Origin of the sequence: Neorhizobium puerariae, assembly GCF_042429745.1 — a bacterium.
Classification (GTDB): domain Bacteria; phylum Pseudomonadota; class Alphaproteobacteria; order Rhizobiales; family Rhizobiaceae; genus Neorhizobium; species Neorhizobium puerariae.
The window spans coordinates 1-56,005 of the sequence record NZ_JBHMAA010000007.1 but is presented as its reverse complement, the minus strand read 5'-3'; the positions used below and the strand labels follow the sequence as shown (position 1 = coordinate 56,005).

Sequence of the window (56,005 nt, the reverse complement as noted above, 5' to 3'; positions counted from 1 at the left end):
TTCCGGTTTCGCTCGGCGGCTCGTCCGACGACGCCTACCGGGTGGGCGGTTCGCTCGCCGACATCTTCGGCCTCTGGGGCGAGCCGCTCAAGGAGACGAAAGAGCAGATCGACCGTATCTACGAGGCGGCGGCAAAGGCCGGGCGCAAGGATCGCCCGCGCATCTGGGTGACCTTCCGGCCGATCATTGCGGAAACCGACGACCTCGCCTGGGCAAAGGCGCATCGGGTGCTGGAAAAGCTCAAGGCGAATTATGCCAAGGGCTCGCCGACACGGCCGCTTTCCGATGGCGCCCCGCAGAATGTCGGCTCACAGCGCCTGCTCGCGATCGCCGAACGCGGCGAGGTGCAGGACCGGGCGCTGTGGTATCCCACGGTGACGGCCACCAACGCGCGCGGCGCTTCCACCGCACTTGTCGGTTCGCCGCAGACGATCGCGGATTCCATCCTCGACTATGTCGATCTCGGCGCGGACCTGATCTCGATCCGTGGCTACGACAATCTCAACGACGCCATCGACTACGGCCGTTACGTGCTGCCGCTCGTCCGGGCGGAGCTTGACCGCCGCGCCGTCAAAGAGCGCGCCTATGCCTGAGCGCCGCAGCCGGGCCGGATTGCACGTCGCGGGCATCGACCTTGCCGGCGTGGTTGAAAAGCTTGCCGCGGCGGCGCCCGTCGCGGATGCCGCCGGCGCCTTTCCCCGGGAAGGCATCAAGGCGGTCCACGATGCCGGACTGCTCGAATTGACGGTGGCGACCCGATATGGCGGTCGTGACATCGCCCTCGGGGAACTGGCCCGTATCATCGCGGCGCTCGGCCGCGGCGATCCGTCGGTCGCGCTCATCAGCCTGATGACGCTCTTTACCCACCGGCATCAGGCCCAGCGCGGCATCTGGCCGGAAGAGCTTTATCGACGCCTGCTGGCCCAATCCCGGGAGGCGCCGCTCCTGCTCAACGCCGCGCGGGTGGAGCCGGAACTCGGCTCGCCGGCACGGGGCGGCCTGCCGAAGACGCGGGCGCGCCGCACCGCCGGCGGCTGGTCGATCAGCGGCACGAAGCGTTTCGTCACCGGTTCCGAGGGGCTCTCCTATTTCCTCGTCTGGGCAAGCACGGACGAGACACCGCAGCGGGTCGGCACGTTCGTCGTCCCAGCCGGCGCGCCGGGCATCCGCATCATCGAGAACTGGAAAAGCCTCGGCATGCGGGCGACCGTGTCCCACGACGTCGAATTCGACGAGGTGGAGGTCGGCAGCGACGACGTGATCGCCCTGACAGGCGCGGACATCGCCGAGCAGGACAATCGCGCCCACGCCCAGAGCACGCTCGTCCTCACGGCCATCTATCTCGGCGTCGCCGAGGCGGCGCAGGAAGCTTTCCTTGCCTTTGCCGAAAGCCGCGTTCCCGCCAATCTCGGTTTCCCGATTTCCCGGACGGAGCGTTTCATCACGCTTGCGGGCGAGATCGACCTGCTGGTCGGCGGCGCACGCCAGCTCATCCTCGATGCGGTCGACCATGCCGCAGAGGAACCGGAGAAATTGTTGCGCGCCCGCCTCCTGGCCGGTCGGCAATTGCGGCAGGCGGTGCAGGTCGCCGTCACCGCGCTCGGCAATCCGGGACTGAGCGGCAATGGCAGCCTGGAGCGGCATTTCCGCGACATCCAGTCGGTCCTCGTCCATGCCCCGCAGGAGGACACGGTGATTTCGCTTCTCGGCCGGGCCGCATTTTCTGGCCGGAGCGGGACGCCCGCCAAGGCGGAGGAGAGCGGGCGGGCACGCCTCGCCGCTGTTCCGGATGAAAATGCCCGCGCGGACCGGCAGCAGTCCTCGCCACCGCCACGACAAGGCGCAACCCGAACCATCAGGATCTCTTCATGACCGAACGCCTTTTTCCGTTTTCTCCTTCCCGGTGCCGCCTGCTGATCACCACCGCCGCGCTGGCGACCGCCGCCCTGGTGGCGATGGCGGATCTCGCTCCGGCCCAGGGTGCAGACAGCCCGCACGACGGCGGTGACATCACCTTTCTCATCGACTCGCTCGGCGACACCTGGATTCCGAACAACAGCGCGATCTCCAGTTTCCAGGGCCATATCTGGGGCCACGTCGCCGACAAGCTCGTCTATGTCGATGCCGACGGCAAGGTCAGTCCCTGGATCGCCGAACGCTGGGAGCAGAACGACAACGCCACCGAGTTCACCCTCCACCTCAAGAGCGGCGTGACCTTCTCCGACGGCACCCCGCTCGACGCCTCGGCGGTCGTCGCCAACCTCGACATCTGGTACGCCGGCCGCAAGAACGAGGGCATCAATCCGATCGGCCTCTTCCCGAAGACCTACGACCACGCCAGCGCGGTCAATGCGGCCACGGTGAAGGTCTTCTTCAAGGCGCCGACGCTCGGCTTCATCCCGACCCTCGGTTATCACGGCTCGATCCTGATCTCCCCCAGGACCATCGCGCAGCCGGCCACCCAGCAGGCCAACTTGAGCAAGACCTCCGGCAGCGGCCCCTATGTGGTGGATTCCTGGAAGGAGGGCGACTTCGTCAAGCTCACCAAGCGCAAGGACTACAACTGGGGTCCCGCGGCGGTCGGGCACACCGGCCCGGCCTTCCTCGATACCATCACCTACAAGCTGGTGTCCGAACCGTCGCTGCGGGTCTCCGCCGTCCAGTCCGGCCAGGCCGATATTGCCTACAACGCCTCGCCGCAGGAATTGAAGTCCCTCAAGGAGGAAGGCTTCACCGTCGCGACGCCGCGCTATCTCGGTTTCGTGAACGGCTGGGCGGTCAACACCAAGCTCGCGCCCTACGACGACGTGAAGGTCCGCCAGGCGCTCCAGGACGGCATCAACCGCCAGGAGATCATCGACACCGTCTATACGCCGGACTGGAAGCTGGCGACCTCCTTCATCCAGAGCAACGTACCCGGCGCGACCGACCACAGCGACCTGCTGGCCTACAATCCCGCCAAGGCCGAAAAGCTCCTCGATGAGGCGGGCTGGACCAAGGGCGCCGACGGCATCCGCACCAAGGACGGCAAGCCGCTGACGCTGACGCTCCACTCCAACCCCTATCTCGCGACCTCGAAGTCGGTCGACGAACTGATCGCCCAGCAGCTCGGCAAGATCGGCTGGAAGGTCTCCATCCGCGCCTACGACGTCGTGACTTACGGCGAGAAGGTCAAGTATGGCGGCCCCGCCGTACCGGCCTACGAGGTGACGCGCAGCTTCATCGACGCCGGGACCGTGGCCAGCATCCTCACCAACGCCAACAACGGCGAGAACTGGTTCGCGCTGGGCGAGAGCGACCACAAGCTCAACGAACTGCGAGACAAGATCGCCAGCGCTGGCTCCGCCGACATTCGCGATCCGCTCCTCGACGAACTGCAGAAATATGTCCTCGGGCAGGGCTACTTCATCCCGCGCACGCAGATCGTCCAGCGCATCTACGTGCAGTCTCCGAAGCTCAAGGGCGAAGTGTACAACGGCGTCGCCTACGCCAGCTACTACACGGCCACGAAAAGCGAATAACCCGTAGCCGCAACCGAGTTACGTGAAGGAGGTGACCGGCATGAGGAACGCCTACCTAGCCTACGCAACAAAACGCCTCTTCCAGGCCGCTGTCGTCATCCTGCTGGCCTATGTCTTCACTTTCGTGGTCGTCAGCATCCTGCCGGGCGACCCGGTCACCAACGTCCTGCGCAATCCCCAGAACGGGTTCTCGGAGGACGAAATCAGGGAGATCATCGCCGCCCAGGGGCTCGACAGGCCGGTTCTCATCCAGCTGTGGGAATCCCTGTCCAGCTTCCTGACCGGCGACCTGGGCCTGTCGATGCGGTCCAACCGGCCCGTGGTGACCCTGATCGCCGAGGTGCTCCCCTCGACGCTGGTCCTCGCGTTCACGGGCCTCGTCGTCGCGCTGCTGCTGGCGGTCGCGATCGCCTATGGCACCCAGTTCCTGCCAAGGCGGTTCGGCCAGGGCCTGCTGCGGGGCTTCCCGTCGTTGTTCCTGTCGGTGCCCAATTTCGTGATCGGCCTGGTGCTGATCCACGTCTTCGGCTTCCAGATCGGCCTCTTCCGCGTGATCGAGCCCGACAGTTTCTGGGCGACCCTTTTCGCGGCGATCGCGCTCGGCATCCCCGTCTCCGCACAGATCGCCGAGGTTCTCATCGCGAACCTCGACCACGAGTCCAGGCAGGAATATGCCGCCGTCGCGCGCGGCCGCGGCCTCGGCCAGATGCGCCTCTTCACCAGCCATCTGCTCAAGCCGTCCTCGCTCCCGGTGATCACCGTCATCGCACTCACCGTCGGCGAACTGCTCGGCGGCTCGCTGATCACCGAGACAGTCTTCGGACGCACCGGCGTCGGCAGCCTGGTACAGCGCTCGGTGAGCACCCAGGATCTGCCCGTCCTGCAGGCGGTCGTCTCGCTGGCGGCGGTGGTTTTCGTGCTCGTCAACCTGATCGCCGACCTCGTCTATCCGCTGCTCGACCCGCGCGTGAAGCTCCTCGGCGCTCCCAGGCAGCGTCCGACCAGCGCCGATGAAAGCTCTGCCGGGATTTCCCGGGCGGTGACCTCATGACGCTCGTCTCGACCTCCCCCGCCCGGCGCGGCGCGTCGGCCGGCCGGCTCTCAACCCTCCGGGTGCCGCCGACCGTGGCCCTCTCGTTCGCGGTGATCGCGCTCGTGATCGCCTGGTCGCTCGCGCCGGGTCTGTTCACCAGCCAGGACCCGGTCAACGGCGTTCCCGCCGACAAGCTGCTCGGCCCCGGCATCGGGCACTGGTTCGGCACCGACCATCTGGGCCGCGACCTCTATACCCGCGTCGTCTACGGCACGGCCTCCTCGGTGACGAGCGCGCTCATCGCGGTCGTCATCGGCGTCGCCGCCGGCGGTCTCATCGGCCTGCTGGCCGGCTTCCTCGGCGGCTGGGTCGATATCGTGTTCGCCCGCCTGGTCGACGTCCTGCTGGCGATCCCAAGCTTCCTGCTGGCCGTCATCGTTGTCACCGCGCTCGGCTTCGACACCACCAATGCCGCCATCGCGACCGGCGTCTCGGCGGTGGCCGTCTTCGCCCGGGTGATGCGCTCGGAGGTCATCAAGACACGGGCTGCGATCTTCGTCGAGGCGTCGTTCCTGCTGGGTGGCTCGCGCTGGCACATCCTGCTGCGCCACGTCCTGCCGAACGCATCGCGCTCGGTGCTCACGCTTGCGGTGCTGCAGTTTGGCCTGTCGATCCTGGTGATCGCCAGTCTTGCCTTCCTCGGGTACGGCGACCCGCCGCCGGCCTCCGACTGGGGCCTGCTGATCGCGATCGGCAAGGACTACCTCAAATGGCCTTGGCTGGTATACGCGCCCGCCTTCGTCACGATCGCGACCGTCCTCTCCGTGAACAGGATCAGCCGATGGCTCCGCAAGACAGACTGACCGCGCCCCTCCCCCGCGCCACGACCAGCGGGCCGATGCCATATCGGTCCGCCCCCCTGCTCCAGGTCGACCGCCTGTCGGTTTCCTACGGGCCGCATGAGGTCGTCAGAGATGTCCGGTTCGAGCTAGGCCGTGGCAGGAGCCTCGCCCTCATCGGGGAATCCGGCTCGGGCAAATCGACCATCGCCCGCGCGGTGCTGCGGCTGCTCCCCAATGAAGGACGCGCCACCGGCCACGTCGAATTCGATGGCCAGGAGGTGCTGGGGCTCTCCGAGCGCCGCTTCCGGCCGCTGCGGGGACGGGCCATCGGCTTCGTCCCGCAGGACCCGGGCAATGCGCTGAACCCGGTGCGGACGATCGGCGCCCAGGCGATGGAGGCGGCCGCTCTCCTGGACGAGCCCGACAAGGCGGCCCGCAAGGGGCTGATCCTGGAGACATTCGCCCAGGTTGGGCTCGACAATCCCCAGCGGGTCTATGACTCCTATCCGCACCAGCTCTCCGGCGGCATGCTGCAGCGCGTGCTGATCGGCCTTGCCGTCCTGCCGCGGCCAGCATTGCTGGTCGCGGACGAGCCGACATCGGCGCTCGACGTGACGATCCAGAAACGTATCCTGGACCTTCTCTCGCGGTTGCAGCAAGAGCTGGATATCGGCCTGCTGCTCATCACCCACGATCTCGCGATCGCCGCCGAACGGGCGGATTCGCTGGTGGTGCTGAAGGATGGCGTCGTCCAGGAAGCCGGCGGCACCGCGGCTGTCTTCTCCTCGCCGGCATCGGCATACGCGAAGAAGCTGCACGCCGACGTTCCGGCCCTCAACCCCGACCGCTATGCAAAGCTGCGCGACCCCGGCTTCCGCCGCATCGAGACTGGCGCCGGCGGGGCGCCGAAAATCAAGGTCGACGCCGTCACCAAGACCTTCACGGTCGATGGCAAGGCACTGACGGCGGTCGACGACGTGTCGTTCACCGTCCCGGCGGGCACCACGCATGCGCTGGTCGGCGAGTCGGGCTCGGGCAAGACGACGACGATCCGGCTGCTGCTCGGGCTCGATGAACCCGACGCCGGAAGCATCTCGGTCGCCGGCGAGCAGGTCACCGGGCGCTCGCACGGGTCGCTGCGCGCCGTGCGCCGCCACCTTCAGCTCGTCTACCAGAACCCGTTCACCTCGCTCGATCCGACCTGGAAGGTCGGGCAGCTGGTGCGCGAGCCGCTCGACCGGTTCGAGATCGGAACAGCCAGGGAGCGGACCGAGCGGGTCCGCGAGGCGATCGCCAATGTGGGGCTCGGCGAGCACCTGCTCTCCCGCAAGCCCGGAGCCCTGTCGGGCGGCCAGCGCCAGCGCGTGGCGATCGCCCGGTCGCTGGTTCTGAAGCCTGACGTGATCGTGCTCGACGAGCCAACCTCCGCGCTCGACGTGAGCGTCCAGGCCGACATCGTCGGGGTCCTGCTCTCGCTGCAGGCCAACCTTGGCCTGACCTATGTGTTCGTCTCCCACGACCTGGCCCTGGTGCGCCAGCTCGCCCACACGGTCTCGGTGATGCAGCGCGGGCGCATCGTCGAACATGGAACTGTCGCCGACATCTTCGACAACCCGCGGCAGCCCTATACCGCATCGCTGCTGGAGTCGATTCCGTCCGGCGTCGCCGGCATCACCCGCGCACCACGCCCGCAACTCCGGCGGGTCATCAACGAGGAAGAGATCGCATGACCATCGCCGCGCCCGCCAGCATCCTGCCGGCACCGTTCCGGCCCAAGCAACGCCTCGGCTTCAACACCCGGGTATCGTTCAACGACGACGCCGGACCGGCGCGGGGGCTGTTTGACGGGATCGAGCTGTTCAAGGCCGCCGAGCGGCTGGGCTACCAGTCCGGCTGGGCCTACCAGCGCCACTTCGATCATTATCTGTCCTCACCGATCCCGTTCTTCGCCGCGACCGGTCAGCATACGACGCGTATCACGCTCGGCTCGGCGGTCATCCCGATGCGCTATCAGGACCCCATTCTGCTCGCCGAGGCGGCCGGAACGACCGACCTGCTGATCGGCGGCCGGCTGGAACTGGCCATCTCGACCGGCGCCAACGCGGCGTTCGACGCTGTCTTCGGCGCGGTCGACACAGATGCCCGGACGGAAGCAAGGCGCCGCCAGGCACGTTTCCTCGCGGCGATCTCGGGCGAGGTCCTCCACACCGTCGACGGGCCGGGTCAAGGCGCCCCGGTAGGCACCGGGCTGCGCGTGACGCCGCACAGCCCGACCCTGCGCTCCCGGATTCGGCAGGGCTCGGCGAGCCTGGACTCCGCGGTGCAGGCCGCCGAACTCGGAATCGGGCTCATTTCCGGGACGGTGCAGCACGACCACGCCGAGGGCGAAAGCTTCGGCGAATACCAGGCCCGCAGCATCGAGGCTTTCCGCACCACATGGCGCCGAAAGTGGGGCAAGGAGCCGCCGCCGGTCACTGTCGCCGCCTCGATCCTGGTCGGCACCACGGCCGAACTCCGGGAAAAATACGCCACCTACGACCTCGAGCGCCGCACGCAGGGCATAGCTGCGTCCCGTCCCAAGGGCGCTCTCCAGCCAACCGCGCCGGCTAACCAGCCGCCAGGGGTACAGATTTCCCCGGTTTTCCAGGGCACGCCCGACCAGGTGACGGAGGCGGTTCTCAAAGATCCCGGCCTCGCCGCCGCGGACGAGATCGTGCTTTTCCTGCCGCCCGCCTTCGGTCTTGCCGAGAACGTCCGGCTGCTGGCCGACCTCGCGGAGACGGTGGCCCCGAATCTGGGCTGGTCGCCTGCTTCGTGACCACTCAGGAGTGAGCTTGCGGCAGAATAAGGAAGGACAGCCGTCCTCCCTTCAGAGAGAATTCGGCTCCTAGCGCGTCGGGTGCGCGGTATCCGAGGTCAATCGTGCCAGCAGCGATCGCCAGTCCCTGATGGCGTCGGAACGCCACCGGGCGGCTTCCTTTCGGGGTTCGAACACGCTCCGCTGCCCCTCCGAAACCGATGACGAACCTCCGAGGCCCTGCATCGCCATGGCGGCGACGCCGATTGCTCCGACCTCGGCCTCGCCGCTCCGCATGACCGGACGATCGAGGATATCTGCCTGCAATTGCATGAGGAAATCGTTCCCGGAAGCGCCGCCGTCCGCCAGCAGGCCATGCAACCGCGTATCGATGTCCTTTTCCATGGCGAGGAATACATCGCTCACCTGAAGGGCGATGGCGTCCAGCGTCGCGCGGGCCACATGGGCGCGCGTCGTCGCAAGCGTCATCCCCGAAATAGTTCCCGAGACATTGTCGTTCCAGTGCGGAGCGCCCAATCCGGCCAGTGCGGGCAGGAAGGTGACGCCAGCCGCATCCGGAACCGTCTGCGCAAGCGCCGAGAGAGCCTTCGCATCCGCAAGGCCCAGCATCTCCGCGGCAAAGGCCGCGGCCTGGCCCGATACCGTGATGTTGCCCTCCAGGGCGTATGCAATACCGCCGCGCTCGCTCCAGGCGATCGTGCTGGACAAGCCGTTCCGCGACAGGACGCGCTCCGGCGTCAGCGTCATCAGTGACGAACCCGTGCCGTAGGTGGCCTTGACCAGACCCGGTGCGTGCACGCCATGTCCGTAAAGCGCGGCATGGCTGTCACCCATCATGGCGAGGATGGGAACGCCACCTTCAAGCGCGGTCGCGCCTTCCGCCACCACGCCGAACCGGCTGTCGGACGGGCGGACCTCGGGCAGGACCGAAGACGGCACGCCGAACAGGTCGCACAGATCTTCGTCCCACCGCAGCCGGCCCGTATTGAACAGCTGCGTGCGGGATGCGTTCGAATGATCCGTCGCGAATTGCCGTCCGCCCGTCAGCTTGTAGAGCAGCCAACTATCCACGGTGCCGGCCTTCAGCCGGCCGGCCGCGACGAGTGTACGGGCCTCGGGCACGTTTTCCATGACCCATGCCAGTTTGGATGCGGGAAACAAGGCGTTTATGGAAAGGCCCGTCGCCTCGACCACTACGGGGTCAGCCCCTTCCGCGATCATGGCTTCGCAGGCTCGCGCCGTGCGCCGGCATTGCCAGAGGATCGCCGGCGCGATCGGGCTGCCCGTCTTCGCGTCCCAGACCACAAGCGTCTCGCGCTGGTTTGCGATGGCGAGCCCTGCGATATCGAAAGTACCGCTGCGGACGATATCGGCAATCGCATCCTGGACGCTGGACCAGATATCTTCCGCGGATTGTTCCGCCCAGCCCGGGCGGGGATAGCTCGTCCTCAGCGGGGCCGAGGCTTTGGCGACCACTTCACCGGCCGCGTTGACCAGAATGGCCTTGGTGTTGGTCGTCCCCTGGTCGACGGCGATGACATGCCCGCCGCTCATGCGCGTTTGCGCCCGACCGCCTTGCGGGCCACCCTGGCGATGCCGGGGGCGGTAAGACCGAAATGTTCAAAAAGCCACTCCACCGAACCTGTCGGCACGAAGCCCGGAAAGCCCATGCGCTCGACGGGCACCGGAAGGTTGGCAGCCGTATATTCCGCGACCGCGCCGCCGAGACCGCCGCGTATGTTGGCTTCCTCGATTGTCACGATCGCTCCCGTTTCACCCGCTGCGGCCGCCACCGCCGCGTCATCGAGCGGATTGATCGTGGCCATGTTCAATACGCGGGCGGCAATGCCCTCCGCCTCGAGCGAAAGAGCCGCTTTGGCCGCCAGATGCACCATCGTGCCGCAGGCGATCAAGGTGACATCGCGCCCCTGGCGGACCAGTTCCGCCTTGCCAGGCTGGAACTGGCGGTCCGGCACATCGAGGTTCGGCACGGGCATGCGGCTCAGCCGGATAAAGACCGGCCCCTCGTGACCGGCGGCCCATTTCACGGCTTCAGCCGTTTCCCAGGCGTCGGCGGGAACGACAACGGCAATGTTGTTCAACGGACGCAGCCAGGCGAAGTCCTCGATCGAGTGATGGGTCGGGCCAAGCTCTCCATAAGCCACGCCGGACGACTGGCCGACAAGCTTGACGTTGAAATTGGCATAGGCGATGTCCGCCTTCACCTGCTCCAGCGCGCGGCCCGTCAGGAAGCAGGACGCCGCCGACACGAAGGGGATGCGGCCGCCATTGGCAAGGCCGGCGCCCACGCCGACCATGTTCTGCTCGGCAATGCCGACATTGATGAGACGTTCGGGGAATTTCTTCTGAAAGCCGCCGAGCTTCGAGGAGCCGACGGAATCGTTGACGACGGCGACGATGCGCGGGTCCTGCTGCGCCAGGCTCTCCAGCGTCTGGGCCCAGGCATCGCGGCAGTCGAAATAGCCTTCCTGTTTCGCAGCGGGCGCAGCCATTACACCAGTTCCTTCATTGCAGTCTCGAATTGCTCGGCATTCGGCACGCCGTGGTGCCAGGAGGCCTTGTTTTCCATGAACGACACGCCCTTGCCCTTGACGGTGTTGGCGATGATACAGAGCGGCCTGGACCGTCCTCCGGGAGCCGCGGCCAGCACATCCAGCAATGCCTGGATATCGTGGCCGTCGACGATTTCCACGTCCCAGCCGAAAGCACGGAACTTTTCGTCCAATGGGTCGAGACCGTTGGTTTCTTCCGTTCCCATGCCCTGCTGCAGCCGGTTGCGGTCGACGATCAGGGTAAGATTGCCGAGCCTGCGGTGGCCGGCCGTCATGGCCGCTTCCCAGTTCGAACCCTCCTGCAGCTCACCGTCGCCCGTCAGGACGAAGGTGCGGTAGTCGCTGCTGGTGATCTGCCCGGCGATGGCGATGCCCAAGGCCACGGGCATGCCGTGACCGAGCGGCCCGGTATTGGTTTCGACACCCGGCAGGTAATTACGGTTCGGGTGTCCGTTCAGCCTGGAATTCGGCTGCATGTAGGTCGTCAGCCAGTCCTCCGGATAGTAGCCGGCGGCACAAAGCGCCGTGTAGAGCGCACCCGTCGCATGGCCTTTCGACATGATGAAACGGTCCCGCTCCGCCAGATCCGGCTTCGTGGGATCGTAGCGCATCACGCCGAAGTACAGCGTCGCGACGATGTCGATCGCCGAAAAGTCTCCACCCGGATGCCCGAGCTGGGCGTCGAAAACCATCGTGAAGGCCCGACGGCGCATCCACAATGCCTTTTCCCGGATCGTATCGGCGATGTTGTTCTTCAACATAAGCATAAGCCTTTCAGTACCGGTCCCGGCCCCTTCTTCAGCCGGCGCCTACATGGCGCCGAACAGAGCCTTCTGGGCGATCTTCAGCGCGCCGATCGCGTCATGGCGGGCCTGCGCTTCCTCAAGTGCGTCGACGTCGAGCGCATCCAGGCCCTTGGCAGCCGCCTTCAGGAAATCGATGGCGTGATTGGCCGTGGCGACGCTGTCCTCGCGGAACGGGAACTGGTCGAGCTGCCAGACGCCTTCCCACTTGTTCTTCCTGAGTACGTGGAAGAATTCGAAGAGTTCGATCGGATGCAGGCTGCCGGCGACGAGGTCGTCGTCCCAGGAACGGTAGTTGTCGTTGACGTCCATGCCGAACAGGCGGCCGTAATCGATGGCGAGCTGAGCGCTGTCGGCGGCAGATTCGCCGCCCATGATGGCATGGCCGAAATCGAGAAGTATCCCGACATTCGGCAGGCCGATCTTTTCGATGCCGAGAAGCGTGCGCGCGACCGAACCGAAAGCCATGCGCACGCGCGGTTCGCGCGGCTTGTATTCGATGACGAACTTGAGGTCCGGATTCTCGCTGGCAAGCTGCCCGACGCCATCGAGCGAATGCTTCCACAGCGTTCCGTAATCCACCTGGAAGGGATAATCCCAGCCATCCTGCCCGGGCCAGAGCTTGACGTAGTCGGCGCCGAAATACCGCACCTGCCCGCAGGCCTCCGTCACCAGATCATGGGTCCGCCGGCGAATGCCGGGATCGGGATTGGTGAACGAGCCCTTGACGAAATCGCGCGTGTAGATTTCCGGCGTTATGCCGATGACGCCGAGCCCGTTGCGATCCAGCGCTTCCTTGACCTGGACATTGGAAAAGTCACCGCCGAAAAAGGGATAGTTTATGTCCACCACCGAGAGGTCCTTGACCTGACCGGCCAGGTCGATGGCGTCGATAACGCTGCGGGGAACGCCGTAGCCATCGGTAGCATATCGGTCGAGATAGGTGGCGAAATGCCAGATACCGGCTCCAAATCGTGGTGCAGCCATGGGTTTCCTCCGTTTACTTGACTGTCTCCGCGCCCCGCCGGCGCGACGGCGCAGCATCGGCAGCCGGGCGGCAAGGCGGAAATGGTTCATGATCGATCGAGAACGCACCGCGCAAGCACATCGCGACGCACGCCCGACTTCCGATGCCGGAACCGAATGTGATTGCCTTTACGGCATCATCGATCCTCCCTGAGAGCGGGCCGCCAGCCTCAAGGCTCTCAGAATTTTTGATTGATTTCGATTTCTTTCATTTACCGTCATTATTTCGCACAATTCACAGAAGTGTTCAAGCGCATTTTCGATCGACGGGCGAAATCGCATCGCAAAATCATGCCGCACAGCAGCAGAGCGCCCAAAATAGCTGGTGCATTAATTGTGAATGCGGCGCCACCAAAAACATATTGACATAAAACGAAAGCAATCGATAGCTTATAGCAATAAACCACAGGAGGGTGGTTTTACGACAGGGAGGTTCCTATGAAATTCACCAAACGTCTACTGATGTCCGTAGTCGCGCTTGGCCTCGTCGGCGCCATGTCCGACGTAGCGCTTGCCGCAGGCACTATCGCAATCATCACGCCAAGCCACGACAATCCGTTCTTCAAGGCTGAAGCCGACGGCGCGGCCAAGAAGGCGAAGGAGCTGGGCTACGAAACGATGGTCCTGGTCCACAACGATGACGCGAACAAGCAGAACGAGCTATTCGATTCCGCCATCGCCGCCGGCGTGAAAGCCATCATCCTCGACAATGCAGGCGCCGACGCTTCCGTGGCTGCGGTCCGCAAGGCCAAGGACAAGGGCATTCCCTCGTTCCTGATCGACCGCGAGATCACCACGACCGGCGTCGCGGTGTCGCAGATCGTCTCGAACAACTACCAGGGCGCCCAACTCGGCGCGGAGGAATTCGTCAAGCTGATGGGCGAAAAAGGCAATTATGCAGAACTCGTCGGCAAAGAATCCGACACCAATGCGGGTATCCGGTCCCAAGGCTATCACGACGTCATCGACCAGTATTCGGACATGAAGCTGGTCGCAAAGCAGACGGCGAACTGGTCGCAGACCGAAGCCTATACGGTCATGGAATCCATCCTTCAGGCCCATCCCGACATCAAGGGAGTCATTTCGGGCAACGATACGATGGCGATGGGCGCATACGCGGCACTGGAGGCAGCCGGCCGCAAGGATGTCATCGTTGTCGGCTTCGACGGCTCGAACGATGTCCGCGACTCGATCAGGAAGGGCGGCATCAAGGCGACCGTGCTCCAGCCCGCCTACCAGCAGGCCCAGCTTGCGGTGGAGCAGGCCGACAAATTCATCAAGACAGGCTCGACCGGACTGGAAGAGAAGCAATTGATGGATTGCATTCTCGTCAACGCGGAAAATGCGTCCAAGCTCGAAACCTTCGCGCTCGCAAAGTAATTCCGCCGTTTGCCGCCCGGGCTATACCGATATTCCGGGCGGCTTCCTGCCGCAGAGATAGTGTGGTCACCCATGACGATGAAAATCCTGCTCGCCACTTGCCTGCTTGCCGCCGGCCTTTCGGGCTGCAAGCTGGTGAAGACCACGGACGGCAACGCCGATGGCGCCGCTTCAGATCCCATCGCCGAACTCGTGGAAACGACCTTCGACGCGAAACTCGTACCGGCGCTGAATGCCAGGGCGGTCGATCTCGCGACCTTGCGGGACACCATCAGGGGCGGCCTCGACAAGGCCGGCGAAAGCCATGGGGTGCGCGTTGGCGGCGCCGGCGGCGGCTGGAATTTTCCCGTCAAGGGAACGGCGACGGTGATCGAGGAAAACCGCGCGTCGAAGGCCGGCGTGGCCGAGATCGACCTTGACGGCGATGGACGCGGCGACGCGACGCTGCAGTTCGGGCCGGTGGTGAAGGGCACCGCGCTGCGCGACACCACCGACCTTTACGACTTCTCCACGTTCCGCGACCAGATCGAATACGCAAAGCTCGGACGGGCGCTGAACGACAAAGCCATGTCCAGGCTGCCGGCGGAGACCATCGGCCTGAAAGGGAAACGGATCACCTTTGTCGGCGCGACCGTGATCCGCTCATCCGGTGAGAAACCTCTGGTCACGCCGGTGTCGATCGAGGTCTCGCCATGAGCGAACCTCATCCCATCGGCCTGTCCATCCGCAACGGATCGAAGATATATCCCGGCACGCAGGCCCTGAAGAACGTCGATTTCGACCTGAGAATGGGCGCCGTGAATGTTCTCGTCGGCGAGAACGGCGCCGGCAAATCGACCCTGATGAAGATCATAGCCGGCGTCGAGCAGTTGAATGGCGGCACCATGGAGCTGGACGGGAAGGCCGTGGTCTTTGCCGACAAGACCGACGGCGCCAGGCACGGTGTCGGCATCGTGTTCCAGGAGCTCAACCTGTTTCCGAACCTGACGGTGGCGGAGAACATATTCGTCGGCCACGAGAAGACCCTCGGCGGTGTCCATATCGACCGAAAGGCGCAGAACGCGGCGGCGCGGGCGCTGATGAAGCGGCTTGAACAGAATATCGATCCGGATGCTCCGTTGGGCAACCTGCGTATCGGCCAGCAGCAGATCGTCGAGATCGCCAAGGCGCTGGCGGAGAACGCCCGCATCCTGATCCTGGACGAGCCGACATCCGCGCTTTCGGCCGCCGAAGTCGAGGTGCTGTTCCGGGTGATCGACGACCTCAAGCTGCAGGGTGTCGGCATCGTCTATATCTCCCACCGGCTGGAGGAGCTGATCCGCATCGGCGACTACATCACCGTACTGCGCGACGGCGTCATCACCGGATCGCGCTCGATGCAAGGCGTCGACATTCCCTGGATCGTCGCCAACATGATCGGCAGCGCCTCGAAGGAATTTCCGAAGACCGTGGAACACGAGCTTGGCGGGGAAGTCTTCCGGGTGGAGAACATCTGCCTTCCGGGCCCGGCCGGCGGATATGCCGTCGACCACATGTCGCTCTCCGTACGCGAAGGCGAGATCGTCGGGCTCTACGGCCTGATGGGCGCCGGACGGTCGGAACTGCTGGAATGCATCATGGCCCAGCATCCCAATTCCTCAGGCCGGCTTTTCATCGCCGGCAGGCAGGTGCGGGAAAGGAGCGTTTCCGGCCGGATTCGCCGGGGCCTCGCCCTGATCCCGGAGGACCGCAAACGCGACGGCCTCGTCCAGATCATGACGATCCGTGAGAACCTGACGATGTCGTCGCTCCGCGATTTCACGCGCGTCTTCCATCTGAGCCTGAAGGCGGAGGCGGCCAAGGCGACCGAATTCGTGAAACGGATGGCCATAAAGATCGCCAGCCTCGAACACCCCGTCTCCAGCCTTTCGGGCGGCAACCAGCAAAAGGTGGTCATCGGCAAGGCCTTGATGACAAGGCCGCGTATCCTGCTGATGGACGAGCCCTCGCGCGGTATCGACATCGGAGCCAAGGCGGAAATCTTCCGAACGATGCGACGGCTGGCGGCGGACGGCCTCGGCATCCTCTTCGTCACATCCGATCTGGAGGAGGTCCTTGCCCTGTCCGATCGCATTCTCGTCATGGCGAACGGCAGGCTGACGGGGCAATTCCCGGCCGGAGCCAGCGCTTCAGACGTCGTCTCGGCGGCCACGCCCAATCTCAACAGGGTTGAAACACCATGAGCAGCATCGACGCCGCAGGCAACATCAAGACGGTCGCCGGAGGCCGCAAGACATCGGCATTGCTTCTGCTTCTGCACATGCGAACGTTCGTTGCGCTGATCCTGGTCTTCGCCTTCTTCGCGATCGCCGCCCCGAATTTCCTGACGGCGGCCAACATGCTGATCATCTCGAAGCATGTCGCGCTGAATGCGCTGCTGGCCATCGGCATGACCTTCGTCATCATCGCCGGCGGCATTGATCTGTCGGTCGGCTCCATCGTCGGCCTTTGCGCCATGGTGGCCGGCTATCTTGTGCTCTACGGAATCGACCTCGGCTTCCTGGGCATCGGATACAGCATCCAGTTCGACACCATCGAGATCTGCCTCATCGTGCTGGTGGCCGGCGTCCTCATCGGCTGGATCAACGGGCTGTTGATCACGAAGCTCAACGTGGCGCCCTTCATAGCGACGCTCGGCACGCTCTACGTGGCGCGCGGCGCCGCCCTTCTGTTCTCCGACGGCAGGACATTCCCGAACCTTGCGGGCAATCCCGAATACGGATCGGACACGTTCCGCGTGATCGGGTCCGGTACGTTCTTCAACCTGCCGGTTTCCGTCTGGATCATGGTGTTCGTCGCTCTTGCCGCGGCCTACCTGGCGAGCCGGACACCTCTTGGCCGTCATATCTATGCCGTTGGCGGCAATGAACGAGGAGCGGCGCTTTCCGGGGTGAACGTCGACCGCATCAAGCTGTTCGTCTACATGTTCTCCGGCCTTTGCGCAGCGCTCGTCGGCCTGATCATCTCCTCCCAGCTCCAGGCCAGCCATCCTGCGACGGGCGAGACCTTCGAACTCAACGCGATCGCCGCGGCCGTGCTGGGCGGAACGTCCATGTCAGGCGGACGCGGACGCATCGGAGGTACCATCGTCGGCGCGTTCGTCATCGGCATCCTCGCAGACGGCTTGATCATGATGGGCGTCTCGTCATTCTGGCAGACGGTGATCAAGGGACTGGTCATCATCGCCGCCGTGGTCGTGGACCAGATCCAGCAGAAACTTCAGGCGCGGGTCGTCCTGCAGCAAAACCTCAATTGAGGATTTGAAGCTTCAAGCCGTTGCTGTAAGGATTCCGGGAAAGAGAGTCGAATATTTTCGATCGGTCGCGGTTTCATGAATAGGCAGAGCCAAATGGAAGCAAAAGACGAGCATGATGCCTCGGACTCGATGATCGGCCTGTTATCGGAGCCCAGACGCCGGCGCATCCTCGAATGGCTTCAGGAAGAAGGTTCGGCGCGCGTCAGAGAACTGGCAGGCGCCTTCCATGTATCGGAAGCCACCATTCGCCAGGATCTCGAAAGGCTTGAGAACGACGGTTTCATCACGCGCGAGCACGGTGGCGCCTACCTGAACACGGCGCCGCCGCAGACCGGAACCATGACACTCCATCACCAGGAGAACATGGATAAGAAGCGCCGCATCGGCGCTCTCGCGGCAAGCCTTGTGAAGGACGGCGAGACGCTGATACTCGACGCCGGCACGACCACGACCGAGATCGCCATGCGGCTCACCAATCGTCGCGACCTCACGCTGATCACCAATGCCCTGAATATCGCGATCATCCTGGGAGCCGTCCCGACGATGGCAGTCCACATGCCGGGCGGCCAGTTCAAGTCGCCGACGCTTTCCCTTTCCGGCGACAAGTCGGTCGAGTATTTCCGGAATATCTTTGCCGGCAAGCTGTTCCTGGCAACCGCCGGCGTGGCGCTCGACGCGGGGCTGACCTATCCAAGCTTCGCGGACCTCCAGCTCAAGGAGGCCATGATCAAGGCTGCCGCGCATGTCTACCTCGTCGCCGACTCCACGAAGATCAACCGATCGTCGTTCACGCGCCTCGGCTCGCTCGACGTGATCAATTCGTTCATAACCGACGACGGCATCTCCGACCGCGACGCGAAAGAATTCGAAAAACGCGGCATCGAGGTCCTGATAGCAAAATAAGGCTCCACGGGTCTTCAAGCCGCAATATTTTCCTTCGTTTCCGTTTCCGCAGGGCATGCCGGAGGGTTGCAATCCGTGCATTTGTTGAAATACATTTCTGTTGTTCTCAGGGCGGGGTGAAATTCCCCACCGGCGGTATCGGGATTTTCCCGAAGCCCGCGAGCGCTTCCGTCAATGGAAGGTCAGCAGATCCGGTGAGATGCCGGAGCCGACGGTATAGTCCGGATGGAAGAGACCAACGCGCGGCGGCCTTTAAACGGGCCGCTCGTGTCGCTTGTTCGCCCAAGGGAAGTTTTGTCGGCGCAAGCCGATGCAACAACAGCCTCAACCGGCTTAACCCTTGAAAGACTTGTACATGCCGATTTCCAGAATAGAAAATGCCATCGCCGCCATCGCCAGAGGCGAAATGGTGGTCGTGGTGGATGACGAGAATCGCGAAAACGAAGGCGATCTCATCTTCGCTTCCGAATACGCGACGGAAGAAAAAATAGCGTTCATGATGAACAAGGCCCGTGGCCTCATCTGCGTTGCGATGGACCACAACCGCCTGGACGAACTCGATATCCCGCTGATGGTTCCGAAAAACACGGAGTCGATGAAGACGGCCTTTACCGTATCCGTCGACTATATCCCCGGGACGAGCACCGGCATATCGGCCGCCGATCGCGCCGCCACGGTCAAGGCCCTTGTCGATCCGCATGCCCGTCCCGCCGATTTCGCACGACCCGGCCATATCTTCCCGTTGAGGGCAAATCCGAACGGCGTTCTCGGGCGTCCCGGCCACACCGAAGCGGCAATCGATCTTTGCCGCCTTGCAGGCAGGTTTCCGTCGGGTGTCATCTGTGAAATATCCAATGACGACGGCACCATGGCACGCTTGCCGGAACTCGAGGCTTTTGCGGAAAAGCACGGATTGCTGGTGATCACGATCGAGGATCTCATCCGCCATTTGCAGGCGCGGAGTGATGTCTTGAGAGACGCGGCACTGACTGCGGCCTGATCCGAACTTCCACGGACAGTCAGTTCACCCGATTATCGCCGTCCAAGCATCACTACGGCGCCTGGACGGCATCGGTGCCCTGCCCGGAAACCCCGTCACACGAATGATCGTCGTCGCAGAGCGTAGCGACGGCGATCATGCGATGATCCGTGATCGACCCTGAATTGCAGCACCGCGCCTCGATGGCAGCGACACAAGGGCCTGCCTTGCCTTTGCGATCCTGGGCCTGCGCGCTCCGCGTGCCGGCATCGATGGTTTTCCTTTCGGCCACCCAAAGACTCCACCTGCATCCAATCGAAAAGCGGTCGCCCGCGAAGCGCCCCTATTTGCGCGCAAAAGACAGGCATCCCGCTACTTTGCACCGACAAAACAAAGCCAAACGAAAAGATTTGACATAAATCGAAAATGATTGTTAGTGTGCTTTGAAGGGCTCAATGATCTAAAGGGAGGAGATCACGTGAACGCTTTCAAAGTTCTATTGGCCAGCACGACATTGGCAATCGCTGCAGCAGGCACCGCGAAGGCCGAGGACCTGACGGTCTGGACGATCAGTTATTCCGCGGATTCGCAGGTCAAGGCACTCCGCAGCGCCGCAGACAAATTCGAAAAATCGCACCCGGGCGTGAAGGTCGAGATCGTCATGCGCGGCGTGGACGAGCACAAGACCGCGCTCCGCGTGGCGGCCGGATCGGACAAGGGGCCGGACGTCTACATGAGCTGGGCCGGCCTCGGCCTTGGCGGCGAATATGTGAAAGCCGGCCTCAGCAAGGACGCGACTTCGTATTACACGAAGTATGGCTGGAACGACCGGCTGACGGCGCCGTCGCTCGCATTCTCCAAGAGCTATGGATCGGGCCAGCACGGCGTGCCCTTCCGCTTCTCCGGCGAAGGGGTCTATTACAACAAGGCGATGTTCAAGCAGGCCGGCATCACCGAAGAGCCCAAGACCTACGACGATCTCGTCGCGGCGGCGAAAAAACTGAAGGCAGCAGGCATCCCGGCATTCACCTTCGGCGGTTCGGTCAACTGGCACCTGATGCGCCTGATGGACGAGATTCTTGAGACAACATGCGGCGCGCAGCTGCACGACCAGCTGAAGTCGATGCAGGTCGACTGGAGCAAGACCGAGTGCGCCACCAAGGCATTCACCGAAATGCAGATGTGGGGCCAGAACTATATCCTGTCGCCCTTCATGGGCGTCAATCAGCAGCAATCGTTCTCCCTGTTCCTGGCGAAGCGCGCGGCCATGATGCTCGAGGGCGACTGGCTGGTCTCGCAGATCAGGGAGGGCGGCAATGTCGACGACTACGATGTCTTCCCGTTCCCGAACGGCACAGGCCGCCTCTACGGTTTTGCCGAGTATTTCTACGTCTCGTCGAAGACCAGCAAGCCCGACCTTGCAGCGGAATTCATCAACTTGTTCACGTCCACCGAGTTCCAGACCGAGATCGCCGGCGTGTTCGGCGCGCTCTCGGTCAACAAGGAAGTCAAGCTGAAGGCCGATGCGCCCGCCACGCACAAGGAATGGACGACCATCTTCGCCGATGCGAAGGGCACGTTCGTGAACGGCGACCAGGCGTTTCCGCTGGATGTCACGACGGAATATTTCCGCGTCATCAACGATGTCGCGACCGGCAAGCTCCAGCCCCAGGCGGCCTCGGACGCGATGCAGACATTCATCGGTAACCGCAAGAAGTAAATCGGCCACGATCTGATGTCTCCGCGGCCGGTTGCAGCCGCTGCGGAGACCGTGACCCGCACTGCCGGGTCAGGTTTCGGACAAGCGGGTATCCAATGTTGAATTCCAAAGTCATGCAATCCTCACGGGCCCAGGCCCTCATGCTGATCGGACCGGCATTCGCGGTCTATGCGACGTTTGCGATCTGGCCGATGATCGAGGTCGTCATCCTGAGCTTCCAACACTGGAATGGCCTCGATCCCCAGCGGGAATGGGTGGGGATCGAAAACTACCGGTACATCCTCACGAGCGACACCGTGTTCTGGGTCGCGCTTCGCAATACCATCACCTGGACCTTCCTGGCGGTCATCTTCCCGCCCACGATCGGCCTTCTGCTGGCGCTCGGCCTCAACGAGAAGCTTTTCGGCCGGGTGCCGATGCGGGCAATCTATTATCTGCCGGTCATCATCGCCCCGATCGCCGTCGCGACCATGTGGCGGTGGATGTACGATCCGTTCTTCGGCCTGTTCAATCAGGTGCTGACCAATTTCGGCCTGCAGGCCTGGATCAAGGACTGGCTAGGCGACCGCGAGATCGCGCTCTATTCCATGTTTATTGCCTACACTTGGCAATATGTCGGCTTCTCGATGGTGCTCTTCCTCGCCGGCCTGCAGAGCGTCGACCGCTCGCTGGTCGAGGCGGCGCGCATCGACGGCGCGAACCGCTGGCAGGTTTTCAAGCATGTGACCCTGCCGGCGCTTCGCGTCACGCTCGCCATCGTGCTTGTGCTTTCCACGATCTCCTCGCTCAAGGCCTTCGACATCGTCTACGGCATGACCGGCGGCGGACCGGCGCAATCGACGCAGATGCTGGCGCTCTGGGCCTTCATGCAGTCCATGCAGATCTTCGATTTCGGCCGGGGATCGGCAATCTCGGTCATTCTGCTGCTGGTGACGCTGACCATCGTCGTCCCCTACCTGCGCTGGTCGCAACGTGATGAAGGAGCGGCGGAATGACGGCTATCGCAACACGGCTCGGGGACGATACCGTTCCGGTCAAACGCCGGAGAGACCCGTTCCTCGTCATCCTCTGGATCGTTCTCGTCACCTTCGCATTGCTGTGGGTCGCGCCGGTCGTGCTGATCGCGTTCACTGCGCTCAAGTCGAACGCCGAAGTCATGACGAGCAATGCGTTCACGCCGCCGAATGCCATCGCATGGGAGAATTTCTCCGGCGCCTGGGAACGCGGCAACTTCGCGACGACGTTCAAGAACAGCGTCATCATCACGGTGATCAAGGTGCCGCTCGGTCTGGTCATCTCGGCCATGGCCGCCTATACGCTGGCGAGGATCAGGCTGCGTTTCGGCAAGCTCCTGCTGCTCTTCTTCCTGTTCGGCGCGATGATCCCGTTCCAGGTCATGCTGGCGCCGATCTTCACCCTGGTAAACGGCTTCGGCCTGATCGACACCTATCCCGGCGTCATCCTGCCCTATCTGGCCTTCGGCGTGCCTTACCAGGTGTTCATCCTGCACGGGTTCTTCAAGGCGGTTCCCAAGGAACTGTCGGAAGCGGCCCTTATCGACGGCGCATCCCACGTAACCGTGTTCCGCCGGATCTTCCTGCCGATTTCGCTGCCGGTTCTCGCGGCCCTGCTCATTCTCGACTTCGTGTCCACCTGGAACGAGTTCGCGATGGCGCTGGTGCTGCTCCAGAACCGTCATATGTGGACGCTGCCGCTCGGCCTGATGTCCTTCCAGGGGCAATTCTCGACCGATTACGGCCAGTTGAACGCGGCGATCGCCATGACCGTCTTCCCGGCCATCCTGGTCTACATGATCTTCCAGAGATATTTCGTCAGCGGGCTGACATCGGGCGCCGTAAAAGGCTGAACAACAAGTTACATCAAGGAGTTAACTATGGCTGACCAATTGGGCCGCTGGGACGTTTTCGAATTCTCCGCCAAAGGCCCCTCCGATGGCAACCCCTATCTCGACGTATCGTTCGGAGCGACGTTCTCGCTTGGCAATCGCGACGTCACGATTCCCGGCTTCTACGACGGCGACGGCGTCTACAGGGTGCGTTTCTGCCCGGACACGGAGGGCGAATGGCGGTTCTCGACGACATCCAGCGCAAGGGAACTCGCCGGCCTCGACGGGAAGCTGACGGTGGGCCCTGCCCGCCCAGGCGTGCACGGCCCCGTCCGGGTCCGCAACCAGTTCCATTTCGCCCATGCCGACGGCAAGCCCTATCTGCCCTTCGGCACCACCTGCTACGCCTGGACCCACCAGACCATCGAACTGCAGGAACAAACCTTCAGGACGCTTGGCGGTGCCCCGTTCAACAAGATCCGCATGGGCGTTTTCCCGAAGGATTACATCTACAACACCAACGAACCGCTCCACGACGTCTATGAAAAGCGCACGGACGGCACGCATGACATGGACCGCCCGAACTTCGAATGCTTCCGGCATTTCGAAACCCAGATCGGGCGTCTCATGGAGATGGGCATAGAAGCGGACATCATCCTCTTCCACCCCTACGACCGCTGGGGCTATTGCACGATGACGGAGGAGCAGGATTTCCGTTACCTCCGCTACATCGTCGCGCGCATTGCCGCCTATAGGAATGTCTGGTGGTCGCTCGCCAACGAATACGACTTCCTTCTCGACACGAAGCCGATGGAGCGCTGGGACCGGTTCTTCCAGATCATCGAGGAGGGCGATCCCCTTCGCCATCCGAAATCGATCCACAACGGCGATGTCGACAAGAACTATGACCATCGCAAGCCGTGGGTGGATCACGTCTGCATCCAGAACTGGGACGTCAAGAAGACGATCGCCTGGCGCGAAGCCTATGGCAAGCCGGTCATCAACGACGAGCCGGAATACGAAGGCGATATCCCGAAGGAATGGGGCAATATCCACGGGCATGAACTCGTCAACCGCTACTGGCTGACCGTGTGCCGCGGCGGCTATATCGGGCACGGCGAGACCTTCATGGAGGAGAATGACGAACTCTGGTGGGCCAAGGGCGGCGTCCTGCGCGGCGAGGCCCCACCCCGCATCGCCTTCCTGCGCAAGCTCCTGGAAGAGGACGCGGTCAACGGCCTGACCCCCTTGCTGGAACGCGGCCAGACCTACAAGCGCGTGTCCGCGGTCCATGATGGCGAAGTCCGTTACATCTATTTCTCGGAACACCAGCCGGTGGAATGGGCCCTCGGGCTGCCGGAAAAGGATGGCGACTGGGAAATCGACCTGATCGACGTCTGGAACATGACGATCACGCCTTTGGAAAAAGGGCCCCTGCCGAAGGTCCATCCGCAGCGCATCACCGGCGGCTCTCACATCACGAATGCGTTTACAGCGGCGTTCGGGCTGAAACTTCCGGGCAAACCCTATCTCGCGGTGCGCATCCGCCCGCGCAAGAAGCACTAAGGAGCATCTCCCATGGCAACGGTTCAGGTCTCCAATCTGCGCAAGAGTTTCGGCGCTCTCGACGTGGTGCAAGGTGTCTCCATCGACATCGCCGATGGGGAATTCCTGATCCTCGTCGGGCCGTCCGGCTGCGGCAAGTCAACCCTCTTGCGGATGATTGCGGGGCTTGAGGACATTTCCGGCGGACGCATCGATATCGGGGGGCGCGTCGTCAATGCGCTCTCCCCGAAGGAACGCAACATTGCCATGGTGTTCCAGAACTACGCGTTATATCCGCAAATGACTGTCGCCCAGAATATGGGCTTTTCGCTGGAAATCGCCGGCATGAAGAAGGCCGAAATCCAGAAGAAGGTGGAGGAAGCGGCAGAAATCCTCGGTTTGAAGCCACTTCTGCAGCGCAAGCCGTCGCAGCTTTCCGGCGGGCAGCGGCAGCGCGTCGCGATGGGGCGGGCAATCGTGCGCGATCCCGACGTCTTCCTCTTCGACGAACCGCTTTCCAACCTCGACGCCAAGCTGCGCGTCCAGATGCGGGCGGAAATCAAGGCTCTCCATCAAAGGCTCGGCTCGACGATCGTCTACGTGACGCATGACCAGGTGGAGGCCATGACGATGGCGGACCGCATTGTCGTTCTTCGCGGAGGGCGCATCGAACAAATCGGCACGCCGCTGCAATTGTACGATCGTCCCCAGAACATGTTCGTCGCCGGTTTCCTCGGTTCTCCATCGATGAACTTCCTGCGTGGCGTCCTGGATGGGCAATCGTTGCGTATAGGGGAAGGCCAGCGCCTGGCGCTTTCCTCCGTTCCAGGCTCCCATACCGGCGATGTTGTCGTCGGCATTCGCCCGCAGGATGTCGCGGTGAATGCCCAAGGCGGCACGCCGGCGGTCGTGAAAGTCGTTGAACCGACGGGCGCCGACACGCATGTTCTGGCGGAGGTCGGCGGCATCGAGGTCACCTGCGTCGTCAACGATCGGGTAGACTTTGCTTCCGGACAGGAGATTCACATCTCGATCTCATCGCCCAAGATCCATTTCTTCGATCCCGTCAGCGAAGCGCGCCTTCCGGAAGCGGCACCCGGCCGCGCGCATGTAGCCTAGGGTGGAAAATTCCCGGGCGGGCGAGTAAGCCGTCTGGGAACCGCCGAGAAGCAGCTGCCCTGCTGTCATTCCGCCCTTCGCCGGAACCGGCCCCAACTTGTCGGTAGACGGTTTTCGTCGTAAATCGGCAAGCTCTTCAGGGCAAAGGAGCAGCCGTGAAATCTTCCGGTAAGTCGTCCATCCAGCAGCAGTCCGGCCGCTCTCTCGAAGCCCGTATCTATGCGATCTATTCGACGCTTTCCCCGGCAGAAAAACGTCTCGCCGACGTTCTTCTGCAATATCAGATGGACCTGCCGAGCTATACGGCGGGAGAACTGGCCGACAAGGCCCATGTTTCGAAAGCGACTGCCGCCCGCCTGATACGAACCCTCGGCTACAAGACATATCCCGATGCGAAGCGGCAAATCCGGGCGGACCAGCATTGGGGCTCGCCCCGGGGAGGCCTCGCCGACCCCGATCGCGCGCCGTCCGAGGAGGCTTCGATCGCCCAGACCGTGCAGATGGACATCGACAACATCAGGGCCACGGCCGAAGGCCTGTCGGGCAAGATGCTGAAGGACGTCAGCAACGCGATCGTCAAGGCGCGCCGTGTATGGATCATGGGATTGCGCAGCGGCTACGGCCTCGCCCATCAGGCGGCTCACTATTTCACGCTGATGAAGAACGACGTGCAGGTCCTTCCCGCCGGCGGCGCCAGCTATTCCCATGAAATAGCCTCGATCGCCAGGGGCGACGTGCTGCTGGTCATAGCCTTTCGCCGACGGCCGCGCCTCCTGCCCACCATCATCAAGGAAGCGCGGGCCGCGGGCGCGGTGACGGTATTGATTACCGATCTCAGCGCCGCGGCGAGCGCAAAGGCAGCCGAACATGTGCTGCGCTGCCGATGCCAGTCGCCCTCCCCGTTCAACTCGTTCGTGGCGGCGCTGACGATCGTCAACTACCTCGCATGGAGCGTCGCCACGGCGATGGGCGAGGAAAGCCTGAAACGCTACGAAAAGATCGACCGGCTGGTCAAGCTGCTGGACGACGTATCGACCCCGCAGACGAGCGGCAGCCGTTGAAAACGGTCAGAACCTCTCAAGCACGTAAGGTCGCGTCGGCTGCGCCCAGACGCCGGACTTCGACGTGGACAGGCGGCATCTTACGAGCATTTCGGCAAGGCCGACGGCGGCCGTGACGCCATCGACCACCGGAATCCCGTGTTCGCGCTGAAGCCCTTGCGCGAACTCCGCCATGCCGGCGCAGCCGAGCGCCACGCCCTCGGCGCCCATGTCGATGCTCCTGCGGATGAGGTCGGAAATCTTCTCGAATGCACCGCTTGCAGGATTATCGAGTTCCAGCACCGGAATATCCGTCGCGAAAACCCGGCGGCAGCGGTGGCTGAAACCGTAGCGCAGGATGTTGTCTTCGATGACCGGCGCCGAACGGGACAAGGTCGTGACGACGCAGAAGCTGTGGGCGACGAGGCTGACCGCATGAAAGGAAGCCTCGCCGATGCCGACCACCGGCTTCGCAGTCATCGCGCGCGCGGCGTCGAGGCCCGTGTCGTCGAAACAGGCGACGATATGCGCATCGACACCTTCCACCTCGGCCGCGGCGATCTCCTTCAACAATCCCAGCACCGAGAGCGCACCGTCGAACGGTCCCTCGATCGCTTCCGGACCGACCGCCGGCTGGCGGCCGAGGATGTCCGTGCCGGGACTTGCCACGGCTGCGGCGGCGGCGGCGATGCGACCGGTCATGGAGGCGGTCGTGTTCGGGTTGATGATGGCGATGCGCATCGTCTTTGTCCTGCTCTAAGGTCTCAGGCCTTGGCGAAGGCCGCTGTCGGGCGGGTGTCGATCAATTCCCCATAGGGAATAGGCGCCGTCGTCAGATACCCGTCGCAGATGCCGCGCTGCCAGCGGCCATAGGCATCCGGATCGATCCGCGGCGTCGTCCACATGCCGTTGGCGCGGTAGATATTCGCCAGTCTGACCAGAAGACCGGGCGAGAACCTCGGAAAGGTTCTCGCCAGGAAGTCCCGATAGCTTTCCGCATCGCAGGCAAGTATCCACTCCATGCTGCGCCCCAGCGCCCTTGCAAAGCGGACGTGCGTATCCAGGCCGGCGTTGTCGGCCTCGCCATCGGAATAATAGACGCTCCAGGGAACGTTGCCGCCCATGATGGCCAGCGGCGCGACGACGTGACCGCCACCGGCGGCCTCAAGCGCAAGGGCCGAGGGATAGTCGATGACGAGATAGTCGCCCATGCCGCCCACAAACAGGTCGGAGAGCATCTTGCCGTCGAGATCCTGCACGAAATGCACCGTCAGAGGATCAACGCCATGCTCGCGGAGAACCAGCTTGACGAACAGGCCCACGCTCGCGCCATTGCTGCCCTTCATCGAGATCGCCTTGCCGGGCATGGCGCCCCAGTCGAAATCAACCGGCTTCTCGCGGCCGACGATCGCCAGCGGCGCGCGTGCCGCGACCTGGGCAAAGGGCACATATCGCTTGCCACGTCCATGAAACATTGAAGGAACCCATATGCCGCCGAGCGCTGCGGCAGCCTTGCCTGAACCGATATCGCTCAGCACCAGATCCCATGGCGCGGGCACGCTCGCCGTCACGTCAAGGCCCTCTTCCTCGAAGAAGCCCTGCCATACGGCGACGTATTCAGGCAGGTAGTTGAGGCTGTGCCCCGTGGCGGAAACGTGGAAGTTCTGCATGATTTTTCACTCTTTCTCAGGACAGGCGCTGCCCGCTATCAATGTCGAACCACAGGACATCCTCGGCGCGGTAATCCAGCGAACAGGTTTCGCCGATCTGCATTTTCGGATTTCCCGACACCCGAACGAAGACCAGGTCGGTTTCCAGCAGGCGGCCGTCATCATCGTCCTCTCCGGCCGACAGGCGGCAGCCGATGACCGTCTCCGCGCCGAGCCGTTCGACAACCGCGACGCGGGCGGGCAGCCTGCCTTCGCCGGCCGCATGGAGCGAGAGTTTTTCAGGCCTGATGCCGAACGTCAGTTCCCGCTCCGAAGGCAGGGCGGCGCCGTGGTCGACGGCGAGCCTTCCCGACAGCCTCAGACCATCCCCTCCCGTCGAAGCGGGAATGAGATTCATCGGCGGCGAACCGACGAAGCGGGCGACAAACGTGTTGGCAGGCCTGTCATAGATTTCGTCGGGCGTATCCACCTGCTGCACGATGCCCTTGTTCATGACGATGATGCGGCTCGCCATGGTCATGGCCTCCACCTGATCGTGCGTCACGTAAACGAACGTCTTGCCGACCTTGTGATGCAGCGCCGAGATCTCCGACCGCATCTGGGTGCGCAGCTTGGCGTCGAGGTTCGAAAGCGGCTCGTCGAGCAGATAGAGCGACGGGTTGCGGACAAGTGCACGGGCGAGCGCCACGCGCTGCCGCTGACCGCCGGAAAGGCTCGCCGGACGCCGGTCGAGCAGCGGCTCCAATTCGAGCTGCCGGGCGATCTTCTGCGTGCGTTCGGCGATATCCGGACGTCTCATCAGCCTGTGACGGGCGATGATATTGACGATCGGCAGATGATACCATTTGCGAAAGGCATCCATGATCAGCGGGAAAGCGATATTCTCGCGGACCGTCATGTGCGGATAGAGCGCATAGGTCTGGAAGACGAAGGCGACGCCGCGTTTCTTCGGCTCCCAATCGTTGGCGATGTCGCCATCGAAGAGCAGGTCCCCGGACGTGATGCCGCTGAGGCCCGCGATCATGCGCAGCAGCGTGGATTTGCCGCAGCCCGAAGGGCCGAGGAGAACGAGGAACTCGCCATCGTGGATATCGGCGTTGAACGCCTCGATGACGGTATGGTCCCCGAAGCTTTTCGAGATGTTGTTGAACGTCAGAGCGGGCATGGAGTTATCCCTTGACGGCACCGGCGGTCAGGCCGGCGACGATTTTTCGCTGGATAAGAAGGAAGAAGACGATGGCCGGCAGGCTGAAGACCAGTGCAGCGCCCATGACGGCCGACATCGGCGTTTCATATTGTCCGACGAAAGAAGCAAGGCCGACGCTGGCGGGCCAGTTGCCGCGATCCATCAGGAAGGTGGAGGCGAACAGGAATTCGTTCCAGCCGGCGAAGAACGAGACCACCGCCGCCGCCGCGATGCTGGGCATGATCAGCGGCAGGATGATCATGGTCAGTACGCTGAAACGCGGGCAATTGTCGATGATCGCGGATTCCTCGATCTCGTAGGGAACCGCGTCCATCGCGCCCTTGAGCACGAAACAGGCGACCGGCAGCGAGAAGCCGACATTGGCGAGCACCAGACCGGTCAGGCTGTTCAGCAGCCCGAAGGTGATGAACATGGCATAGAGCGGCACGAGGATCAGCGCCTCCGGCACGACCTGTGTCATGAACAGCAGGAAACCGACGAGGCCTTTGCCGTGGAAGCGGAAACGGCTCAGCGCATAGCCTGCCAGCGAGCCGAGCGTCAGGCTGAGCACGGTGCCGCCCGCCGCGATCAGCAGGGTGTTGAACAGCCAGAGCCCGATCGGCACCTGACCAAGCTCGCGCCAGAGGTCGGGAAAATTCTGCGGCTGCGGCCAGATCATCTGTCCGGTGCCGTAGAGTTCCGAGTTCGGGGACAGGGCGGTGGTCGCCATCCAGTAGACGGGAAAACCGGCAAGGACGACCAGCACACCGATCAGCAGATAGCGCAGGAGCTTGAGCGTGAGCTTCTTGAACGACATCAGCGGGACATCCACTTCATGCGGCGTTGTTCGGCAACGTAATGGAGAGCGGCGATTGCCAGCGCCAGGACGAGACCGACGGCCCCATATGCGCTGGCCATCCCGAGCTCGTGGCTTTCGAACGCCGTCTGGCGGATCTTGACGACGAGCGTGCTGGTGCTTCCCACCGGGCCGCCTCCCGTGAGCAGGTAGATGATATCGAACCGCCGAATGGACCAGACGCATACGAGCAAGGAGGCAAGCTGCACGGCAGGCCGGATATGCGGCAGCGTCACGGCCCGGAAGGTGCTGAGCCCATCGGCGCCGTCGATGCGCGCTGCCTCCCTCACCTCCAGCGGCACCGATTGCAGCGCCGCCAGCACGACGAGCATGACGAATGGCGCCACCTGCCAGACCGTGACCGCCAGGATCGATCCGAGCGCCATGTCGGTACTGGTCAGCCAGGGAAAGCGCCCCAGGCCGGCGAAATCCGTGATCCGGTTGAAGACGCCGGAACGGTCGTTGTACATCCACAGCCAGATCAGCGAGGCGGCGACGTTAGGCACCGCCCAGCCGAAGAGAAGAATGGCGCGCACGATCGCCCTGCCCTTGAACGGCCGGTCGATCGCCAGCGCCGAGATCACCCCGAGCGCGACCCCGAAGATGACTGCCAGAACCGCATAGACAAGCGTGGTCCGAAGGGAGAGATAGAAGGCCGGGTCGTCGAAAAGCCGCTCGAAATTGCCGAGGCCGATGAACCGGCCCCGGTTGGGATTGATGATCCTCGTATTGGTGAGGCTCATGTACATCTGCCGCGCCAAGGGCCAGAACATGAACACCATCAGGTAGATCATCGGCGGGAGGATGAAGGCGTAGGGCACGAGGTGCATCATGCCTTTGCTTATCTTCGAGCCCGTCATGCTCGCTCCTTCTGCGACAAGGTCAGAACTGCTTGTCGATGGCCGCTTGAGCCTCGGCGAGAGCGGACCTGGGATCGGCGTTGGAGAGGATCACCTTTTCAACCGCCTGCATGACGAAACGCATGATCTGGGCCGTCTCCACCTCATGGCCCGGGATGAGCGTGCTGCGCGACGTCTCCGCCAGTTTCGCGAATGCCGGAGCCCATGGGTTTGCGGCCGCGAACGAGGCTGTAACCGGAACATCGGTTGCCAGGGCATCCGGGCCGGATGCCTCGCGAAGCGCCTGCTGACCCGGCTTACTGACCAGCCAGGCGAGGAACTTGATCGCCTCTTCCGGGTGATCGCTGTGCGAGCTGACACCCAGGAAAAGCTGCTGATGCGCGCCCGGATATCTGAAGGGCATGGGAGCCGCGCCGATCTCGGAGCTCGGCAGCGCACCGCCGGAAGCGATGTTCAGTGTGCCGCCCGAATTATCGATCGAGAAAGCGACATGCTTTTCCTTGAAGCGGGTGCGTTGCGTCGGCATGCTGTCGCCGATCGGGATGATGCCCGATGCATAGGTTTCCTTGAAGGCCTGCACCGCGGCCACCGCTTCCGGCGTATCGACGGTCAGCTTGCCATCCTTGTCGACCCAGTCGACCCCATAACCGTAAGCCCAGTTCTGGAAATCCATGAACCATCCGCTGAAGTCGTTGATCTGGTGCCGGGCGGTGAAACCGATGACACCCGGCGTCCTGGCGGAGGCCGCCTTGGAAGACTCGATCAGCTCCTGCACCGTGCCCGGAACTTTCGCGCCCGCAGCGTCGATGACCGGCTTGTTGTAGATCAACGCATAAGCCGCACGCTGCCACGCGATGCCGTAACGGGTGCCGTCGATCATGCCGTTGTCGTTCGTCTTGTTGAGCGTGACGCCCTCGGCGGCCTTGCCGATATCGACGAGGAAACCGGCATCGGCCATGGCATAGAACAGGCCTTCCTGCATGATGGCGATGTCCGGGCCCTGGCCGGCGCCCATTTCCGTCGTCAGCTTGTCTGCGAACTCGGCGGACGGGATCGCTTCCTGCTCCAGGGTAACATTCGGGGCCACTTCCTGGTATTTCTGGACGGCCGCCCAGAGGTTCTTGCCGCGCAACGCGTCAAGCCACTGCGAATTGGCGACCTTCAGGGTGACCTTTTCCCCTGACTGGGCGTGGCCCGTTTGCGCGGTGCAGACCGTCAGGGCGAAGCTCAGAGCAGCAGCAGTGGCGAGAAGCTTGCGGCGGCGGATATTCTCACGCATTTCAGTTCTCCTTCTGAGGTTTGTTTTTGTTTATTCTTCTTGTGATCGGCTCATGAGCCGGCCTTGACGCGGTGCGGCGCGAGCGGCGTATGGCAGCTCAGGTTTTCCGCACCATCGGCGGTGACGAGGTAGCAGTCACCGACATTGCAGCCGGCGACTTCCGGCTCCAGCCATTGCGAATGCAGGACGAAGGTCATGCCTTCCTCCAGCTTGTCGTGGTTGTTCGACTGGATGTTGTAATTGGCGAATTTCTGCATCGAGACCGAATGGCCGACATTCGGATTGTGTGGCCCCAGCGTCGCCGGATAGACGTGCATGAGCTTTCGTCCCTGGCTCTCCCAATCCTCGTCCACCACATGCCTGCGCGGGATCAGCCGCGGCTTTCCATCGTCTCCGGAAACCCAATTGTAGGGCATGGTACGGCTGTCGGCGGAAGTCAGGTAGCCCCGGGCGATATAGGGCTCGAAAGAGGCGTTGGCGACATCGGAGATCAGCGCGCCGGGCCTGACGAGGGAGGCGGCTTTCTCCACGCCCTCGACGCACATCTGCAGGACCTCTTCCTGCTTTTCGGTGATGTCTCCCACCGCGATCATGCGGGCGATCTGGGCCGTGTAGCCTTGATAGATGACTGCTGAGATATAGAGATTGATCAGATCGCCGTTGCGCACGACGTGACCATAGGGCTTTCCGCAATGGGTGCCATAGCGGTTGATGCCGATCTGGTAGCCATCTCCGGTTTCGCCGCCGCGCGCCATCTGGGCATAGGTGAAGGCGGCATAGATCTCATAATCCGTCACTCCCGGCCTGACGGCATGATAGGCCGCCTGAATGCCGATATCGGCAAGCTGGGCGGCGGCGCGGACGATCGCCCGCTCTCGTGGGGAACGTATCTTCTGCATGCGGTCGATGATCGCTTCGCCGTGCACGAACGAATTTTTCGGCAGTCTCGCCTTCAGCCCGTTCCAGTATGGCGTCGAGGTCGCATCGCCAATCAGCCCGATCTGCGCGACGGAGAAACCCTCGCGCTCCAGGAAGGAGGCGACGGCCTCGACCACCTTGTCGACGGTCCTGCCGGGCCGATTGTAGGTTTCGCGGCCCCAGGTGCCGACCTGCCAGATATCCTCGACCAGGACCGGCTCGCCTGCCGGCGGCAGCAGGACGGAACTGCTGAAGATCGAGAACATGGTCAGCGGCCTGTCGTCGTCCGTGGGCACGACCAGAACGCCCTCGCGCGCCCAGTCGCAGACGTAGCGCAGATAGGAATTCGAGACCTTGTAGGACCCGATGGAGTCCGCATGAATCAGGATGACATCATGGCCGGCCACGACGGCCTCCCGCCGGATGCGCCGCAGCCGGTCAACGAACTCGCTCTCCGGCAAGGGACCGACGGGCTCGAATTCGAACGTCGGTTCGAAACCATCAAGAAGATGTTCGAACCGGGCATCGGGACGCGGAGTTGGCGCAATGCGCGCGGCATTTGGGGCAGTCATGGCGTGTCTCGTCGATAATTTCGATGACAATAGATTATCGATGAAATTTATTTTGCAAAGACGCCTGAACCGCTAATGGAGAGGCAAATCGCCAACAATTTAGGCAACGGTAAATTTTAGGCGAAATCGGCACTTAAACGAGACAATGGCCTATGTCATAAGACCATCCATATCTTTGAGAATGCGCAGCTATCGGAAAACATCCCAACAGCCAAATGGAAAAAAAGTTTCAAAAAAGCGCCGAAAACCATCATCGGCCATTTCGTACCCTGCCCAATTAAACGGCATCACGGATCGCCCCCGGCGTTTCCGAACCATTGAGAGAGTAGCCGGGAGAGCGGCCCGAATGCCTCGTTTGCAGGGATAGTCGCCGACGATCCCAAGGCTTCGTGGAACCGGTGGGCCTCTCAACCTCGAACAGGCGCATAGTTCCGGGGGCTGCATTCTGCGCCTGATTATCGACTGCGGGGCCGCGACAAGGCTGCTCATCGTTGCCGGAAGAACGTCATGCCGCCGTGGTGGAGCGTGTCGATGTCCACGAAAAGACCATCGGCCGTAAAGCCGGTGTCATCCCAATAATTTATGCGATTGCCAGTAACCTCATACCGGCCTTGATAGGCGCTTTGGCGGCTGCCGCGGGCTTCGTCGTAGCGCCCGTTGGGCAGAAGCTCCTGACGAATGCGCCCGTCGGCGGTGACCCACATGCCGACATAAGGGTGCTGCTGCATCTTCTTCTCCGTTTGATTGGCCGGAATCAGGGCATCCCGAGACTTGTACGCGATGTCGTCAGAGGCTCTGCCGTCCACCGGCAGGATTGTGCCGATTGCACTGATGAGGACCAGCAGGCCAAGCGATGTCGATATGATGGTTTTCATCTCGAAGGCTCCTCAAGGTTGGATGCCGGGACAAAGGCGGCGTACCCAAAATTCACCGGCGCTCGTTCAGGGTTATCTGCGGCCTCCGACTGTCGTGCCGCCGAACATGAGTTGCTGGGCCATTGGCCGCGATATGAAGCGCGCGGGGAAGATGGGCGCCAGGGCGCTGGCCTTGTCGAGGCGTTCGAGCTGTCCGTCTGTAAAGACGATCTTCAATGCGCCGAAATTGTCCTCGGCCTGGGCAAGCGTGCGCGCACCCATGACCGGAGAGACCACGGCGGGATTGCGCAATGTCCAGGCAAGCGCGACCTGGGACCGCGTGGCACCGATTTCGCCAGCGACCTCGCCGACCACGTCGGCGATATCCAGCGCACGTTCGGTCAGGTGACCGGTCGATGCGATGACCCCCTTGCGTTCAGAGGAGACATTCGCCTCATTCTCGTCCGTCAGGTCCGAGCGGCCGTATTTGCCTGTGAGGATTCCCCCGCCCAAGGGCGACCACGGGAGAACCCCAAGACCCATTACCTGCGCCATGGGCATGAGTTCATATTCGACGGTCCGCTCGACAAGGCTGTATTCGATCTGCAGCGCGACGAACGGCGACCAGCCGCGCAGGTCTGCCAAGGTCTGCATCTCAGCGATCCGCCAGGCGGGCGTATTGCAGATGCCGACATAGAGTATCTTCCCGGCCCGGACGAGATCGTCGAGGGCACGCATCACCTCCTCGGGCGTAGTCGTGAAGTCCCACGCATGCACGTAGAGGAGGTCGATGCGGTCAGTATCAAGCTGGCGCAGGCTGGCCTCGACCGAGCGCACGAGATTGAAACGATGGTTGCCCCCGGAATTGGGATTGCCATGGTCGCGCGCCATGGTGAACTTGGTGGCGAGCACGATGCGCTCGCGCCTGTCCTTGATGAGGCCACCGAGGATACGTTCGGACGTGCCATTGGTATAGTTGACCGCGGTATCGATAAAATTGCCGCCACGGTCCACATAGGCTTCGAATATCCGCTTGGCCTCGGTCTCGTCGGCTCCCCATCCCCAATCGGAGCCGAAAGTCATGGTGCCGAGCGAAAGCGGAGATACGCGCAGGCCGGAGCGTCCGAGCAGGCGATATTGGTCGAGAGCGGTAGTGTTCAACATGGATGGTCTGTCTCCGGCTGAAGCGAGGGCGTCGCTGTGTTTCCTGCGCTCCTGTTTGGCCGAACCCGCCGCATCGGCGGTAGACGATTTGTCCGGAATCCTTGCACGATCGTCCGAAGGCGGGCGCTTCCGTCTTTCCGTCGCCCCCATCTGTATGAGATAAGGGAGCATGAACCAGCTTCTCACCCTGACCGAAATTCTAAGCCGTCATGCCACACAAGACGGCACGCACCGGTGTCTGCTCCCCAGGGTGAAACTGATCCGTTCATCGACCCCGACGATGCCGATGCCCGTCATCTACGAGCCGACGCTGTGCCTTGTCGCGCAGGGGCGCAAGCGGGCTGCACTCGGCACAACGGCCTTTATCTATGACCCATCGAACTACCTGATTGCGTCGGTGGACCTGCCTGTGATGGGATCGGTCATCGAAGCGACTGTGGACCGGCCATATCTCTGCTTGCAGATCGATCTCGACATGACGACGCTCGGAGAACTCGCGATCCACCATCCGCCAGCGCATTCCGACGCGAGGAGCTTTCCCGTCGGGCTTGCGCTGAATCGGACCACGCCGGCGCTGCTCGATGCCGCGATGCGCCTGGTGCGCCTGCTGGACACGCCTGAAGACATCGAAGCACTCGCTCCGCTGATGATCCGCGAAATCCTCTATCGGCTCATCACCGGGGCGAGCGGGGCCACCATAAGGCAAATGGCGCGGGCCGACAGCCGACTGAACCAGATCGCCCGCGCGATCGTCTGGATCAGGACGCATTTCCGGGACATCTGCCCGATCGAACAGGCAGCAGAGATCGCAGGCATGAGCCGCTCCACCTTCCACGCTCATTTCAAGGCGATCACGTCGATGAGCCCGCTTGAGTTCCGCACACATCTGCGCATGCAGGAAGCGCAGCGGCTGATGGTCAGCGGCGCCATGGATGCGGCCAGCGCGGGCTTCAACGTGGGATACGGAAGCCCTTCGCAGTTCAGCCGCGACTATGCCCGCCTCTTCGGCATGCCCCCTGCCAGGCATGCCAGCCGGCTACGTGACACAGACGAAAACGGCCCCATTGGGCGGGAGATGGAGATCGCTTCGTGACCGCGATTGCCAGCCGCAAGAGGGCCGGAACGAAATGCGAGACCGCTCGTCGCGCTCAGGCAGGCCGAATACGTCCATGCACCGCGAGCAGACCCGTCACCGACCCGAATCCCAGGACGAGACTCCCCCGGAATATTCTGCGTGAAGCTGGCAGGCGAGGCTGAGCAACGTAAAATCGGTCGCATCCGCGATCTTGCGGCCGGTCAGGGTCTCGACCCGCTGCAGCCGCTGATAAAGCGTGTTGGAGTGGATATCCAGGCCCTTGGCTGTGCGGGCGACAGACTTTCCCTCGTGAACGTAGCGCGACAGGGTCTCGTGCAAAATACGATGTCGCGGTTCCTGAAGTAACGGGCTCAACCAGGACCGGCTGCGAGATATGGTCGAGCAGTCGATCGGCCTGGTGACGGCGCTGAACTCCTATATCGGATATCGCAATGCGACCGAAGTGGCGCTTGAGGCGCATCGCACCGGCCGCGGCGTTTATGAGCTGGTGCTGCAAAAGGGGCTCATGTCGAAAGAACGGCTCGATGCCGTGCTGCGGCCGGAACTGCTGACGCGGCCGCAGCCGCTCATGTAACGCCTGGTACGGGCCTTCGGGAAAAGGAATCCGGTCTTGCGTCTCAAGACCATGTGCGGAAGGAAGGAATGACGCCGTGCTTCGCGCCGTCTGCCGGTTGGCCTTGATGGCACGCCGGAGTTGGCCTCGGGTGATCTAGCCGAATGTGCTGGCAGGATAGGGCTTCGCCACCAGTGGCAGGTGCCGGGCGCCTTCCGTCAGGAGAAACCGCTCAAAAGCCTGCATAGCGGGATTGAAGGACCGGTCGCGGCGCGAAACGCTGAACCATTGCCGGCGGATCGGGGTGTCGACCACGTCGAGGATGACGAGGCGGCCGAGCTTGATCTCCTGCTCGATGGTATGAGCCGAGATGAAAGCGATGCCGAGGCCGGCAATGACAGCCTGTTTGATGGTCTCGTTCGACCCCATTTCCGTCCCGAGTTCCTCCAGGCGCCGGGGGACCGCACTGAGAAAGATCTCGAGCGAAATCCGCGTGCCGGACCCCCTCTCGCGCACGAGGAATTGCTCGTCCGCGATCCGCTCGCGGGGGATGTCGAGCACGCCGGCCAGCGGATGATCCGCCGGTGCGATGAAGACCAGCGGATGGTCGCCGAAGACCTGTGAGCGGACCTCGAAATCCTGTGGAGGACGCCCCATCAGGGCGATGTCGAACTCATGATCACGGAGCTTCTGGATGATCTCGGCGCGGTTGCCGATGAAGAGGTTGATCTCGATCGACGGCGCATGCTTGCGAAAGGCGGCGATCAACTGCGGCGCGAAATACTTGCCGGTAGACACCACGCCCAGCCTTAGCCTGCCGCTGCGCAGGCCCTTCATCGCGCTGATGGACTCGTCGAGCGCCGAAAGGCTGTCCTCCACCGAGCGGGCCGCTTCGAGGAAGGCGAGGCCGAAGCCGGTCGGCACCATGCCCTCGCGGCCGCGGTCGAACAGCGCCACGCCCGTATCCCGCTCGAGTTGCTGGATCTGCAGCGTCAGCGCGGGCCCCGTCAGCCCCAGCTCGGCCGCGGCAAGATTGATCTTGCCGAGCCGGCAGACGGCCTCGACCGTGCGGAGTTGGCGGATGGTGACGTTGCGCATATCAGAAAGTAAATATTTCTAATTCAGGAAGTCAATATAATAAATTTTACAAACTCGGCGAAAGCGTCATCCTTCTCCTCGATCGTCGATGGGAGGAGACATCATGTCGGGCGCAACACTGGAGGCCTACCTCGTTTCATGCATGGCCGAGCGCGGCGAAGCGGGCCGCGAAGTGGCCGCAATCATCCAGCGGCTGGCCACAGCCGCACTTGATATCCGCAAGCTGGTGGTACAGGGCGCACTCAACGCCACCTTCCACGGATTGCTCGACAGCGCCAACGCCGACGGCGACATGCAGAAGGAGCTGGACGTCATCTGCGACGACCTGTTCCTGTCCTGCCTGCAGGGAGCACCGGTCGCTTATTATGCCTCGGAGGAGCTCAAGAACCCGATCCTGCTCGATCCCGCCGCCCGCCTCGCCGTCGCCATCGATCCGCTCGACGGCTCCTCGAATATCGACACCAACGTGTCGATCGGCACCATCTTCTCGATCCTGCCAGCCCTGAAAGGGGCAGAGGCCGACGCGACGGCAACCTTCCTGCAACCCGGAAACCGGCAGATCGCCGCCGGTTTCTTCATCTACGGACCGCAGACCGCACTGGTGCTGTCACTCGGCAAGGGCACGGAGATCTTCATCTTCTCGAACCGGCTCGGCTGCTTCGTGCAGGGGTACAAGTCCGTCGCCATACCGGACCGCGCGCACGAATTCGCCATCAACGCCTCGAACTACCGTCACTGGGAAGAGGCGATCAGGCTTTATGTCGATGATTGCCTCGCCGGCGCTGAAGGCCCCCGCGAGCGGGATTTCAACATGCGATGGATCGCCTCGCTGGTGACGGAAGCCTACCGCATCCTCGTGCGCGGCGGCATCTTCCTCTATCCGTCGGACGGACGGAAAGGCTATTCCCACGGCCGCCTGCGGCTCGTCTACGAAGCCAACCCCATCGCCTTTCTCATCGAGAATGCGTCAGGTGCTGCGACCGACACCGTCACCCGCATTCTCGACCTCGAACCCGAAAGCCTGCATCAGCGCGTGCCGCTGGTATTCGGTTCCCGCCGCGAGGTGGCGCGTGTCGCCCGCTACCATGTCGACCCCGCAATGATCGGCGAACGCGCGCCCCTGTTCGGCAAGCGCGGACTGTTCCGGGCCTGAGGAGAAAAAAATGTCCGCCAAATATCCGATCATTTCCATCACGGGCTCGTCCGGCGCCGGCACCACCACCGTCAAGGACACTTTCGAGAAGATCTTCAAGCGCGAAAACATCTCCGCCTCCTTCATCGAGGGTGACGCATTCCACCGCTACGACCGGGAGGCGATGAAGAAGAAGATCGCCGAGGAAAAGGCCAGAGGCGTGGACTTCACGCACTTCGCCGCCGAGGCCAACGAACTCGAAATCCTCGAAAGCGTATTCTCCGAATATGGCCGTCGCGGTGTCGGGCGCACTCGCCACTATATCCATGACGAGGCCGAGGCCGCGAGATACGGCACGTCGCCCGGCACCTTCACGGAATGGGAAGAGTTTCGCGACAGCGACCTGCTGTTCTACGAAGGCCTTCACGGCTGCGCTGTCACCGAGAATGCCAATCTGGCCCAGCATTGCGACCTGAAGATCGGTGTCGTGCCGGTGATCAATCTCGAATGGATTCAAAAGATCCACCGTGACAAGGCGACCCGCGGTTATTCCACCGAGGCCGTCACCGACACCATCCTCCGGCGGATGCCTGACTACGTGCACTACATCTGCCCGCAATTCTCGCTGACGGACATCAACTTCCAGCGGGTGCCGATCGTCGATACGTCCAACCCGTTCATTGCGCGATGGATACCGACGCCCGCCGAATCCATGCTGGTGATCCGCTTCGCCAACCCGCGCGGGATCGATTTCCCGTACCTGCTGTCGATGCTGCAGAACAGTTTCATGTCGCGCGCCAACTCGATCGTCGTTCCCGGCGACAAGCTCGATCTCGCCATGCAGCTCATTTTCACGCCACTCATCCACAAACTGCTCGAACGCAAGCACCGCATGTCGTGAGGAGGACGCCCATGAACATCCCCCAGAAAGCAGCCAGCCCCGCCATAGTTTCAGAAAAGGACATGGCCAACGCCATCCGGTTCCTAGCGATGGATGCCGTGCAGAAAGCCAATTCCGGCCACCCCGGCATGCCGATGGGCATGGCGGACGCGGTGACGGTTCTGTTCAACCGCTTTATCCGGATCGATCCGTCGATGCCGGACTGGCCGGACCGAGACCGCTTCGTGCTCTCGGCGGGCCACGGCTCGATGCTGCTTTATGCGATCCATCACCTGATCGGCTTTGCCGACATGCCGATGTCCGAGCTCTCCTCCTTCCGCCAGTTCGGCGCGAAGACCGCCGGACACCCGGAATACGGCCATGCACTTGGCATTGAGACGACCACCGGCCCGCTCGGGCAGGGCATATCCATCGCCGTTGGCATGGCGATCGCCGAACAGATGATGGCGGCGCGCTTCGGTTCGTCGCTCTGCAATCATTTCACCTATGTCGTCGCTGGAGACGGCTGCCTTCAGGAAGGCATCAGCCACGAGGCGATCGACCTTGCCGGCCACCTGAAGCTGCGCAAGCTCATCGTGCTCTGGGACGACAATCGCATTTCCATCGACGGGGCCACCTCCCTGTCCACGTCGATGGACCAGCTGGCGCGCTTTCGTGCTGCCGGCTGGAACGCCCAGGCCGTCGACGGTCACGATCCGGAAGCCGTGGCCAAGGCCATCGACCGTGCCCGCAAGAGCCGCAAGCCTTCGCTGATCGCCTGCCGCACATTGATCGGCAAGGGTGCCGCCAGCATGGAAGGGTCTCACAAGACCCACGGCGCCGCGCTCGGCGACAAGGAGATCGCAGCAACCCGCGAGAAGCTCGGCTGGAGCCATCCGCCTTTCTTCGTGCCGCCGCAGATCAAGTCCGCATGGGAAGGCGTCGCCGTCCGTGGCCGGGCAGCACGCGAAACCTGGGAGATCCGCAGGGACGCATCTCGCTCGAAGGCACACCACGAGCGCACCATCCGCCGGGAGATCGGGCCGGAAGCCGCGCGCCAGCTGGCGAAATTCCGCAATGAGCACCGGGAGAAGGCCACCAAGGTCGCGACACGCCAGGCCTCCCAGATGGCGCTCGAAGTCATCAACGGCGCGACCGACCTGACCGTCGGCGGTTCGGCGGACCTGACCGGTTCCAACCTCACCATGACCTCGCGGACCCAGCCCATCTCGGCCGGCAGCTTCCGCGGCCGCTACCTGCATTACGGCATCCGCGAGCATGCAATGGCGGCGGCCATGAACGGCATCGCCCTACATGGCGGCTTCGTGCCCTATGGCGGCACCTTCCTGGTATTTGCGGATTATGCCCGGGGCGCGATCCGCCTCTCCGCGCTGATGGGCCTGCCCGTCGTCTATGTGCTGACCCACGATTCCATCGGGCTCGGCGAGGACGGCCCGACACACCAGCCCGTCGAGCATCTGGCGATGCTGCGGGCCACCCCCAATCTCAACGTCTTCCGTCCGGCAGACATCATCGAAACCGCCGAATGCTGGGAACTGGCACTGGCGGAGAAGTCGACGCCGAGCGCGCTTGCGCTTTCTCGCCAGGCCTTGCCCATGCTGCGCGCAACGGACACACAGGAAAATCTTTCCGCATACGGTGCCTATGTGCTGCGGGAAGCGAAGGGGCCGCGCGACATCACCCTGCTCGCCACCGGCTCGGAAGTCGAGATCGCCGTTATGGCAGCCGGGAAGCTGCGCGCAGAAAATGGCATCGAGGCCGCGGTCGTTTCCATGCCCTCATGGGAAAAATTCGAGGCGCAGGACGAAGCTTACCAGAGCAAAACGCTGGGCGATGCGCCACGCATTGCCGTCGAGGCAGCCGGACGGCTCGGCTGGGATCGCTGGATCGGACCGCATGGCGCCTTCGTCGGCATGCAGGGCTTCGGGGCGTCCGCCCCGGCCGGCGAGCTCTACCGGCATTTCGGCATCACCTCGGAACACATCGCCGCAGAAGCGCTGCACCTCGTCGACCGCAGCCGGAAGGAGCGGCCGCAATGATCCGCAGCAGGACGATATTCACCGACCAACCCGGAAAGGAGGCCTGACATGGCCCGCATCACGCTTCGTCAATTGCTGGACCATGCCGCCGAGCGCGGTTACGGCGTGCCCGCCTTCAACATCAACAACATGGAACAGGGGCTCGCCATCCTGGAGGCGGCCCGGGCCTGCGATGCGCCGGTCATCCTGCAGGCCTCGCGCGGCGCCCGCTCCTACGCCAACGACATCATGCTCGCCAAGATGATGGAGGCCCTGGAGCTGATGTATCCCGATATCCCGATCTGCATTCACCAGGACCACGGCAATACCGTCTCCACCTGCCTCTCGGCGATCCAGCACGGCTTCACCTCCGTGATGATGGACGGCTCGCTGAAGGAGGACGCCAAGACGCCGGCGGACTACGCCTACAATGCCGGGATCACCGCCGAGGTCGCCCGCCTCGCCCACATGGTCGGCGTTTCGGTCGAGGGCGAACTCGGCTGCCTCGGCTCGCTGGAAACGGGCCATGGCGAGGCGGAAGACGGCCATGGCTTCGAAGGGGCGCTCGACCGCTCGCAATTGCTGACCGACCCGGACGAAGCGGCCCGCTTCGTCGCCGAGACCGGCGTCGATGCGCTCGCGGTCGCGATCGGCACCTCGCACGGCGCCTACAAGTTCACCCGCAAGCCGACCGGCGACGTGCTCGCCATGGATGTCATCGAGAAGATCCACCGCCGCCTGCCCGATACCCACATCGTCATGCACGGCTCTTCGTCCGTGCCCGAGGAGTGGCAGGAGGTCTTCAACGCCCATGGCGGCGCGATGCGCGAGACTTATGGCGTACCGGTGGAGGAGATCGTCCGCGGCATCCGCTTCGGCGTCCGCAAGGTCAATATCGACACCGACCTGCGCCTTGCCGCGGCGGCCGAATTCCGCCGCGTCGCCGATACCCGCCGGAACGAGTTCGACCCGCGCAAGTTCCTGAAACCCGCGATGGATGCCATGGCCGCCGTCTGCAGGGCGCGTTTCGAGGCGTTCGGCACGGCGGGCAATGCCTCTCGCATCAAGGTCATCCCGATGAGCGACATGGCGAAACGCTATGCGAGCGGGAGCCTGAAACCCCAGACGGCGCGATCTGAAGCCGCCTGATCCCTCACTGAAAAAGGAAAGGACAGAGCCATGAACGCCGACGCAAAGACCGAAATCAAGGGCAAGGAACGCTATCGGGCGGGCGTCCTGAAATACGCGCAGATGGGTTACTGGAACGGCGACTACGAGCCGAAGGACACCGACCTCATCGCGCTCTTCCGCATCACGCCGCAGGACGGCGTCGATCCGATCGAGGCAGCGGCAGCGGTTGCCGGCGAAAGCTCGACCGCCACCTGGACCGTGGTCTGGACCGACAGGCTGACCGCCTGCGACCAGTACCGCGCCAAGGCCTACAGGGTCGATCCCGTGCCCGGCACGCCGGGGCAATACTTCTGCTACGTCGCCTACGATCTCATTCTCTTCGAGGAAGGCTCGATCGCCAACCTGACGGCCTCGATCATCGGCAACGTCTTCTCGTTCAAGCCGCTGAAGGCCGCGCGTCTTGAAGACATGCGGCTCCCCGTCGCCTACATCAAAACCTACAAGGGCCCGCCGACCGGCATCGTGGTGGAACGCGAACGGCTGGACAAGTTCGGCAAGCCGCTGCTCGGCGCGACGACCAAGCCGAAGCTCGGCCTTTCCGGCAAGAACTACGGCCGCGTCGTCTATGAAGGCCTGAAGGGCGGCCTCGACTTCATGAAGGACGACGAGAACATCAACTCGCAGCCCTTCATGCACTGGCGCGACCGTTTCCTCTACTGCATGGAGGCCGTGAACCACGCCTCCGCCGTCACCGGCGAGGTCAAGGGCCATTACCTCAACGTCACCGCCGGCACGATGGAGGAAATGTACCGCCGCGCCGAATTCGCCAAGGAACTCGGTTCCGTCATCGTCATGGTCGATCTCATCATCGGCTGGACCGCGATCCAGTCGATGGCGGAATGGTGCCGCCAGAACGACATGATCCTGCACATGCATCGGGCCGGACACGGCACCTATACCCGCCAGAAGAACCACGGGATATCCTTCCGCGTCATCGCCAAATGGCTGCGGCTTGCGGGCGTCGACCATCTTCATGCCGGCACCGCCGTCGGCAAGCTGGAAGGCGATCCGTTGACCGTGCAGGGCTACTACAATGTCTGCCGCGAGATGAGGAACGGGGTGGACCTGCCGCGCGGCCTTTTCTTCGAACAGGACTGGGCGGACCTCAAGAAGGTCATGCCGGTCGCCTCGGGCGGCATCCATGCCGGCCAGATGCACCAATTGCTCGACCTCTTCGGCGACGACGTGGTTCTCCAGTTCGGCGGTGGCACGATCGGCCACCCGATGGGCATCCAGGCCGGCGCCACGGCAAACCGCGTGGCGCTGGAAGCCATGGTGCTTGCCCGCAACGAGGGCCGCGACATCGCCAACGAAGGTCCGGACATCCTGCGCGCCGCCGCCAAATGGTGCAAGCCGCTCGAGGCCGCGCTGGAGACCTGGGGCAACATCAGCTTCAACTACACCCCGACCGATACGTCGGACTTCGTTCCGAGCGTAAGCGTCGCCTGAGACAGCGAGAGAAGCCAGACGAAACAACAGAAAAGGAGAACCGAAATGCGCATCACCCAGGGCTGCTTCTCGTTCCTGCCCGACCTGACGGACGAACAGATCACCGCGCAGGTGGAATACTGCCTGCGCAAGGGCTGGGCCATCGGCATCGAATATACCGACGATCCACACCCGCGGAACACCTATTGGGAAATGTGGGGCCATCCCATGTTCGACCTTCGGGACGCCAAAGGCGTGATGATGGAGCTCGAAGATTGCCGCAAGGCCTATCCGCAGCACTACATCCGGCTCAACGCCTTCGATTCCACTCGCGGTCTCGAAACGGTGACCATGTCCTTCATCGTCAACCGCCCGGAAAACGAGCCGGAACTGACGATGACCCGGACCGACGTTCGCAGCCGCTCGCAGCACTATTCGTGGGCGACTGTCCGCTGATCGAAACAACGGCATGAAAGGGAGGAAGGACGATGGCCATGCCAGAGAAAATCCCGGATGACGAAAGCCCGCCGGCGGCAGTCGATCTCAGGGAGGAATATCGCACCTCCGGCGTGAGCGACATTCTCGACGAACTGGACCGGCAACTCGTCGGCCTGAAGCCGGTGAAGCAGCGCATCCGCGAAACGGCAGCGCTGTTGCTGGTCGAGCGGGCACGCCGCGCGATGGGGCTTTCCCATGAGCCTCCTTCCCTGCACATGAGCTTCACCGGCAATCCCGGCACCGGCAAGACCACGGTGGCGCTGCGCATGGCCGACCTGCTCCACCGGCTGGGCTATATCCGCAAGGGCCATCTGGTTTCGGTGACCCGCGACGATCTGGTGGGCCAGTATATCGGCCACACCGCACCCAAGACCAAGGAAGTCCTGAAGAGGGCCATGGGCGGCGTGCTCTTCATCGACGAGGCCTACTACCTCTATCGCCCCGACAACGAGCGCGACTACGGCCAGGAAGCGATCGAGATCCTGCTGCAGGTCATGGAAAACAACCGCGACGACCTCGTGGTTATCCTTGCCGGCTATTCCGACCGCATGGACCGCTTCTTCGAGAGCAATCCGGGTTTTCGTTCGCGCATCGCCCACCACATCGACTTCCCGGATTACGACGACCGGGAACTGCTCTCCATCGCCGAAAGCATGCTGGAACGGCAGGGTTATCGTCTCGACCGGGGGGCGGTGACCGTGATGGCCGACTATATCGCCCTCCGCCGTGGCCAGCCGCATTTCGCCAACGCCCGCTCCATCCGCAATGCGCTCGACCGGGCACGGCTGAGACAGGCCAACCGCCTGTTCGAGGAGGCGAAGGGGCCGGTTGACGCCGAGCAGCTTTCGACCATCATCGACCGCGACATCGCGGCAAGCCGCGTTTTCACCATGCCCATCCAGAGCCGGGAGGTATCGCCATGAGCCAGGACATCATCATCGCGCCATCGGTGCTTTCCGCCGATTTCTCCCGGCTGGGCGACGAGGTGGAAGCCGTCTGCCGCGCCGGCGCCGACTGGATACATCTCGACGTGATGGACGGCCATTTCGTGCCCAACATCACTTTCGGCCCTCCGGTCATCAAGGCCATCCGCAACCGCACGGACAAGGTTTTCGACTGCCACCTGATGATCGAGCCCGCCGATCCCTATCTCGCGGCCTTCGCGGAAGCGGGTTCGGACTACATCACGGTCCACGCCGAGGCCTGTACCCATCTCGACCGTTCCCTGCAGGCGATCCGCGACCTCGGCCGCAAGGCCGGCGTCTCGCTCAATCCCTCGACGCCGGAAAGTGTCATCGAATATTCACTTGATCGCGTCGACCTCGTGCTGATGATGACCGTGAACCCCGGCTTCGGCGGCCAAGCCTTCATTCCCTCTGTGGTGGAAAAGGTCCGGCGGGTGAAGTCGATGATCGGCAAGCGGCCGATCATGATCGAGATCGACGGTGGCGTTACGCCACAGACGGCGCCGCTGGTCGTGTCCGCGGGAGCCGATATTCTGGTCGCAGGCTCCGCGATCTTCAAGGGCGGAGAACAAGTCTATGCGGGCAATATCGCCGCACTGCGCGAGGCATCGGAAAGCGTCCGCAAAGCCGCCTGAAACCAGCAAGGGAGAAGACAATGGCAGCGACGGCTCCTATTTGCGATTTCGGCTGGAAGGCTGTGGATGCCCGCCTCATCGGAACAGAAGGCCGGGCTCACTCGATCTTCGATCTTGCCGGGCCGAACGGGCTCGTCGTCGCCTTCATCTGCAATCACTGCCCCTATGTGAAGGCCGTGATCGACAGAATCGTCCAGGATGCGCTCCATCTCGAAAATCACGGGATCGGTTTCGTGGCGATCAATTCCAACGACGCCGGCGCCTACCCGGAGGATTCCTTCAAGAACATGAAGCTTTTCGCCGAGGAGCACGACTTTCCCTTCCCCTATCTCCATGATGAGGACCAGTCGGCGGCCCGGACCTATGGCGCCGTCTGCACCCCAGATTTCTTCGGCTTCAACGGAGAGCTGGAACTCCAGTATCGCGGCCGGCTGGACGCTTCCCGAAAAGAAAAGGAGGCCAGCGGCCTTCGCCGGGACCTCCTTGACGCGATGATCCAGATCGCCCGGACCGGCCAAGGCCCTGTCGAACAGCAGCCTTCCATCGGTTGTTCGATCAAGTGGAAGGCCGGCAGCGCGGCCGACGACTGGTCCGCCGTGACCGCTCGCTCCTGAAACATCGGAACCCGGAAATTACTCCGTACAGGCTGGACTCCCGGCCAAACACCCCCAGGCCCCGCCCGCCTTCCGCGGGGCAAGAGGAAGGACGGGCGGTTTGCGGGAGGAAGCAGGCCTGGCCTCTCGCGAGAACGAGGATGCAGGAATGTGAGAGCGGTTTTCCGAAGGACTCCCGCTCTCCCCTTGCCTGACATGGACCTTGTCGAGACCTTCCGGCCGAGCGGCCCGAAAGCCGCTGGCCTATGCAGCCAGCGCACCCGACTGCTTGGCAATATGTGTGGCGATCGCGTCCATCAGCGCGGGCGACAGGGAGTCATAGGGCGGCAGGCCGAGCTCGTTGAGACGCGCCCGGATCTCCGGCATCCTGTCGGGGCTGACGCCGCTCTCGATCACCGAGGAAACGAAGGCCGCGAATTCCGGCGGAGACCAGCCGGTCTCGTCGCTGAGTTCCGTGTGGACGAAATCGAGACCGTAGAACGGATGCTTGGTATTCTCGATGCGGCCATACATGTGGGTGCCGCAGTCCTTGCAGGCATGGCGCTGGATCGTTGCGCCGGAATCGACGACATAGAGCTTCTCCTCGCCCGAGGCGACCTTGACCTTGTCGCGCGACACCACGGCGATCTGGGCGAAGATGGCGCCCTTCGGCTTCCAGCATTTGGTGCAGCCGCAGGCATGGTTGTGCGCCGTCTGCGCACCGATCTCCACCGTCACGGGGCTGGTCGCGCATTTGCATTTCAAAGTACCGCCGGAAAAGTCGGCCTTCGCTGGTGGCCAGCCGTTATCGATGGACGGATGCAGCTTGATCATGGGGTCCTCCTCGGGTTTCGACGCCTCCGGCGTCATCATTTCGAGGACAGGATCGGGGCAAAAAGGCCCGGCGACAATATAGCGGAAAGTGTCGGTTTTCCGTGCTGTCGCGGCTTTCAGCGCCCCCTCGACCGCAGCATGGCGCGGGTGGGATCGTAGCCCCAGAGCGCCGCCAGCATGAAGACCGTGAAGCAGCCGACGACCCAGGCAAGCGCCTCGACATCGAGTTTTCCATAAAGGGCGAAACGGATCAGTTCGACGGCATGGGTGAAAGGGTTGTATGCGCAGATATCGCGCAGCAACGGTGAGCTCTCCGCCATCTTCCACAGCGGATAGAGCGCCGAGGACAGGAAGAACATCGGGAAGATGACGAAGTTCATGACGCCGGCGAAATTCTCAAGCTGGCGAATGGTCGAGGAAATCAGCAGGCCGAAGGCGCCGAGCATCAGGCCGCTGAGAAGCAGGGCCGGCAGCACGGCCAGATAACCGGAAGGCGGCATCTCTATGCCGGTCAGCGCTGCGATGCCGAGGAAAACCATGACTTGCAGGATGGACACGATCACGCCGGCAAGCAGCTTGGAAAACAACAGCCACCAGCGCGGCAGGGGCGACGTCAGCAGCAGCCGCATCGAGCCCATTTCCTGGTCATAGACGAGCGACAGCGACGACTGCATGCCGTTGAACAGCTGGATCATTCCGCACAGCCCCGGCACGATATAGACCTCATAGGTGATGTAGGTCTGGTAGGGCGGGATGATCGAAACACCGAGCGCCGCACGAAAGCCGGCCGCGAAGACGAGCAACCAGACAAGCGGCCGCACCAGCGCCGACAGGAACCGGCCGCGCTGCCGGATGAAGCGCAGGTTCTCGCGGGTTATGATCGCCAGAAGCGAAGTGATCCACGGGCTCATGCGCTCCCCTCGCTGCCTTCGGCGGTCATAGAGAGGAACGCCTTCGCCAGCCCTTGCCCGCCTGCGAGATCGGCGGCGGCGCCGTCGCTGAGGACCCGGCCCCGATGCAGCACCACGACCTGATCCGACATGGCGATCTCGTCCACCAGATGCGTCGCCCAGAGCACGGCAAGTCCGTCATCGGCCAGCCGGTGGACATGATCGGTAATCGCCTGCCGCGAGGCGGCATCGAGCCCGACCGTCGGTTCGTCCAGCAACAGGATATCCGGACGATGGACAAGCGCGCGGGCGATCTCCATGCGCCGGCGGTGGCCGCCATTCAGCGCCCGCACCTGCTCGTCGGCGCGCTCCGCCATGCCGAGCTGCTCAAGCGACCGCTCGATGGCATCCGTCGCCGTCTTGCCCGAGAGCCCGTGCAGGCCGGCGAAATAGCGCAGGTTCCGCCGCACCGTCATATCGAGGTCGAGCGTCGGCTGCTGGAAGACGACGCCGATACGGGCCAGAGCGGATCGCGGGAAGCGCGCGATGTCGAAACCGGCGATACCGATCGTTCCCTCGTCCGCCACGATCAGGCGTGTCAGCAACGCGAAAAGCGTGGACTTGCCGGCTCCGTTCGGCCCGAGCAGCGCACAGAAACGTCCGGGCGACACCTCGAAACTGACGTCGTCCAGCGCCCGCCGCTCGCCGTAACGATAACCGACATGACGGATATCCAGCCCCTTCATGGACCAGCCTCCCGATGCGCAACTTTATCACGGCCGTGTTCAGCGAGCGTTGCCGGATGGCCGGCAAGCCTGGACAGACGGCCGGCGAGCCGTTCGGCCTCACCGGCGGAATGGGTCACCAGGATGACGGCCGGCCGTGTTTCCGCAATCAGCCTCTCGGTGAGTTCCAGCATCTCCTCCGCGGTCTGCGGATCGAGCGAGACATAAGGCTCGTCCATCACCAGCAATTCCGGCCTGCCGGCAAAGGCACGCGCCAGCGCCAGCCGGCGCTGCTGGCCAAGCGACAATTGCCCCGGGAAAAGACCGGCCTTGTCCACGATGCCGATCCTGTCGAGCGCAGCAAGCGCCGCTTTCCCGCCGAGGGCGGGATGCACGATGGTCAGGTTCTGCAGCACGCTCCGCCAGGGCAAGAGCACCGGCTCCTGAAACACCATGGCGATATTGGCCGGGCGCTCGATCTTGCCTTCGAAAGCCGGATCGATGCCCGCTATCAGCCGGAGAAGCGTCGACTTGCCGACACCGGACGGCCCGAGAATGGCGACGGATTCGCCGGCTGCCATTTCGAAACGGACATCCTTGAGGATGACATCGTCTCCAAAGGCCTTGCGCCTGACATCGACCCTGATCATGCCGTCCTCCAGCGCCGCACATGCCGCTCCGCCGGCTGCAGCAGCAGGGCTTCGACGACGAGCATCACGGCGATGAAGGTCAGCGCATAGACCAGCACCATGGTGACGTCGAAGAGCTGGAAATAGAAGTGGATCTGGAAGCCTATGCCGCTGGAGCGGCCGAGGAACTCGACCACCAGCACGATCTTCCAGATCACCGCGATGCCGGAACGGGCGGCCCCCGCGACAAAGGGTGCAAGCTGCGGCATCACGACGTGGCGCAGCCGCGTGAAGACGCTCATGGGATAGACCTTTGCCATGGCGTCCAGATCCGGATCGAGCGCCCGCGCACCCTCGCGAACCAGGGTCGCGACATTCGGGATCTTGTTGAGCACGACGGCCAGGATCGCCGCCGTCTCGTTGAGGCCGATCCACAGATAACAAAGCACGATCAGCACCAGCGCCGGCAGATTGAGGAAAACCACCAGCCAGGGGTCCAGCCAGCGGTCGACCGAGGGAAAGCGTCCCATCAGAAAGCCGATGGCCGCGCCGATCAGCATGGCTGGAACGAAAGCGCAGATCACCCTGAACAGCGTCATGCCGAGATGATAAGGCAGGGCGCCCGAGCCGACGGCGCGGGCGAACGGTTCGAGCAGCGTCCATGGCTGCGGCAGGATGGTCGCATCGCCCGTCAGCCCTGCGGCAACGATCCAGAAGAGCAGGATCAGACCGAGCGAAATGGACCGGATCACCGCCGGATTTCGAAGGGCATCATTCAAGGTGGAGGAACACTCCTTCCGGCAGAGTGGTGGCCTTGCCGACCAGTTCCTCGCCACCGAGATCGGCCATGATCTTCAGGAAGCGATCAGCCGCCGCCTCGTCGATGGGCCGGCCGCTCGGAATCCCGGCGCGATAACCTTCGCGGAGGGCTGCAAATTCCGTATCGTCGGCGGCGTTCATCTGGCCGCGCAACGCCTCCCAGGCGGCATCGTCGCTGCGCAGCAGATCCTTGGCCGCAAGCGAGGCTTTGTAGAGCCCGCGCGCGATCTCGGGATGGGCCTTCACATATTCGCCCTTCAGGACATAGCCGAGAAGTGGCGTATCCGGGTCGAGGCCAAGCGCGGTGGCGGCGTCGGCGACGGTGACCAGATCACGCATGCCCTTCGCCTTCATCTTGGCGAGAAAATGCCAGAAGTTGATCGCACCGGCGGTTTCGCCGGATAGGGCCGACTTGAAGATCAGCGGCGGCGCGCCGAACACCTGCTCGGTCTGGCCCGCAAGGTCCATGTTGTATTTCTGCTTCGCATAGGCCCTGAGGATCAGCCAGCTCTTGTCGAGCGGCCCCCCGGCAATGCCGATCTTCTTGTCCGCGAGGTCCGGCAAGGCCTTGACCGGGCTGTCCTCCCTGACGACCAGTCCGCCCACTGCGCGCGAATAGGGAATGAACACATAGTTCTTGCCCGCCGCGCGCTGATAGGCCACCCAGATCCAGTCGGCCACCATGGTATCGGCTTCGCCGCCCTCGAATGCGACGCGCGTCGCGCCATTGTCGGCATAATCCTGCACGGCCATCTCGAAGCCGTTCTTCCGGTCGAAGCCATTGGACTTGATCGTGCTGATCTCCCAATTGACCGTGCCGGATGCCAGCATGGCGGCGCGCAGCTTCGGCGGTTCCTGGGCCAATGCCTGTGTGAACCCCACCGCCAGCAGGCAACCTGCCAGAAATCCCTTGAGCGCCTTCATCGTTATCGACCTCCCTGGAACCACCCTCTCCCGCCGCCACGTTTCCGGACCGTTCGCCGACCGGACAGAAAAAGAGCCATAGCGTCCTATTCCTTGCGCTTGTCCGCAACCGTCAGGTCGGCGTTCAGCTTCATGTCGTACTGCCCGTCGGCGCAGAACACGTCGTCCAGTTCGAACCCGCCGTCATCCGCCTCTATATTCACCGGATCGACCTCGCATTGCATGGTCTTCAGCACATCGAGGATCGCCTTCTGCTTGTCGGCCGTCACCTCCTGAGCAAAGGCGCCCAAAGGCAGGGCCAGGATGGCGGAGAGAAAAGTGATTTTCATCAAACGGCTGGTCATCGATTGATCCTTCTGCAACAGGACTACTGAATGGCGATCTTTATCTTCTGGCTGTCGCTCGCCGTGTTCGGGATTCGGACTTCATAACTGCCGGGCTTGATGGCGATGAACGAAAGAGTGGCAAGGCCGGCCTTGTCGAATTCCAGGCTGTCGATCGCCATGGGCCGCACCTCGATGCCGTTGATGACGATCTCGTTCATCCAGATCGCTCGGAAGAATTCCGGCCCGGCGATCGCCAGTTCCGCCGAACCGTCCGCGGTGATCTTCATCTCGTAATAAGCGCCGGATTGCAGCTTCACCTCACCCGCGCCAAGCGGCTTGCCGGATGAGAGCGTAAGCTCGATAGGCTCACCCCGATTGCATTTGGCAAGCAGGCCGGCAAAGCCGAGCTTGTCGCAGAGAGGCGAGGCCAGGGCCGGCGTATCCATCAGCATCCCCGTCGCCGGGACCGTCATGAGTGCGGCCAACGCCGCGATCACCACCTTATGCATTTTCGAAACCCTCCCGATAAATATTGCCTGTCAAAAGATCAGTCCGGCGCAACGACCACGCCCCATGGCTGTTCGCCGACCGGAACCGAGCGAATGACCTTTTCCGCCTTCACGTCGATGATGCTGACGTCGTTGGAATTGCCGTTGGTGACAACCAGGAAATCCTCCTGCGGGGTGAAGGCCATCTGCCAGACCCGCTGCCCGACGAGCAGATAGTCGAGCACTTTATCCGCCGCCGCATCGACCACCGCGACGCGGTTCGCCGGTCCGAGCGCGACGAACACGCGCGAGCCGTCGCGGGTCGCCTTGACCCCGACAGGCTGCAGCCATTCGTGCAGAACACCCGGAACCTCGAAGGTGATCTTCTTGTCGACCTTCGGCTCGCCCTCTCCACCGAGGTTGATGACGGAAACCGTCCCCCCGATTTCGGCGCTGACATAGAGCTTCTTGCCGTCGGCGGTGAACTCGGCATAACGCGGCCGCTGGTCGACCAGCACATTGTGCACGATCTCGTAGCTCGAAGTGTCGATGAAATGCGCCATGTTGGTGGTTTCGGACGTGTTGATCAGCGTCCTTGCATCCGGACTGACGGCAACGCCCTCGGGCTCGACGCCGACCGGGATTTCCGCAAGCACCTGATGCGTCCTGGTGTCCACCACCGTCACCAGATTGTCGTCCTCGTTGGCGATGTAGAGCGGATTGCCGGACGGATGCAGCGCGAAGAGTTCCGGATCGGGACCGGACGGCAGCGTGTACAATTCCTTGTAGGTCGCCGGATCGAACACCCGCACCGTGTCGTCATCCGACGCGCAGACGTAAAGCTCCTTGCCGTCCGGGCTTATGGTGATACCGCGCGGCCGGTTGCCCGCGGGAAACTCACCGATCTTCTCCCAAGTGTTGCTGTCGAGCACGGTGACGCTGTTGCCGCGCTCGTTGGTGACGAACACCTTGTTGGCGAGCGCCGGCTGGCTCATGAGCAGGGCAAGGGGCAGGATCACGAAGGCTGGCTTCAGCATGCTATCCTCCAAAGGCGTGGCAGGAGGTTTCGGGCGCGTCGATCCCCAGGGTGTCGAGCGGGGAGAACTGGTGCAGATAGCCATCCTGCGGCGAGACGGAGACGGTGATGCGCCCGTCACCGAGCAGGATCGGCTGCCGCATCTGGCCGTTCCATGCGCGGAACGTCAGCTTCTGCCCCTTGAAGGCGGCAAGGTCGAAATCCGTTGAAAGCGCATAACCGCGGATCGATTTCGGATCGGCCTTGCCGGAGCGAGTGACCGCCTCGCCGATCACCCGCATGGCTAGCCAAGCCTGGTAATCTTCCTCTCGCATGCTGCGGCCGGCAAGCTTTTCGAAACGCCGCTGGAACTGGGTCGCGCCCCAGGATTCGTGCGCCGGATGCCAGGAGAGCGGCATCAGCCCGGCTGAGCCGACCACCGGCCGCGGGTCCCAGGAATGATAAGGCAGATAGGCCGCGAAGACATCCGTCTCGTCGGCGGCAACCGTCACGTCATGCTCCCTGGCGTTCTGGGTGAAGACCGGAATCTGCCGCTGGACCTGGACATGGCCGGTATCGGTGCGCCTCGCGCCGCCGGTATCGACGAATTCGCGCTCCTCGACGATCTTGGCGCCGAACTTGGCGGCCGATCTGCGATAGCTTTCGGCGAGCAGCTTGTCTTCGGGGTGAGAGCCATGGATCAGCAGAAGCCGCGACCATTTCTTCCACATCAGAAACTGCACGACGCCATCGGTCAGCATCGACCGGCTGGGGGAAACATGCAGGACGTTCGCGCGGCATTCCGCATCGCGCAGGGCATCGTCGCGAGCGCCTGCATTGAGGATCAGCACATCGGGGCCTGCACGATCCGCGAGCTGCTTCAGCGTCTCGCCATCGGAAATCACCGCAATGAGGCCGATGCCCGAGGCTTTCAGGGCATCCAGCGCCGCAGCGGCTTCCGCAGACGGAACTGCCCTGGTGGTAAGCTTGTAGTCCATGCCCGTGAAGGCGCCCGTGGTGCGGTTGTCGTCATTACCCAGCGTGGCTCCGGCGATCCCCAGATCGGCTGGCGCGACATCGAGCCGCGAGATCGGCGGCGGCATGCTGCGATCGACCCGCAGCAAGGCGACCTTGACCTCCAGCGCCCGCGAAGGGGACGCTGCAAAAAGCACAAGGCAAAGGGTGGCGAGCGTAAGCCGCAGGTTAGACATTGCCGGAATGACCTCCCAATCTTCCTGACAGTCCCAAAGGCGAGGATAACAGTCAGGGTTGTGCAGAGGAACCGATACTTATGGATCGTGGCATCGCAATTTCATCATGCTAGGCCGTAGCGACGAATTAACTATTTGAGCCAGATGGCGATAGCGGCGATTTTGACGAAGCCCATGAAGTTTGCGAGCAGCTTGTCGTATCGTGTGGCGACACGTCGGAATTGTTTGAGCTTG

The 56,005-nt window shown here is 63.0% G+C and carries 55 protein-coding genes, 2 pseudogenes and 1 riboswitch (1 of these 58 cut by a window edge); of the genes and pseudogenes, 30 read left to right on the top strand and 27 right to left on the bottom strand.

From position 1 onward, the window contains the following. The 7 genes in view from ACFFP0_RS05100 to ACFFP0_RS05070 are tightly spaced (at most 40 nt apart) and all read left to right on the top strand, a layout consistent with a single transcriptional unit that may run on beyond the window. Positions 1-593, top strand: partial view of an LLM class flavin-dependent oxidoreductase gene (locus ACFFP0_RS05100; RefSeq protein WP_377257233.1) — the 3' portion only. It extends 508 nt beyond the left edge of the window; only the last 593 of its 1,101 coding nucleotides appear in the window; the start codon falls outside the window, past its left edge; its stop codon occupies positions 591-593. Next, positions 586-1,872: an acyl-CoA dehydrogenase family protein gene (locus ACFFP0_RS05095; RefSeq protein WP_377257230.1), complete on the top strand. Its 1,287-nt coding sequence runs from the start codon at positions 586-588 to the stop codon at positions 1,870-1,872. The genes ACFFP0_RS05100 and ACFFP0_RS05095 overlap by 8 nt, the downstream gene beginning before the upstream one ends. After that, on the top strand, positions 1,869-3,521 hold the full coding sequence (locus tag ACFFP0_RS05090; protein ID WP_377257227.1) for an ABC transporter substrate-binding protein: 1,653 nt from the start codon (positions 1,869-1,871) through the stop codon (positions 3,519-3,521). The genes ACFFP0_RS05095 and ACFFP0_RS05090 overlap by 4 nt, the downstream gene beginning before the upstream one ends. Before the next feature lie 40 nt (positions 3,522-3,561). After that, positions 3,562-4,572, top strand: coding sequence for an ABC transporter permease (locus ACFFP0_RS05085; protein ID WP_377257224.1), 1,011 nt, complete (start codon positions 3,562-3,564; stop codon positions 4,570-4,572). Continuing rightward, positions 4,569-5,417: an ABC transporter permease gene (locus ACFFP0_RS05080; protein WP_377257221.1), complete on the top strand. Its 849-nt coding sequence runs from the start codon at positions 4,569-4,571 to the stop codon at positions 5,415-5,417. Before ACFFP0_RS05085 ends, ACFFP0_RS05080 begins: the two co-directional genes overlap by 4 nt. Beyond that, positions 5,396-7,126 (top strand): dipeptide ABC transporter ATP-binding protein, encoded by a 1,731-nt coding sequence (locus tag ACFFP0_RS05075; RefSeq protein WP_377257218.1) that lies wholly within the window; start codon positions 5,396-5,398, stop codon positions 7,124-7,126. Before ACFFP0_RS05080 ends, ACFFP0_RS05075 begins: the two co-directional genes overlap by 22 nt. Next, positions 7,123-8,214: an LLM class flavin-dependent oxidoreductase gene (locus ACFFP0_RS05070; RefSeq protein ID WP_377257215.1), complete on the top strand. Its 1,092-nt coding sequence runs from the start codon at positions 7,123-7,125 to the stop codon at positions 8,212-8,214. The genes ACFFP0_RS05075 and ACFFP0_RS05070 overlap by 4 nt, the downstream gene beginning before the upstream one ends. Positions 8,215-8,283: 69 nt before the next feature. Here ACFFP0_RS05070 and ACFFP0_RS05065 read toward each other — a convergent pair whose 3' ends face one another. From ACFFP0_RS05065 to ACFFP0_RS05050, 4 genes are read right to left on the bottom strand one after another with little or no spacing between them, the layout of a single operon-like run. After that, on the bottom strand, positions 8,284-9,768 hold the full coding sequence (locus tag ACFFP0_RS05065; protein ID WP_377257212.1) for an FGGY-family carbohydrate kinase: 1,485 nt from the start codon (positions 9,766-9,768) through the stop codon (positions 8,284-8,286). Further along, complete coding sequence (locus ACFFP0_RS05060; protein WP_377257209.1) at positions 9,765-10,727, bottom strand: transketolase family protein; 963 nt, start codon at positions 10,725-10,727, stop codon at positions 9,765-9,767. The genes ACFFP0_RS05065 and ACFFP0_RS05060 overlap by 4 nt, the downstream gene beginning before the upstream one ends. After that, on the bottom strand, positions 10,727-11,548 hold the full coding sequence (locus tag ACFFP0_RS05055; RefSeq protein ID WP_377257206.1) for a transketolase: 822 nt from the start codon (positions 11,546-11,548) through the stop codon (positions 10,727-10,729). Before ACFFP0_RS05055 ends, ACFFP0_RS05060 begins: the two co-directional genes overlap by 1 nt. 48 nt (positions 11,549-11,596) lie before the next feature. Continuing rightward, complete coding sequence (locus ACFFP0_RS05050; RefSeq protein ID WP_377257204.1) at positions 11,597-12,577, bottom strand: sugar phosphate isomerase/epimerase family protein; 981 nt, start codon at positions 12,575-12,577, stop codon at positions 11,597-11,599. Positions 12,578-13,054: 477 nt separating this feature from the next. Between ACFFP0_RS05050 and ACFFP0_RS05045 the strand changes: the two genes are divergently transcribed. From ACFFP0_RS05045 to ribB, 6 genes are all read left to right on the top strand, one after another. Further along, complete coding sequence (locus ACFFP0_RS05045; RefSeq protein ID WP_377257201.1) at positions 13,055-13,996, top strand: D-ribose ABC transporter substrate-binding protein; 942 nt, start codon at positions 13,055-13,057, stop codon at positions 13,994-13,996. A 72-nt stretch (positions 13,997-14,068) separates the two neighbouring features. Further along, positions 14,069-14,692 (top strand): DUF2291 family protein, encoded by a 624-nt coding sequence (locus tag ACFFP0_RS05040; RefSeq protein WP_377257198.1) that lies wholly within the window; start codon positions 14,069-14,071, stop codon positions 14,690-14,692. Next, the gene (locus tag ACFFP0_RS05035; RefSeq protein ID WP_377257195.1) at positions 14,689-16,218 is read left to right on the top strand and encodes a sugar ABC transporter ATP-binding protein; all 1,530 of its coding nucleotides are present in this window, start codon (positions 14,689-14,691) and stop codon (positions 16,216-16,218) included. Before ACFFP0_RS05040 ends, ACFFP0_RS05035 begins: the two co-directional genes overlap by 4 nt. Beyond that, complete coding sequence (locus tag ACFFP0_RS05030) at positions 16,215-17,291, top strand: ABC transporter permease (protein ID WP_377257192.1); 1,077 nt, start codon at positions 16,215-16,217, stop codon at positions 17,289-17,291. Before ACFFP0_RS05035 ends, ACFFP0_RS05030 begins: the two co-directional genes overlap by 4 nt. Before the next feature lie 93 nt (positions 17,292-17,384). Continuing rightward, positions 17,385-18,194, top strand: coding sequence for a DeoR/GlpR family DNA-binding transcription regulator (locus ACFFP0_RS05025; RefSeq protein ID WP_377257189.1), 810 nt, complete (start codon positions 17,385-17,387; stop codon positions 18,192-18,194). Between the two features lie 98 nt (positions 18,195-18,292). Further along, positions 18,293-18,435, top strand: a riboswitch (FMN riboswitch). A 114-nt stretch (positions 18,436-18,549) separates the two neighbouring features. After that, on the top strand, positions 18,550-19,194 hold the full coding sequence (gene ribB, locus ACFFP0_RS05020) for a 3,4-dihydroxy-2-butanone-4-phosphate synthase (protein WP_377257186.1): 645 nt from the start codon (positions 18,550-18,552) through the stop codon (positions 19,192-19,194). 52 nt (positions 19,195-19,246) lie between these two features. Here ribB and ACFFP0_RS05015 read toward each other — a convergent pair whose 3' ends face one another. Then, on the bottom strand, positions 19,247-19,465 hold the full coding sequence (locus ACFFP0_RS05015; protein WP_377257183.1) for a hypothetical protein: 219 nt from the start codon (positions 19,463-19,465) through the stop codon (positions 19,247-19,249). Between the two features lie 186 nt (positions 19,466-19,651). On the opposite strand from ACFFP0_RS05015, the gene ACFFP0_RS05010 reads away from it, so the two are divergent. The 6 genes from ACFFP0_RS05010 (at position 19,652) to ACFFP0_RS04985 (ending at position 26,464) form a co-directional block, all read left to right on the top strand. Next, on the top strand, positions 19,652-20,893 hold the full coding sequence (locus ACFFP0_RS05010) for an ABC transporter substrate-binding protein (protein WP_377257180.1): 1,242 nt from the start codon (positions 19,652-19,654) through the stop codon (positions 20,891-20,893). Positions 20,894-21,006: 113 nt separating this feature from the next. Continuing rightward, positions 21,007-21,888: a carbohydrate ABC transporter permease gene (locus ACFFP0_RS05005; RefSeq protein WP_377257177.1), complete on the top strand. Its 882-nt coding sequence runs from the start codon at positions 21,007-21,009 to the stop codon at positions 21,886-21,888. After that, positions 21,885-22,760, top strand: a complete 876-nt coding sequence (locus tag ACFFP0_RS05000; RefSeq protein WP_377257175.1) for a carbohydrate ABC transporter permease — start codon at positions 21,885-21,887, stop codon at positions 22,758-22,760. The genes ACFFP0_RS05005 and ACFFP0_RS05000 overlap by 4 nt, the downstream gene beginning before the upstream one ends. 27 nt (positions 22,761-22,787) lie before the next feature. Beyond that, a complete protein-coding gene (locus ACFFP0_RS04995) occupies positions 22,788-24,305 on the top strand; it encodes a DUF5060 domain-containing protein (protein WP_377257172.1) in 1,518 nt (505 codons plus the stop codon). Between the two features lie 12 nt (positions 24,306-24,317). Beyond that, positions 24,318-25,403: an ABC transporter ATP-binding protein gene (locus tag ACFFP0_RS04990; RefSeq protein WP_377257169.1), complete on the top strand. Its 1,086-nt coding sequence runs from the start codon at positions 24,318-24,320 to the stop codon at positions 25,401-25,403. 155 nt (positions 25,404-25,558) lie between these two features. Then, entirely contained in the window at positions 25,559-26,464 is a 906-nt protein-coding gene (locus tag ACFFP0_RS04985; RefSeq protein ID WP_377257166.1) for a MurR/RpiR family transcriptional regulator, read from the top strand. Between the two features lie 6 nt (positions 26,465-26,470). Here ACFFP0_RS04985 and ACFFP0_RS04980 read toward each other — a convergent pair whose 3' ends face one another. The 9 genes from ACFFP0_RS04980 to ACFFP0_RS04940 all read right to left on the bottom strand — a co-directional run bounded on the left by ACFFP0_RS04980 (position 26,471) and on the right by ACFFP0_RS04940 (position 35,802). Continuing rightward, positions 26,471-27,184 (bottom strand): aspartate/glutamate racemase family protein, encoded by a 714-nt coding sequence (locus ACFFP0_RS04980; RefSeq protein ID WP_377257163.1) that lies wholly within the window; start codon positions 27,182-27,184, stop codon positions 26,471-26,473. Between the two features lie 23 nt (positions 27,185-27,207). Further along, positions 27,208-28,113 carry an ABC transporter substrate-binding protein gene (locus ACFFP0_RS04975; RefSeq protein ID WP_377257160.1) on the bottom strand — a complete coding sequence of 302 codons (906 nt, stop codon included), beginning with the start codon at positions 28,111-28,113 and terminating at the stop codon, positions 27,208-27,210. A 16-nt stretch (positions 28,114-28,129) separates the two neighbouring features. Continuing rightward, positions 28,130-29,278 (bottom strand): ABC transporter ATP-binding protein, encoded by a 1,149-nt coding sequence (locus ACFFP0_RS04970; protein ID WP_377257158.1) that lies wholly within the window; start codon positions 29,276-29,278, stop codon positions 28,130-28,132. Positions 29,279-29,282: 4 nt separating this feature from the next. Beyond that, a complete protein-coding gene (locus tag ACFFP0_RS04965) occupies positions 29,283-30,116 on the bottom strand; it encodes a carbohydrate ABC transporter permease (protein WP_377257155.1) in 834 nt (277 codons plus the stop codon). Next, complete coding sequence (locus tag ACFFP0_RS04960) at positions 30,116-31,015, bottom strand: carbohydrate ABC transporter permease (protein ID WP_377257152.1); 900 nt, start codon at positions 31,013-31,015, stop codon at positions 30,116-30,118. Before ACFFP0_RS04960 ends, ACFFP0_RS04965 begins: the two co-directional genes overlap by 1 nt. A 22-nt stretch (positions 31,016-31,037) precedes the next feature. Beyond that, complete coding sequence (locus ACFFP0_RS04955) at positions 31,038-32,294, bottom strand: ABC transporter substrate-binding protein (RefSeq protein WP_377257149.1); 1,257 nt, start codon at positions 32,292-32,294, stop codon at positions 31,038-31,040. A gap of 50 nt (positions 32,295-32,344) precedes the next feature. Beyond that, positions 32,345-33,784, bottom strand: coding sequence for a M24 family metallopeptidase (locus ACFFP0_RS04950; protein ID WP_377257146.1), 1,440 nt, complete (start codon positions 33,782-33,784; stop codon positions 32,345-32,347). A 485-nt stretch (positions 33,785-34,269) separates the two neighbouring features. Then, positions 34,270-34,659, bottom strand: coding sequence for an Atu4866 domain-containing protein (locus tag ACFFP0_RS04945; protein WP_377257143.1), 390 nt, complete (start codon positions 34,657-34,659; stop codon positions 34,270-34,272). Between the two features lie 72 nt (positions 34,660-34,731). After that, positions 34,732-35,802 (bottom strand): aldo/keto reductase, encoded by a 1,071-nt coding sequence (locus ACFFP0_RS04940; protein WP_377257140.1) that lies wholly within the window; start codon positions 35,800-35,802, stop codon positions 34,732-34,734. Positions 35,803-35,971: 169 nt separating this feature from the next. Here ACFFP0_RS04940 and ACFFP0_RS04935 point away from each other — a divergent pair, with 169 nt between their 5' ends. Further along, a complete protein-coding gene (locus ACFFP0_RS04935) occupies positions 35,972-36,895 on the top strand; it encodes an AraC family transcriptional regulator (protein ID WP_377257137.1) in 924 nt (307 codons plus the stop codon). 96 nt (positions 36,896-36,991) lie between these two features. On the opposite strand, the gene ACFFP0_RS04930 is transcribed toward ACFFP0_RS04935, so the two are convergent. Beyond that, a complete protein-coding gene (locus tag ACFFP0_RS04930) occupies positions 36,992-37,216 on the bottom strand; it encodes a helix-turn-helix domain-containing protein (protein ID WP_377257133.1) in 225 nt (74 codons plus the stop codon). Positions 37,217-37,250: 34 nt separating this feature from the next. Here ACFFP0_RS04930 and aspA point away from each other — a divergent pair. Beyond that, a pseudogene (gene aspA, locus ACFFP0_RS04925) lies at positions 37,251-37,472 on the top strand (aspartate ammonia-lyase); the annotation flags it as partial. A gap of 135 nt (positions 37,473-37,607) precedes the next feature. Here aspA and ACFFP0_RS04920 read toward each other — a convergent pair. Continuing rightward, positions 37,608-38,549, bottom strand: coding sequence for a LysR family transcriptional regulator (locus ACFFP0_RS04920; RefSeq protein ID WP_377257130.1), 942 nt, complete (start codon positions 38,547-38,549; stop codon positions 37,608-37,610). 103 nt (positions 38,550-38,652) lie between these two features. On the opposite strand from ACFFP0_RS04920, the gene ACFFP0_RS04915 reads away from it, so the two are divergent. Genes ACFFP0_RS04915 through ACFFP0_RS04875 form a run of 9 tightly spaced genes read left to right on the top strand, consistent with a single transcriptional unit; the run spans position 38,653 to position 47,931 of the window. Beyond that, on the top strand, positions 38,653-39,702 hold the full coding sequence (locus ACFFP0_RS04915) for a class 1 fructose-bisphosphatase (protein ID WP_377257127.1): 1,050 nt from the start codon (positions 38,653-38,655) through the stop codon (positions 39,700-39,702). Positions 39,703-39,712: 10 nt separating this feature from the next. Next, entirely contained in the window at positions 39,713-40,582 is an 870-nt protein-coding gene (locus tag ACFFP0_RS04910) for a phosphoribulokinase (RefSeq protein ID WP_377257124.1), read from the top strand. An 11-nt stretch (positions 40,583-40,593) separates the two neighbouring features. Then, positions 40,594-42,621 carry a transketolase gene (gene tkt, locus ACFFP0_RS04905; protein WP_377257121.1) on the top strand — a complete coding sequence of 676 codons (2,028 nt, stop codon included), beginning with the start codon at positions 40,594-40,596 and terminating at the stop codon, positions 42,619-42,621. Between the two features lie 48 nt (positions 42,622-42,669). Continuing rightward, positions 42,670-43,749 (top strand): class II fructose-bisphosphate aldolase, encoded by a 1,080-nt coding sequence (gene fba, locus ACFFP0_RS04900; protein ID WP_377257117.1) that lies wholly within the window; start codon positions 42,670-42,672, stop codon positions 43,747-43,749. A 30-nt stretch (positions 43,750-43,779) separates the two neighbouring features. Continuing rightward, a complete protein-coding gene (locus tag ACFFP0_RS04895) occupies positions 43,780-45,240 on the top strand; it encodes a form I ribulose bisphosphate carboxylase large subunit (protein ID WP_377257114.1) in 1,461 nt (486 codons plus the stop codon). Between the two features lie 45 nt (positions 45,241-45,285). After that, entirely contained in the window at positions 45,286-45,675 is a 390-nt protein-coding gene (locus ACFFP0_RS04890) for a ribulose bisphosphate carboxylase small subunit (protein WP_377257111.1), read from the top strand. A gap of 32 nt (positions 45,676-45,707) precedes the next feature. Then, positions 45,708-46,640: a CbbX protein gene (gene cbbX / locus ACFFP0_RS04885; RefSeq protein WP_377257108.1), complete on the top strand. Its 933-nt coding sequence runs from the start codon at positions 45,708-45,710 to the stop codon at positions 46,638-46,640. After that, the gene (rpe, locus tag ACFFP0_RS04880) at positions 46,637-47,317 is read left to right on the top strand and encodes a ribulose-phosphate 3-epimerase (protein WP_377257105.1); all 681 of its coding nucleotides are present in this window, start codon (positions 46,637-46,639) and stop codon (positions 47,315-47,317) included. The genes cbbX and rpe overlap by 4 nt, the downstream gene beginning before the upstream one ends. Before the next feature lie 20 nt (positions 47,318-47,337). Then, a complete protein-coding gene (locus tag ACFFP0_RS04875; protein ID WP_377257102.1) occupies positions 47,338-47,931 on the top strand; it encodes a thioredoxin family protein in 594 nt (197 codons plus the stop codon). Positions 47,932-48,174: 243 nt separating this feature from the next. On the opposite strand, the gene gfa is transcribed toward ACFFP0_RS04875, so the two are convergent. The 11 genes and pseudogenes from gfa to ACFFP0_RS04820 all read right to left on the bottom strand — a co-directional run. Continuing rightward, the gene (gfa, locus tag ACFFP0_RS04870) at positions 48,175-48,744 is read right to left on the bottom strand and encodes an S-(hydroxymethyl)glutathione synthase (RefSeq protein WP_377257099.1); all 570 of its coding nucleotides are present in this window, start codon (positions 48,742-48,744) and stop codon (positions 48,175-48,177) included. 116 nt (positions 48,745-48,860) lie between these two features. Further along, complete coding sequence (pedC, locus tag ACFFP0_RS04865) at positions 48,861-49,655, bottom strand: lanthanide ABC transporter permease protein PedC (RefSeq protein ID WP_377257096.1); 795 nt, start codon at positions 49,653-49,655, stop codon at positions 48,861-48,863. Continuing rightward, complete coding sequence (gene pedB, locus ACFFP0_RS04860) at positions 49,652-50,380, bottom strand: lanthanide ABC transporter ATP-binding protein PedB/LutE (protein WP_377257092.1); 729 nt, start codon at positions 50,378-50,380, stop codon at positions 49,652-49,654. The genes pedC and pedB overlap by 4 nt, the downstream gene beginning before the upstream one ends. After that, a complete protein-coding gene (locus ACFFP0_RS04855; protein ID WP_377257089.1) occupies positions 50,377-51,009 on the bottom strand; it encodes an ABC transporter ATP-binding protein in 633 nt (210 codons plus the stop codon). The genes pedB and ACFFP0_RS04855 overlap by 4 nt, the downstream gene beginning before the upstream one ends. After that, positions 51,006-51,767: an ABC transporter permease gene (locus ACFFP0_RS04850; protein WP_377257085.1), complete on the bottom strand. Its 762-nt coding sequence runs from the start codon at positions 51,765-51,767 to the stop codon at positions 51,006-51,008. The genes ACFFP0_RS04855 and ACFFP0_RS04850 overlap by 4 nt, the downstream gene beginning before the upstream one ends. Next, complete coding sequence (locus ACFFP0_RS04845) at positions 51,760-52,731, bottom strand: ABC transporter substrate-binding protein (RefSeq protein WP_377257082.1); 972 nt, start codon at positions 52,729-52,731, stop codon at positions 51,760-51,762. Before ACFFP0_RS04845 ends, ACFFP0_RS04850 begins: the two co-directional genes overlap by 8 nt. Before the next feature lie 86 nt (positions 52,732-52,817). Next, positions 52,818-53,075: a hypothetical protein gene (locus ACFFP0_RS04840; RefSeq protein ID WP_377257078.1), complete on the bottom strand. Its 258-nt coding sequence runs from the start codon at positions 53,073-53,075 to the stop codon at positions 52,818-52,820. Between the two features lie 23 nt (positions 53,076-53,098). After that, positions 53,099-53,566: a cupredoxin domain-containing protein gene (locus ACFFP0_RS04835; RefSeq protein ID WP_377257075.1), complete on the bottom strand. Its 468-nt coding sequence runs from the start codon at positions 53,564-53,566 to the stop codon at positions 53,099-53,101. A 38-nt stretch (positions 53,567-53,604) separates the two neighbouring features. After that, positions 53,605-54,582: a YVTN family beta-propeller repeat protein gene (locus tag ACFFP0_RS04830; protein WP_377257072.1), complete on the bottom strand. Its 978-nt coding sequence runs from the start codon at positions 54,580-54,582 to the stop codon at positions 53,605-53,607. A 1-nt stretch (position 54,583) separates the two neighbouring features. Then, a complete protein-coding gene (pedA1, locus tag ACFFP0_RS04825; RefSeq protein WP_377257069.1) occupies positions 54,584-55,771 on the bottom strand; it encodes a lanthanide ABC transporter ABC transporter substrate-binding protein PedA1 in 1,188 nt (395 codons plus the stop codon). 131 nt (positions 55,772-55,902) lie between these two features. Beyond that, positions 55,903-56,005: pseudogene (locus ACFFP0_RS04820) on the bottom strand (IS5/IS1182 family transposase); the annotation flags it as partial.

Excerpts from the sequence above, each read along its gene's own strand:
- ACFFP0_RS04970 (WP_377257158.1), bottom strand. The coding sequence starts at position 29,278 with ATGCCCGCTCTGACGTTCAACAACATCTCGAAAAGCTTCGGGGACCAT.
- ACFFP0_RS04940 (WP_377257140.1), bottom strand. The coding sequence starts at position 35,802 with ATGTTGAACACTACCGCTCTCGACCAATATCGCCTGCTCGGACGCTCC.
- ACFFP0_RS05095 (WP_377257230.1), top strand. The coding sequence starts at position 586 with ATGCCTGAGCGCCGCAGCCGGGCCGGATTGCACGTCGCGGGCATCGAC.
- tkt (WP_377257121.1), top strand. The coding sequence starts at position 40,594 with ATGAACATCCCCCAGAAAGCAGCCAGCCCCGCCATAGTTTCAGAAAAG.
- ACFFP0_RS05065 (WP_377257212.1), bottom strand. The coding sequence starts at position 9,768 with ATGAGCGGCGGGCATGTCATCGCCGTCGACCAGGGGACGACCAACACC.
- ACFFP0_RS04920 (WP_377257130.1), bottom strand. The coding sequence starts at position 38,549 with ATGCGCAACGTCACCATCCGCCAACTCCGCACGGTCGAGGCCGTCTGC.
- ACFFP0_RS04945 (WP_377257143.1), bottom strand. The coding sequence starts at position 34,659 with ATGAAAACCATCATATCGACATCGCTTGGCCTGCTGGTCCTCATCAGT.
- ribB (WP_377257186.1), top strand. The coding sequence starts at position 18,550 with ATGCCGATTTCCAGAATAGAAAATGCCATCGCCGCCATCGCCAGAGGC.
- ACFFP0_RS04995 (WP_377257172.1), top strand. The coding sequence starts at position 22,788 with ATGGCTGACCAATTGGGCCGCTGGGACGTTTTCGAATTCTCCGCCAAA.
- ACFFP0_RS04980 (WP_377257163.1), bottom strand. The coding sequence starts at position 27,184 with ATGCGCATCGCCATCATCAACCCGAACACGACCGCCTCCATGACCGGT.
- ACFFP0_RS05080 (WP_377257221.1), top strand. The coding sequence starts at position 4,569 with ATGACGCTCGTCTCGACCTCCCCCGCCCGGCGCGGCGCGTCGGCCGGC.
- ACFFP0_RS04955 (WP_377257149.1), bottom strand. The coding sequence starts at position 32,294 with ATGCGTGAGAATATCCGCCGCCGCAAGCTTCTCGCCACTGCTGCTGCT.
- pedB (WP_377257092.1), bottom strand. The coding sequence starts at position 50,380 with ATGAAGGGGCTGGATATCCGTCATGTCGGTTATCGTTACGGCGAGCGG.
- rpe (WP_377257105.1), top strand. The coding sequence starts at position 46,637 with ATGAGCCAGGACATCATCATCGCGCCATCGGTGCTTTCCGCCGATTTC.
- ACFFP0_RS04975 (WP_377257160.1), bottom strand. The coding sequence starts at position 28,113 with ATGCAGAACTTCCACGTTTCCGCCACGGGGCACAGCCTCAACTACCTG.
- ACFFP0_RS04875 (WP_377257102.1), top strand. The coding sequence starts at position 47,338 with ATGGCAGCGACGGCTCCTATTTGCGATTTCGGCTGGAAGGCTGTGGAT.
- ACFFP0_RS05085 (WP_377257224.1), top strand. The coding sequence starts at position 3,562 with ATGAGGAACGCCTACCTAGCCTACGCAACAAAACGCCTCTTCCAGGCC.
- ACFFP0_RS04990 (WP_377257169.1), top strand. The coding sequence starts at position 24,318 with ATGGCAACGGTTCAGGTCTCCAATCTGCGCAAGAGTTTCGGCGCTCTC.
- ACFFP0_RS05045 (WP_377257201.1), top strand. The coding sequence starts at position 13,055 with ATGAAATTCACCAAACGTCTACTGATGTCCGTAGTCGCGCTTGGCCTC.
- ACFFP0_RS05070 (WP_377257215.1), top strand. The coding sequence starts at position 7,123 with ATGACCATCGCCGCGCCCGCCAGCATCCTGCCGGCACCGTTCCGGCCC.
- ACFFP0_RS04895 (WP_377257114.1), top strand. The coding sequence starts at position 43,780 with ATGAACGCCGACGCAAAGACCGAAATCAAGGGCAAGGAACGCTATCGG.
- ACFFP0_RS04830 (WP_377257072.1), bottom strand. The coding sequence starts at position 54,582 with ATGCTGAAGCCAGCCTTCGTGATCCTGCCCCTTGCCCTGCTCATGAGC.
- ACFFP0_RS05075 (WP_377257218.1), top strand. The coding sequence starts at position 5,396 with ATGGCTCCGCAAGACAGACTGACCGCGCCCCTCCCCCGCGCCACGACC.
- ACFFP0_RS04965 (WP_377257155.1), bottom strand. The coding sequence starts at position 30,116 with ATGTCGTTCAAGAAGCTCACGCTCAAGCTCCTGCGCTATCTGCTGATC.
- ACFFP0_RS05040 (WP_377257198.1), top strand. The coding sequence starts at position 14,069 with ATGACGATGAAAATCCTGCTCGCCACTTGCCTGCTTGCCGCCGGCCTT.
- ACFFP0_RS05030 (WP_377257192.1), top strand. The coding sequence starts at position 16,215 with ATGAGCAGCATCGACGCCGCAGGCAACATCAAGACGGTCGCCGGAGGC.
- ACFFP0_RS05025 (WP_377257189.1), top strand. The coding sequence starts at position 17,385 with ATGGAAGCAAAAGACGAGCATGATGCCTCGGACTCGATGATCGGCCTG.
- ACFFP0_RS04950 (WP_377257146.1), bottom strand. The coding sequence starts at position 33,784 with ATGACTGCCCCAAATGCCGCGCGCATTGCGCCAACTCCGCGTCCCGAT.
- ACFFP0_RS05035 (WP_377257195.1), top strand. The coding sequence starts at position 14,689 with ATGAGCGAACCTCATCCCATCGGCCTGTCCATCCGCAACGGATCGAAG.
- ACFFP0_RS05060 (WP_377257209.1), bottom strand. The coding sequence starts at position 10,727 with ATGGCTGCGCCCGCTGCGAAACAGGAAGGCTATTTCGACTGCCGCGAT.
- ACFFP0_RS04915 (WP_377257127.1), top strand. The coding sequence starts at position 38,653 with ATGTCGGGCGCAACACTGGAGGCCTACCTCGTTTCATGCATGGCCGAG.
- ACFFP0_RS04840 (WP_377257078.1), bottom strand. The coding sequence starts at position 53,075 with ATGACCAGCCGTTTGATGAAAATCACTTTTCTCTCCGCCATCCTGGCC.
- ACFFP0_RS05055 (WP_377257206.1), bottom strand. The coding sequence starts at position 11,548 with ATGTTGAAGAACAACATCGCCGATACGATCCGGGAAAAGGCATTGTGG.
- ACFFP0_RS04935 (WP_377257137.1), top strand. The coding sequence starts at position 35,972 with ATGAACCAGCTTCTCACCCTGACCGAAATTCTAAGCCGTCATGCCACA.
- ACFFP0_RS04835 (WP_377257075.1), bottom strand. The coding sequence starts at position 53,566 with ATGCATAAGGTGGTGATCGCGGCGTTGGCCGCACTCATGACGGTCCCG.
- gfa (WP_377257099.1), bottom strand. The coding sequence starts at position 48,744 with ATGATCAAGCTGCATCCGTCCATCGATAACGGCTGGCCACCAGCGAAG.
- ACFFP0_RS05005 (WP_377257177.1), top strand. The coding sequence starts at position 21,007 with ATGCAATCCTCACGGGCCCAGGCCCTCATGCTGATCGGACCGGCATTC.
- ACFFP0_RS04910 (WP_377257124.1), top strand. The coding sequence starts at position 39,713 with ATGTCCGCCAAATATCCGATCATTTCCATCACGGGCTCGTCCGGCGCC.
- ACFFP0_RS04845 (WP_377257082.1), bottom strand. The coding sequence starts at position 52,731 with ATGAAGGCGCTCAAGGGATTTCTGGCAGGTTGCCTGCTGGCGGTGGGG.
- ACFFP0_RS05050 (WP_377257204.1), bottom strand. The coding sequence starts at position 12,577 with ATGGCTGCACCACGATTTGGAGCCGGTATCTGGCATTTCGCCACCTAT.
- ACFFP0_RS04890 (WP_377257111.1), top strand. The coding sequence starts at position 45,286 with ATGCGCATCACCCAGGGCTGCTTCTCGTTCCTGCCCGACCTGACGGAC.
- fba (WP_377257117.1), top strand. The coding sequence starts at position 42,670 with ATGGCCCGCATCACGCTTCGTCAATTGCTGGACCATGCCGCCGAGCGC.
- pedA1 (WP_377257069.1), bottom strand. The coding sequence starts at position 55,771 with ATGTCTAACCTGCGGCTTACGCTCGCCACCCTTTGCCTTGTGCTTTTT.
- ACFFP0_RS05090 (WP_377257227.1), top strand. The coding sequence starts at position 1,869 with ATGACCGAACGCCTTTTTCCGTTTTCTCCTTCCCGGTGCCGCCTGCTG.
- ACFFP0_RS05000 (WP_377257175.1), top strand. The coding sequence starts at position 21,885 with ATGACGGCTATCGCAACACGGCTCGGGGACGATACCGTTCCGGTCAAA.
- ACFFP0_RS04855 (WP_377257089.1), bottom strand. The coding sequence starts at position 51,009 with ATGATCAGGGTCGATGTCAGGCGCAAGGCCTTTGGAGACGATGTCATC.
- ACFFP0_RS04960 (WP_377257152.1), bottom strand. The coding sequence starts at position 31,015 with ATGACGGGCTCGAAGATAAGCAAAGGCATGATGCACCTCGTGCCCTAC.
- pedC (WP_377257096.1), bottom strand. The coding sequence starts at position 49,655 with ATGAGCCCGTGGATCACTTCGCTTCTGGCGATCATAACCCGCGAGAAC.
- cbbX (WP_377257108.1), top strand. The coding sequence starts at position 45,708 with ATGGCCATGCCAGAGAAAATCCCGGATGACGAAAGCCCGCCGGCGGCA.